General features: G+C 41.5%; 46 protein-coding genes and 1 tRNA gene (1 of these 47 running past the window's edge). 31 read left to right on the top strand and 16 right to left on the bottom strand.

The features are described from left to right. Positions 1-985, bottom strand: partial view of a BaiN/RdsA family NAD(P)/FAD-dependent oxidoreductase gene (locus BLQ81_RS16395; protein WP_092732200.1) — the 5' portion only. It extends 218 nt beyond the left edge of the window; 985 of the gene's 1203 nt are visible here — the first part of the coding sequence; its start codon is at positions 983-985; the stop codon falls past the left edge of the window. A 34-nt stretch (positions 986-1019) separates the two neighbouring features. After that, on the bottom strand, positions 1020-2555 hold the full coding sequence (locus BLQ81_RS16390) for a helicase HerA-like domain-containing protein (RefSeq protein ID WP_092732197.1): 1536 nt from the start codon (positions 2553-2555) through the stop codon (positions 1020-1022). 265 nt (positions 2556-2820) lie between these two features. On the opposite strand from BLQ81_RS16390, the gene BLQ81_RS16385 reads away from it, so the two are divergent. Next, the gene (locus BLQ81_RS16385; protein ID WP_245693288.1) at positions 2821-3537 is read left to right on the top strand and encodes a tetratricopeptide repeat protein; all 717 of its coding nucleotides are present in this window, start codon (positions 2821-2823) and stop codon (positions 3535-3537) included. 27 nt (positions 3538-3564) lie between these two features. Here BLQ81_RS16385 and BLQ81_RS16380 read toward each other — a convergent pair whose 3' ends face one another. Next, on the bottom strand, positions 3565-4167 hold the full coding sequence (locus tag BLQ81_RS16380) for a tetratricopeptide repeat protein (protein ID WP_092732191.1): 603 nt from the start codon (positions 4165-4167) through the stop codon (positions 3565-3567). Between the two features lie 10 nt (positions 4168-4177). Beyond that, positions 4178-4993 (bottom strand): 2,3,4,5-tetrahydropyridine-2,6-dicarboxylate N-succinyltransferase, encoded by an 816-nt coding sequence (locus tag BLQ81_RS16375; RefSeq protein ID WP_092732188.1) that lies wholly within the window; start codon positions 4991-4993, stop codon positions 4178-4180. A gap of 20 nt (positions 4994-5013) precedes the next feature. Here BLQ81_RS16375 and BLQ81_RS16370 point away from each other — a divergent pair, with 20 nt between their 5' ends. From BLQ81_RS16370 to BLQ81_RS16290, 16 genes are all read left to right on the top strand, one after another. After that, positions 5014-6141, top strand: a complete 1128-nt coding sequence (locus BLQ81_RS16370; protein WP_092732186.1) for a glycosyltransferase family protein — start codon at positions 5014-5016, stop codon at positions 6139-6141. Positions 6142-6466: 325 nt separating this feature from the next. Beyond that, a complete protein-coding gene (locus tag BLQ81_RS16365; RefSeq protein WP_092732184.1) occupies positions 6467-7129 on the top strand; it encodes a metal-dependent transcriptional regulator in 663 nt (220 codons plus the stop codon). Next, positions 7126-8040 carry a metal ABC transporter solute-binding protein, Zn/Mn family gene (locus BLQ81_RS16360; RefSeq protein ID WP_092732182.1) on the top strand — a complete coding sequence of 305 codons (915 nt, stop codon included), beginning with the start codon at positions 7126-7128 and terminating at the stop codon, positions 8038-8040. The genes BLQ81_RS16365 and BLQ81_RS16360 overlap by 4 nt, the downstream gene beginning before the upstream one ends. Further along, on the top strand, positions 8037-8825 hold the full coding sequence (locus tag BLQ81_RS16355; protein WP_092732180.1) for a metal ABC transporter ATP-binding protein: 789 nt from the start codon (positions 8037-8039) through the stop codon (positions 8823-8825). Before BLQ81_RS16360 ends, BLQ81_RS16355 begins: the two co-directional genes overlap by 4 nt. A gap of 1 nt (position 8826) precedes the next feature. Beyond that, positions 8827-10122, top strand: coding sequence for a metal ABC transporter permease (locus BLQ81_RS16350; protein WP_092732178.1), 1296 nt, complete (start codon positions 8827-8829; stop codon positions 10120-10122). Further along, positions 10109-11005, top strand: a complete 897-nt coding sequence (locus BLQ81_RS16345) for a metal ABC transporter permease (RefSeq protein ID WP_092732176.1) — start codon at positions 10109-10111, stop codon at positions 11003-11005. Before BLQ81_RS16350 ends, BLQ81_RS16345 begins: the two co-directional genes overlap by 14 nt. 74 nt (positions 11006-11079) lie before the next feature. Next, positions 11080-11535: a thioredoxin family protein gene (locus tag BLQ81_RS16340; RefSeq protein ID WP_092732174.1), complete on the top strand. Its 456-nt coding sequence runs from the start codon at positions 11080-11082 to the stop codon at positions 11533-11535. Then, a complete protein-coding gene (gene mnmE, locus BLQ81_RS16335; protein WP_092732171.1) occupies positions 11532-12914 on the top strand; it encodes a tRNA uridine-5-carboxymethylaminomethyl(34) synthesis GTPase MnmE in 1383 nt (460 codons plus the stop codon). Before BLQ81_RS16340 ends, mnmE begins: the two co-directional genes overlap by 4 nt. Positions 12915-12931: 17 nt before the next feature. Then, on the top strand, positions 12932-13177 hold the full coding sequence (locus BLQ81_RS16330; RefSeq protein WP_092732168.1) for a hypothetical protein: 246 nt from the start codon (positions 12932-12934) through the stop codon (positions 13175-13177). Further along, positions 13164-13946 (top strand): zeta toxin family protein, encoded by a 783-nt coding sequence (locus BLQ81_RS16325; RefSeq protein ID WP_092732165.1) that lies wholly within the window; start codon positions 13164-13166, stop codon positions 13944-13946. The genes BLQ81_RS16330 and BLQ81_RS16325 overlap by 14 nt, the downstream gene beginning before the upstream one ends. A 176-nt stretch (positions 13947-14122) precedes the next feature. Next, positions 14123-18454: a DUF7149 domain-containing protein gene (locus BLQ81_RS22790; protein ID WP_245693287.1), complete on the top strand. Its 4332-nt coding sequence runs from the start codon at positions 14123-14125 to the stop codon at positions 18452-18454. Between the two features lie 66 nt (positions 18455-18520). Next, positions 18521-20866, top strand: a complete 2346-nt coding sequence (locus BLQ81_RS16310) for a hypothetical protein (RefSeq protein ID WP_139183654.1) — start codon at positions 18521-18523, stop codon at positions 20864-20866. A gap of 9 nt (positions 20867-20875) precedes the next feature. Next, positions 20876-23386, top strand: coding sequence for a DUF4268 domain-containing protein (locus BLQ81_RS16305; RefSeq protein ID WP_092732159.1), 2511 nt, complete (start codon positions 20876-20878; stop codon positions 23384-23386). Between the two features lie 113 nt (positions 23387-23499). Beyond that, positions 23500-24117 carry a hypothetical protein gene (locus BLQ81_RS16300; RefSeq protein ID WP_245693286.1) on the top strand — a complete coding sequence of 206 codons (618 nt, stop codon included), beginning with the start codon at positions 23500-23502 and terminating at the stop codon, positions 24115-24117. A 395-nt stretch (positions 24118-24512) separates the two neighbouring features. After that, positions 24513-24734, top strand: coding sequence for a type II toxin-antitoxin system Y4mF family antitoxin (locus BLQ81_RS16295; RefSeq protein WP_092732156.1), 222 nt, complete (start codon positions 24513-24515; stop codon positions 24732-24734). 15 nt (positions 24735-24749) lie between these two features. Then, complete coding sequence (locus BLQ81_RS16290; RefSeq protein ID WP_092732153.1) at positions 24750-25364, top strand: HipA domain-containing protein; 615 nt, start codon at positions 24750-24752, stop codon at positions 25362-25364. A gap of 79 nt (positions 25365-25443) precedes the next feature. Here BLQ81_RS16290 and BLQ81_RS16285 read toward each other — a convergent pair whose 3' ends face one another. Beyond that, complete coding sequence (locus BLQ81_RS16285) at positions 25444-26016, bottom strand: hypothetical protein (RefSeq protein WP_092732150.1); 573 nt, start codon at positions 26014-26016, stop codon at positions 25444-25446. A gap of 881 nt (positions 26017-26897) precedes the next feature. On the opposite strand from BLQ81_RS16285, the gene BLQ81_RS16270 reads away from it, so the two are divergent. From BLQ81_RS16270 to BLQ81_RS16215, 11 genes are all read left to right on the top strand, one after another. After that, the gene (locus tag BLQ81_RS16270; RefSeq protein WP_092732141.1) at positions 26898-27515 is read left to right on the top strand and encodes an NADPH-dependent F420 reductase; all 618 of its coding nucleotides are present in this window, start codon (positions 26898-26900) and stop codon (positions 27513-27515) included. Between the two features lie 411 nt (positions 27516-27926). After that, positions 27927-28586: an ROK family protein gene (locus tag BLQ81_RS16265; protein WP_092732138.1), complete on the top strand. Its 660-nt coding sequence runs from the start codon at positions 27927-27929 to the stop codon at positions 28584-28586. A gap of 103 nt (positions 28587-28689) precedes the next feature. Further along, positions 28690-30072: a glucose-6-phosphate dehydrogenase gene (gene zwf, locus BLQ81_RS16260; RefSeq protein WP_092732135.1), complete on the top strand. Its 1383-nt coding sequence runs from the start codon at positions 28690-28692 to the stop codon at positions 30070-30072. After that, a complete protein-coding gene (gene pgl, locus BLQ81_RS16255; RefSeq protein ID WP_092732132.1) occupies positions 30073-30765 on the top strand; it encodes a 6-phosphogluconolactonase in 693 nt (230 codons plus the stop codon). A gap of 503 nt (positions 30766-31268) precedes the next feature. After that, positions 31269-32750: an acyl-CoA synthetase gene (locus BLQ81_RS16245; RefSeq protein ID WP_092732126.1), complete on the top strand. Its 1482-nt coding sequence runs from the start codon at positions 31269-31271 to the stop codon at positions 32748-32750. Between the two features lie 86 nt (positions 32751-32836). After that, positions 32837-33193, top strand: a complete 357-nt coding sequence (gene madL / locus BLQ81_RS16240) for a malonate transporter subunit MadL (RefSeq protein ID WP_245693285.1) — start codon at positions 32837-32839, stop codon at positions 33191-33193. A gap of 1 nt (position 33194) precedes the next feature. After that, on the top strand, positions 33195-33953 hold the full coding sequence (gene madM / locus BLQ81_RS16235) for a malonate transporter subunit MadM (protein WP_092732120.1): 759 nt from the start codon (positions 33195-33197) through the stop codon (positions 33951-33953). A gap of 599 nt (positions 33954-34552) precedes the next feature. After that, the gene (locus BLQ81_RS16230; protein ID WP_092732236.1) at positions 34553-36721 is read left to right on the top strand and encodes a cation:proton antiporter; all 2169 of its coding nucleotides are present in this window, start codon (positions 34553-34555) and stop codon (positions 36719-36721) included. 29 nt (positions 36722-36750) lie between these two features. Then, positions 36751-37311 (top strand): helix-turn-helix domain-containing protein, encoded by a 561-nt coding sequence (locus BLQ81_RS16225; RefSeq protein WP_092732118.1) that lies wholly within the window; start codon positions 36751-36753, stop codon positions 37309-37311. Positions 37312-37436: 125 nt separating this feature from the next. Continuing rightward, positions 37437-39737 (top strand): heavy metal translocating P-type ATPase, encoded by a 2301-nt coding sequence (locus BLQ81_RS16220; RefSeq protein WP_092732115.1) that lies wholly within the window; start codon positions 37437-37439, stop codon positions 39735-39737. 123 nt (positions 39738-39860) lie between these two features. After that, a complete protein-coding gene (locus tag BLQ81_RS16215; protein ID WP_092732233.1) occupies positions 39861-40073 on the top strand; it encodes a heavy-metal-associated domain-containing protein in 213 nt (70 codons plus the stop codon). 106 nt (positions 40074-40179) lie between these two features. On the opposite strand, the gene BLQ81_RS16210 is transcribed toward BLQ81_RS16215, so the two are convergent. Next, entirely contained in the window at positions 40180-41151 is a 972-nt protein-coding gene (locus BLQ81_RS16210) for a tryptophan 2,3-dioxygenase family protein (protein WP_092732112.1), read from the bottom strand. Between the two features lie 117 nt (positions 41152-41268). Between BLQ81_RS16210 and BLQ81_RS16205 the strand changes: the two genes are divergently transcribed. Next, the gene (locus BLQ81_RS16205; protein WP_092732109.1) at positions 41269-42474 is read left to right on the top strand and encodes an acyl-CoA dehydrogenase family protein; all 1206 of its coding nucleotides are present in this window, start codon (positions 41269-41271) and stop codon (positions 42472-42474) included. 394 nt (positions 42475-42868) lie between these two features. On the opposite strand, the gene BLQ81_RS16200 is transcribed toward BLQ81_RS16205, so the two are convergent. The 3 genes from BLQ81_RS16200 to BLQ81_RS16190 are packed head-to-tail and all read right to left on the bottom strand — an operon-like array spanning position 42869 to position 48618. Then, the gene (locus BLQ81_RS16200; RefSeq protein WP_092732106.1) at positions 42869-43738 is read right to left on the bottom strand and encodes a hypothetical protein; all 870 of its coding nucleotides are present in this window, start codon (positions 43736-43738) and stop codon (positions 42869-42871) included. Between the two features lie 14 nt (positions 43739-43752). Then, entirely contained in the window at positions 43753-47466 is a 3714-nt protein-coding gene (locus BLQ81_RS16195; protein ID WP_092732103.1) for a metallophosphoesterase, read from the bottom strand. 54 nt (positions 47467-47520) lie between these two features. Continuing rightward, positions 47521-48618 carry a DUF1573 domain-containing protein gene (locus BLQ81_RS16190; RefSeq protein WP_092732100.1) on the bottom strand — a complete coding sequence of 366 codons (1098 nt, stop codon included), beginning with the start codon at positions 48616-48618 and terminating at the stop codon, positions 47521-47523. Positions 48619-48688: 70 nt separating this feature from the next. Between BLQ81_RS16190 and trpS the strand changes: the two genes are divergently transcribed. Continuing rightward, the gene (gene trpS / locus BLQ81_RS16185; protein ID WP_092732097.1) at positions 48689-49663 is read left to right on the top strand and encodes a tryptophan--tRNA ligase; all 975 of its coding nucleotides are present in this window, start codon (positions 48689-48691) and stop codon (positions 49661-49663) included. A 122-nt stretch (positions 49664-49785) separates the two neighbouring features. Here the strand turns inward: trpS and BLQ81_RS16180 are convergent, their stop codons facing one another. The 6 genes from BLQ81_RS16180 to BLQ81_RS16155 all read right to left on the bottom strand — a co-directional run bounded on the left by BLQ81_RS16180 (position 49786) and on the right by BLQ81_RS16155 (position 54608). Then, a complete protein-coding gene (locus BLQ81_RS16180; RefSeq protein ID WP_092732094.1) occupies positions 49786-50346 on the bottom strand; it encodes a 1-acyl-sn-glycerol-3-phosphate acyltransferase in 561 nt (186 codons plus the stop codon). Beyond that, positions 50343-51146 (bottom strand): patatin-like phospholipase family protein, encoded by an 804-nt coding sequence (locus tag BLQ81_RS16175; protein WP_092732091.1) that lies wholly within the window; start codon positions 51144-51146, stop codon positions 50343-50345. Before BLQ81_RS16175 ends, BLQ81_RS16180 begins: the two co-directional genes overlap by 4 nt. After that, positions 51136-51975 (bottom strand): MBL fold metallo-hydrolase, encoded by an 840-nt coding sequence (locus BLQ81_RS16170; RefSeq protein WP_092732088.1) that lies wholly within the window; start codon positions 51973-51975, stop codon positions 51136-51138. The genes BLQ81_RS16175 and BLQ81_RS16170 overlap by 11 nt, the downstream gene beginning before the upstream one ends. A gap of 154 nt (positions 51976-52129) precedes the next feature. Continuing rightward, positions 52130-53077, bottom strand: coding sequence for an acetyl-CoA carboxylase carboxyltransferase subunit alpha (locus tag BLQ81_RS16165; RefSeq protein ID WP_092732230.1), 948 nt, complete (start codon positions 53075-53077; stop codon positions 52130-52132). 505 nt (positions 53078-53582) lie between these two features. Further along, positions 53583-53656 (bottom strand) — tRNA-Asp (locus BLQ81_RS16160). A gap of 244 nt (positions 53657-53900) precedes the next feature. After that, entirely contained in the window at positions 53901-54608 is a 708-nt protein-coding gene (locus BLQ81_RS16155; protein WP_092732085.1) for a 6-phosphogluconolactonase, read from the bottom strand. Positions 54609-54792: 184 nt separating this feature from the next. Here BLQ81_RS16155 and BLQ81_RS16150 point away from each other — a divergent pair, with 184 nt between their 5' ends. Continuing rightward, positions 54793-56244 (top strand): amidohydrolase, encoded by a 1452-nt coding sequence (locus tag BLQ81_RS16150; protein WP_092732082.1) that lies wholly within the window; start codon positions 54793-54795, stop codon positions 56242-56244. Between the two features lie 135 nt (positions 56245-56379). Here BLQ81_RS16150 and BLQ81_RS16145 read toward each other — a convergent pair whose 3' ends face one another. Then, positions 56380-57630 (bottom strand): IS4 family transposase, encoded by a 1251-nt coding sequence (locus BLQ81_RS16145; protein ID WP_092730304.1) that lies wholly within the window; start codon positions 57628-57630, stop codon positions 56380-56382. Positions 57631-57671 lie beyond the last annotated feature (41 nt).

Here is a 57671-nt window from a genome sequence, read left to right as displayed (position 1 = left end):
AGCAAAAAAGGTTCTGTACCATTCTGTTTAATTGCTTTTTCGGCAAATTTCCATAAAGTTGGGTTGAGTCGATCTCAGCTTTGAAGCAAAAATGCTCCCAGAGCCGTGACGGGATGTCAAATAAGGGATGTGTAATTACTTTTCGATTAGGATGATCTTTGCCATAGTTAAGTAGCTGTATTTGGTAATCATTTTCACCAAAACTCGCATTCCAATTGATAATCGCCCGAGCTTGGTACTGATGATCATGAAGCCATTCTGCACCGAAAGCGGAAAGTTTCAGCACTGCAGGCCCGCTGACACCCCAATGTGTAATCAATACCGGACCCCGATAATTCAACTTGGTCCCTTCTATTTTGACCAAACCATCTGGTACAGCCACTCCCATCAACTCTCGAATGGGTTCCCCCGGAGTATTGAAAGTAAATAATGAGGGAATTGGGCTATTTATCCTGTGATTTAATGATTTAAGAAAATTGTAACCTTCGGTTTTTGGATGTCCTCCGCTTGCAATTACTACTGCATCAGCACGGAATACCCCCTTCTCAGTGATCAGCTCATAGCCTTTTTCAGTAGGGTTAAGTTCTTTAATTCCAGTGGAAACCAGGATCTTGACTTTGCACTTTTTAGCCTCAGCCATGAGCACATCAATAATAGACTGAGAAGTATCCGAAACAGGAAACATACGTCCATCCGATTCGACTTTCAGTTCAACCCCCCTTGACTCAAACCATTTGATAGTATCCCGAATGGAAAAGTGCCTGAAGACACGCTTAAGAAATTTCTCTCCCCTCGGATAATTTTTTATCAATTTAGAAATCTCCATAGGCCGATGGGTGACATTGCATCTACCACCACCGGAGACCTTTACCTTGGATAAAAGCTTGGGGCTTTTCTCGAAAATAGTCACTTCCCTCCCCATTCCACTGGCATGGATTGCAGCAAAGAAACCAGCCGCACCCCCTCCTATTACTGCGATTTTCAATTGGTTTATCTAATTAAATAACAATAAGTTATGTCTATCTTCTTTTACCGGTAAATGATCCCAAAATTCCTCTGGCTAATTCACGAAACAGGGTTCTTCCCATTTGCCTCACCATCGTGTTTTTACTAAGCTCACCGAGCAAAGATTCATCTTGCTTAGTCCTAGATCCGCTTCTTGGAGGAGAACCGGGAAGTGTAGCTTTATCCTGATCTCGTTGGACTTGTTCCATTTTTCGCTCCAAAATCTCAAATGCACTGTCGTGGTCGATTTCCTGATTGTATTTACCCGCCAATTGGGACTTGGAGACTAAATCGCGAATCTCCGAATCCTCCAAAATATCCATTCGGGTAATCGGAGCCCGTACCAAGGTGTGCGCTAGGGGTGTTGGTATCCCTTTCTCATTGAGTGCTGTAACCAAAGCCTCCCCAATCCCCATGGAAGTCAAGACTTCCGAAGTTTTATAAAAATGGGAATCGGGATAATTTTCTGCCGTTTTAGTGATAGCCCTGCGGTCTTTGGCTGTAAAAGCCCGAAGGGCATGCTGGACTTTCAATCCCAACTGACCCAAGACGTTATCGGGGACGTCCGTTGGAGTCTGGGTACAGAAAAAGACACCAACACCTTTAGACCGGATTAATTTTATGATGGTTTCAATTTTGTCCAAAAGATCCTTGGATGCACTGGAAAAAACCAAATGAGCTTCATCAATGAACAAGCACAACTTTGGTTGATCAGTGTCTCCCTGTTCCGGAAAAGTCTCATAGATTTCAGAAAGCAAGCTCAGCATAAAGGTTGAAAACAGCTTTGGCCTACTTTGAATGTCAGTTAAGCGAATGATGGAAATGACACCTTTACCATCTTTTGTTCTCACAAAATCATTTACCTCAAAAGAGCGCTCACCAAAAAACCGATCTGCACCCTGCTGTTCCAATTCGATGATTTTCCGCATAATCGTGTTGACCGAAGCTGCGGATACCTGTCCGAATTCTTTTGTAATCGCTTCTTTGCCTTCATTGGAAACAAACTGAAGCACACGCTTGAAGTCCTTCAAGTCCAGCAGAGGAAAATGATGCAGATCACAATATCTGAATACCAAAGCGACAACCCCCCGCTGTGTATCATTCAATTCCATAATCTGGGAAATTAAAACAGGCCCAAATTCCGAAACAGTGGCCCTAAGTCTAACACCCTTTTCGTTGGAAATCGTCATGAGTTCTACGGGAAGCCCCTGAGGTGAATATGCAACTCCTATCGTAGCAGATCTTTTTAGAATAAAATCAGAGGATTCACCTGCCATAGCAAGTCCTGAGAGATCTCCTTTTAAGTCCATCAATACGGAAGGAATTCCTTTTAATGATAACTGTTCGGCTATTACCTGAAGGGTTTTCGTTTTTCCCGTTCCGGTAGCGCCTGCGATAAGTCCATGCCTATTTAGAGTCTTCAGGGGTATTTTTATGTGCGTGTTGGTTACCGCTTCTCCATCCAAGATCCCTGTGCCGAGAACGATGAAATCTTTTTTAAAAACCTGACCCTCAGTCAGGAGTGTTTTAAACTGATCAATTTTGCTCATGGGAAAAATTTTGAATTCCAAACTACAAAAAAACCATGAGTCGCCTCAAGGTTTCCTGAATGAAAGATTCCGTCAGACTCAATGTGTGATAATAGGATCAAGTGATTCTGCCTAGCTGATAAAGTCTTACCATTTGGAAAATGCCGAAATTCCTCTAAAAGGTCTCAAAACCTACAGTAATTTTTCTTATTGATCCGCTTGCAATTTTTAACTTTGGCTTAATAGAAAGTGTTCTTTACTTGCAAAACATTACAAATCTGAAATCTTGAAATTATATACGTTGATTTCCCGAATCCTTCTCGTCACATTATTGACAATGTCTTCCCTAGATGTCATTGCCCAAGCCGGACCGAATCTTGGTCAAACTGACCGCTGGATGAAAGGTGCTTTGGCCGCAATAGAGAGAAACGATTACCAAACTGCCAATTCTATTTTTAGAAACCTGATTGATTCGGGACTTCCACTTCCGGATGAGATGCCTTATTATTTTTCAGAGACACTTTATAATCTTGGCCAATTTGACAACAGTTCCAACTTCCTGAAAAAATATCTTGAGTTAACAGGATTCAAAGGTGAAAACTACCAAGGAGCAAAAGAGCTTCAGGAAAAGCTTAAAATACATATCTCGGCAATTGAGGCATGCAATCTCTGTGATCGGAGAGGGTACCGATTTGAGACCTGTTTTACTTGCGACGGATCCAGGCAAATCGAGCAAACCTGCACTTATTGCAAATCAAAAGGAATCGTCGGCTGCAGCCGTTGTGCTGCCTCAGGTTTGATCAAAAAAGTAAATATTTTCAACATCGTGGAGTTTTTTGAATGTGAGCGCTGCTCCGGCAAAGGTCGCTTGACCTGTCCTGAATGTGAAGGATCCGGAAAAGAAGTGAGTGATTGTAAAACCTGCTCAGGTGCCGGAAAAATAACCTCCGATCATATTTGCGATCACGAGGACCATGATCATGATACGGATCCAAAAAAGTAAAAATTCCACCTAAGGTGGGATTCAAAATCATTTGCAATACTTATTGAACAAATCATCAGCACCTGGATATTCTAAAACTGATGCAAGCTTAAAATCTTCACATGCTTGTTTTTTTCTGTCCAAAGCCACTTTTAATATTCCCCTGTTAAGATAGGCTTGACCAAAATCCTTATCAATCTGAATGGCATTTCCATAAGCCTTCAATGCATCTTCAGGTAATCCCAATTGATGCAATGCTCTGCCCTTTAAAAATGAGGCCATGGCCGGGGCCCCGGGAATAGCCTCCGCCTTTGTTGCATAGAGTAATGCACTGGCATATTTCTTATCTTGCAACTGAACAGCTGATAAGCTAAGAAGAACCTGAAAGTTATTTGGATCATAAGCCAGAGCTGACTCAAAGTCAATTCTGGCTTTATTATAATCTCCCATTTCCTGATAGGTCCTCCCTCTGTTATACAACATGGTCACATCGGTAGGCTTTAACTTAAGATTATCCGTGTAAGTCTGAACCGCACGTTCATACTGCCCCTTTTCAAAATAACTGTCGGCTGGATTCTTTTTAGAATCGGAGCAAGCCCAAACTGTCACAGCGAAAACCGAAACAATCAGGGCTTTGGGAAATAAATTCATCTTTTTTCTTTTATACTGCTACGTTATTTTCTCTCAGCGCATCATTGAGGGATGTTTTGAGGTCGGTAGAAGCCTTACGTTGACCAATGATCAGTGCGCAGGGAACCTGATAGGTACCTGCTGGGAAATTTTTGGCAAGCGAACCCGGAATTACCACTGAGCGAGGAGGAACATATCCTTTGTACTCTACGGGCTCAGATCCTGTTACGTCTATGATTTTGGAACTTGCGGTCAGTGTTACCCCGGCTCCTATAACGGCTTCTTTACCGATTCTGACACCTTCTACGATGATGGCCCTTGAACCGATAAAAGCACCTTCTTCCACAATAACCGGTGCAGCTTGCACTGGCTCTAACACCCCACCAATGCCTACTCCTCCACTCAAATGAACGTTTTTGCCGATCTGCGCACAGGAACCGACCGTTGCCCAGGTATCAACCATCGTGCCACTGTCCACATAGGCTCCGATATTAACATAACTTGGCATCATCACCACCCCGGATGCCAAAAAGGCTCCGTATCGTGCAACAGCATGTGGAACTACGCGAACTCCCTGCTTAGCATAATTGGTTTTAAGCGCCATTTTATCATGGAATTCAAATGGTCCCACTTCGATAGTCTGCATCTTTTGGATCGGAAAATAAAGGATTACAGCCTTTTTTACCCAGTCGTTTACTTTCCAGTTTCCATCAGCAGTAGGCTCGGCTACTCTCAGTCTGCCCGCATCCAAATCTGCGATAATAGTTTTTATAGCTATTTCAGTTTCTTTCTCTTTCAGTAATTCCCTGTTTTCCCAGACGGCTTCAATGATTGTCTTGAGTTCCATTATTTTAGTTAGTTTCGTTTATGAGTCAGTTTCCGGCCAAAAAGGTTTCCGTTCTGATCGCTTCCACGCTGAAGCCGATCTTGGATGTTCGAGCTTTTGGAAAGCTCGCCCTTTCGCTTGGCGAAACAAATAAATACAGGCTATTTATCATAGGTTTTTCTCCGAAAAGGCCGACATCCATCCGCGAATTCCGATTTTATTCTTCTGTTAGCCTTTTCGATTCCCGCGTGGATCGCCTGTTGGCGCAGGGAAGATTTATGTTTAGGCTGCTCAAAATCAGACCAAAAATCCTGATTTGCTGCACTTATGAACTATTGCCGATCGCTTCATTTCTGAAATCAATAGTGGGATACAAAATCATTTATGATGTCCAGGAAAACTATCGTGCAAATCTGGATCTCAATCCTAGCCTTTCAATTAACCAAAAAACAAAAGCTTCAAACCTGATTCAGAAAGCTGAATCTGTCCATGGCATCGATCTCTTTCTTTTGGCCGAAAAGTGCTACACGGATGAAATGCCCGAAAAACAACCTTACTTAATTCTTGAAAACAAATACCAAGGGCAAATCAAAAAAACGGAGCCTAAAAGTTTCGAAGGGAAAAACAAAATCCGGTTTTGCATCACCGGTACTATTACTCCGGCTTTTGGCACTTGGGATGCCATTCGTTGGTTTGAAGCAATCCTAAAGAATTATCCCGAAGCTGAATTGGAAATAGTAGGCCACTGCCCTGTTGTTTCTTTTCAAAAGCAACTGTTGGATGTAGCCCGAGGAATCCCAAATCTGATACTTCGAATTGCTCGAAATCCAATCGGACATTCCGAACTTATTGAAGTGATCGCCAAATCAGATTTTGCATTACTCCCTTACCAAAATCATACAGGTATTCGTTACAAAATGCCAACAAAACTTTTTGAATGCGCCGCTTTGGGAGTACCTGTTTTGATCAGTCCCAATGTAAAATGGGAGGATTTTTTGGCTGAGTTCGGCGGAGGATATTCCCTTGACTTTTTAGACCTCCCTCAGGCTGTGAACAATTTGAATGCAGCTTTAAGCCTTACTTTTTTTACAGGAATGCCCACAGACGACATCTTGTGGAAAACTGAAAAGTCTGATTTTCAGCAGGCTGTCCAAAATCTCCTCTCTTAATCTGTATTCTTTTTCGTGGCAGAGTGGATAAGTGTGGGTATTTATCCACTTACACCCCTTCTTTTACACTCAGTTCCTATAAATGGAAACTGATAAAATTCACTTTACAAATCGAATTTTCCATCAGTCTTACAATTGCAACCAATTGTATTTCAATACTATAATTCATTTTTTAGAAACATATAATCTTATTTTTAGACTAATCTAAAAAGGAAAACACATTAAAGAGACGGTTTTCCACAGGTGATTTAGCATTTCTTAAAAATATATTTAGCCATATCTAAATTAATTTTTATATTTGACTTATTATTCAATTTGGATTACCATGGATTTGACCAGCACAGAAGAGAATTACCTGAAGGCCATCTATCACCTCTCCGATGGGGGAAAGAAAAGTGTCTCGACGAATGATATCGCAGCGGAGATGAAAACCAAGGCGGCTTCAGTGAGCGACATGCTCAGGAAACTTGGAGAAAAAGAAGTCATCGAATACCGTAAATATTACGGCCTACAGATCACTGATTCGGGGAAACGATTCGCCTTACAGACCATTCGTAAGCATCGGCTTTGGGAGGTGTTTTTGGTGGAGAAATTAAATTTTGCCTGGGACGAGGTCCATGAAGTGGCAGAGCAACTGGAACACATCCACTCCCCTCTTCTGATTCAGCGTCTGGACTCCTACCTCAATTACCCCAAATTTGATCCGCATGGAGATCCGATTCCTGATGAATTTGGAGATGTAAGAGCGAGACCCCGAGTACAGCTCAACGAAATGGAAGTGGATCAAACCGGTCAGATCGTGGCGGTCAAAGACAGTTCTGCGGCATTTCTACGCTACCTGGATAAAGTCGGTGCCTACATCGGTGCTCGGATCAAAGTACTCGACAAAGTAGAATTTGACGGCTCACTGGAAATCCTGGTAGATCAGAAAAAGACCCTATTCATGTCCAAAGATGTGTCCTGTAACATTTTGGTTTTACAATCATGAGATACTTCTTCCTGTTTGTTTTTGTGTTATTGATTTCTTTCTCCTGCAAAACGGACTCAAAGGAAAGCAGGGAAAAACCGTTGATTGTAGCGACCACCAGCATATTGGCCGATGGGATCAAAAATCTCGTGGGCGATCAGGCTGATGTTATCGCCTTGATGCCGGCGGGAGTAGATCCTCACTTATATAAAGCATCTGTCCGGGATCTGGATTTGCTGACCAATGCAGATTTGGTCGTCTACCATGGTTTGTATCTGGAAGGAAAAATGACAGAGATTTTTGAAAAATTGGCCCTGAGTCAATCACTTATTGACATCTCTCAAGGACTCCCAAAGTCAGAACTGATCCGATCCGGCCCCGAGGCGCATAGCGTAGATCCACACATTTGGTTTGATGTTAACCTCTGGTCAAAAGCGATGGCATACACCTCAGTTGAACTCATCTCCTTGTGGCCTGAATGGCAGTCAACACTTGAATCCAATTCAGCAGCTTACCTTGACCAACTTCAGGTACTTGATGCAGAAGTTCGACTCAAAGTCAATGAACTGCGGTCAGCCGGGCAGATTCTGGTCACTGCACACGATGCCTTTGCCTATTTTGGAAAAGCCTATCAACTCGAAGTCAAATCGCTTCAGGGACTTTCCACCTTGAGCGAACCCGGGCTTCGGGATTTGACCGAGTTGATTCAACTGGTGCAAGTGAATAAAGTCAAAGCCATTTTTGCGGAACAGACCATTTCACCAAAGGCAATCCGGGCAGTGGCTGCAGGTGCAGCTGAAAACTACCATCAGGTCAAGCTCGCAGGCCCACTGTATACCGATAGCCTGGATGCCGTCGGAACTCCCGCCGGAACTTATATCGGAATGGTGAAAACCAATCTCAAAATAATCTACGAAAACCTATTGCTATGATCACACAAGTAGAAAATCCCATACTTGAAATCCATGACCTTACGGTCAGTTACGATCAAAATCCAGTGCTTTGGAATGTAGACCTCAGTTTACCCGGAGGAAAATTGGTGGGAATACTTGGTCCCAACGGGGCTGGAAAATCCACACTGATCAAAGCGATTATGGGTCTGATTGCGCCTACATCCGGCTATGTCAAAGTGTTCGACAAACCACTGAATGAGGTCAGGTCAAGAATCAGTTATGTTCCTCAGCGGGAATCTGTGGATTGGAATTTTCCGGCATCGGTACTGGATGTGGTGATGATGGGGACGTATGGTAAACTTGGGCTTTTTCGCCGTCCCGGAAAAAAGGAAAAAGACATTGCGCTAAAAAGTTTGGAACAGGTCGGAATGAGTGGTTTTGTGAAAAGACAGATTTCTGAACTTTCAGGTGGACAGCAACAGCGTGTATTTATTGCCCGGGCATTGGCACAAGAGGCCGATTTGTATCTGATGGATGAACCCTTTGCCGGGGTGGATATGTCAACAGAAACGGCGATTTTTCAGCTGCTTCAGGAAATGACCGCAGCCGGAAAAACCGTCATTGTAGTTCATCATGATATCCACTCGGCTATGAATTTCTTTGATTGGTTGATCATGCTCAACTTACACTTGGTCGCATCGGGGCCAAAAGAGCTGGTAATGAACGAAGAATTGCTCCGAAAAACCTATGGAGGAAAGCTGAATCTACTCACCCGAGTCACTGACATGATTCGCCAAAAAGACTTCAACCCATTGAAAAGCTGACATGGAAGATTTTATTTACTTCTTCACGTTTCAGGATCCATCCATAGTTTGGGTGGTTTTGGGGATCACTTTGCTGGGAATCGGATCGGCTTATGTTGGCACCTTTTCATTTTTAGATAAAAAGGCACTTTTGGGCGATGCGATTTCCCATGCAGTTCTCCCGGGAATCTGCTTGGGTTTTATGCTTGCAGGTGAAAAAAACCCGGTCTACATTGTCACAGGGGCTTTTGTTTCGGGGGGCGTGGCCACCTTCCTGAGTTCCTGGCTGAAGCGGAACACCAAACTCAGCGAGGACACCATAATAGCGACTATCCTTTCAGTATTTTTTGGATTTGGTATCGTGCTGTTGACCTCTCTTCAGAAAAGCGGCAATCCCGAGATTGCCGGTTTGAATTCCTTCATTTTCGGAAATGCCATCGGGATATCCGAGTCTGATCTAATGCTGTATGGTGGGCTTTCCTTGGTGATCATCATTGTGTTGACCTTGATGCTGAAAGAATTTCGCCTGATGGTCTTTGATCCGGAGTATGGAAAAGCAATAGGATTCCCCATGAAGGCCATTTCATTTCTGTTTAATGTGCTGATGATTTTGGCTGTGGTGATTGGGATTCAGGCGATTGGCGTAGTGTTGATGGCGGCACTCTTAATCACTCCCGGTGCGGCAGCCCGATTCTGGACAGATCAATTGAATCCGCTTTTGATTTTGGCCGCAGTTTTTTCGGTCCTATCCGGGATCCTTGGAACCTATGTTTCATTCGTATTGCCGCAGATGCCTACCGGGCCTTGGGTTGTTGTTTTCCTTTCGATGTTTGCCTTGATCTCTTTTTTGATTTCTCCCAAAAGTGGTATTATTTCCAGATATTTTTCCAGAAAAAAATACCTCCGAAAAACACATCGCGATCACCTGATGAAGGCACTGTATAAAGCCAAAGAAGGAGGCAAGAATGGTTTGCCTATAGAGGAAATCTATGAGCTCTACCCCTACCAAAAAGCGGAAACAAATAAATCAATCAAATATTTATATAGGTCTAAATATATTGTTAAAAATCAAGCTATTATATGTTTAACAGAGAAGGGGATTTCTGATGCGATGCGCATTGTTCGATTACATAGATTATGGGAACTGTACCTCAATGAATCTATGAATATTGCTCCCGACCACGTGCACGATTCAGCCGAACAACTGGAGCATTTGATTACTCCGGAGCTTGAAGCTTTGTTGGAAAAGAGACTCAACTACCCTACCCTCGATCCTCACCAAGAAACTATCCCCAGAGAAAACCATGACCTTCGATAGCAACGCATTTCTGATCATTTTCACAGGCTCGCTGATTGCGATTTCCTGTGGATTTTTGGGGGTCTTTATGATGCTCCGCAAAATGTCCATGACAGGTGATGCCATTTCACACGCAGTGCTACCCGGTATTGTTATCGGATACTTTGTTTCAGGAAGTCAACGGAGTTTGGAAGTAATTATTGGAGCAGGACTCTTGGGGATTTTGGCCACCTTGATGATTGATTGGTTGCGCAAAAAAGCCCGTGTTCAGCTCGATGCCTCGATCGGAATCACCTTTACCTTGCTTTTTGCCATCGGTATTATCCTGATAAATCTCCTTGCCTATAAGGTCGATTTGGATCAGGAATGCGTACTCTACGGAGAGATCGCCTACTTGCCGATCGACAGCTGGATCACCAAAAGCGGCTTAAACCTCGGCCCAAGAATCACCTGGTTGGCAGGGTTAAACTTCTTCTTTGTTATTGGATTTATATACTTACTATTTAAGGAGTTAGTACTCACTAGCTTCGATGAAAACTTTAGCTCGGTGATGGGAATCCCGTCCAAAGGCGTGAACTTGGCTTTGATGAGTATAGTGTCTTATACTACAGTAAGCAGTTTTGAGTCTGTTGGCGCGATATTGGTAGTTGCCTTGCTTGTAGTCCCTCCTGCAACAGCTTTCCTTTGGACCAAGAGCCTGATTCCGCTTCTCAAACTTACCGCTGCAATTGGAATTTCAATTTCGGTTTTAGGGTATTACCTTGCTTACTGGATCGACAGTTCGATTGCTGGAATGATGGTGACTGTTGCCGGAGCCTTCTTTGGAATCAGTGTTTTGATACATGGCAAAAAGCCGGCATGGTTTCGAGGAACTTCTCCCGCCAATCAACCGTTTGGAGTTTGATTGGAAAAAGATGTAAGATGTAAGATATGAGATGCAAGACATTCGCCTCTTTTACCTTTAATTAAAAAATATCAATGAAATATGTAGTCCTTTTAATTTTCGGTGTCTTGTTGAGTTTTTCTACGAAAGCTCAGGATCAGATCAAATGGTTAAAGTTTGAGGAGGCAATCGCTGCCAATGCTCAAAAACCAAAAATGCTGCTTGTGGATGTCTATACCGACTGGTGTGGCTGGTGTAAGAAGATGGACAAGGAAACTTTCACAGATCCCAGAGTCATCGCATACATCAACAATAACTTTTATGCGGTCAAAATGAACGCAGAAGACACCAAGCGGACTTTTGACTTTATGGGAAAAGAATACACAGAAGCCCAAATGGCAGCGGCCATGCGGGTTCGCTCCTATCCTAATTTTGTGGTCATCGAGCCAAAACTTCAAAATATTGCCCAACTTCCCGGCTACAGAGCCCCTGAAGCATTTTTGAGCGGGCTTTCTGAATTGATCGAAAAAGCATTTAAAGCCAAACCATGAGTTTTTCCCCCGCCGAGCGCGAAGATACGATCATCGCACTTGCCACTCCTCAAGGTGTCGGTGCCATTGCGGTGATTAGACTTTCCGGGAAAGACGCCATCAGTGTCACCAACGAAGTCTTTTTCGGAAAAAACCTGGAGGAAGTTCCTTCCCATACCATTCATTTCGGAACAATCCGGGATGGGGATAAAATTATCGATGAGGTATTGGTATCAGTTTTCAAGGCTCCCAAATCCTTCACCAAGGAAAATGTCTTGGAAATCTCCACGCATGGTTCCTCTTATATCATCAGTCAAGTTCTCAAACTTTTCGTCAGAAAGGGCGTCCGCCCGGCCAAACCCGGAGAATTTACCCAGCGTGCTTTTCTTCATGGTCAATTTGACTTGGCACAAGCCGAGGCCGTAGCGGATTTGATTCATGCCGATTCCGAAACAAGTCATCAGGCCGCATTAAATCAAATGCGCGGTGGGTTCAGTTCTGAGATCCAGGAGTTGCGTAACCAACTGATCCATTTTGCCTCCATGATCGAGTTGGAACTTGATTTCACAGAGGAAGACGTGGAATTTGCCAGCAGAGCAGATTTACGTGTTTTGGTTGAGCGGATCCTCCGGATTGTGGAAGAATTGATCCTGAGTTTTGATTTGGGAAATGTGATCAAAAATGGAGTCCCCACTGTCATTGCAGGAAAACCCAATGCCGGAAAATCCACACTCCTCAATGCTTTGCTCAATGAGGAAAAAGCTATCGTATCAGAAATTGCAGGAACCACCCGTGACTTTATCGAAGATGAAATCAGCATTGGAGGCGTGATTTTCCGATTCATCGATACCGCAGGTTTGCGGGAGACCACCGACGTGATCGAAGCTATCGGAGTCAGTCGCACGCAGGAGAAAATGAAGACCGCTTCCCTGATTTTATATCTCTTTGATCTGAGCGATACCGACCTCATCGAGATCAATCGAGACATCAACAAACTGGAAAATCTGGGCGTTCCTTTCCTGAAAGTTGCAAATAAGACAGACAAGGCTAAGGAAAATATTATCAATGAGTTAAAGATACAGCATTCGGACACTATTTTTATCTCAGCCGGCAAAAAAGAAAACCTCGAAGGCCTCAAATCCCGCGTCTTGGAACTCGTCAACCTGGATAAATTCCGAACCGGAAATACCATCGTTACCAATGTCCGCCACTACGACTCCCTCACCAAAACAAGGGAATCCTTACTCGATATTTTGACAGGTTTGGACAATGAAGTGACCAATGATTTCGTGGCGATGGACATCCGCCGATCCCTGCATTACCTGGGCGAGATCACCGGGGAAGTGACGACCGATGATTTACTGGCTAATATTTTCAGTAAGTTCTGTATCGGGAAATAATTTATTAAATTGACAATATGAAGAGTCTAAGAAGAACTAAAAGATCGAAGGCAAAAAAGACGACTGCCTATTTGACCAAGCGTGATTTAATTCGTGTAGCTTCAGCTGCTGTAAAAAAAGCTTCGGATGCTTCGATGCAAATCGCAGGATATGTGGTCAAAGCTGAAAATGGATGGATCGTCAGAGAAAATTCAGATGGTTCGGTAATTCAACTTGAGAAGTTGAAAGACTATTCAAAATCTAGAAAACTTGTCCTCGACTAAATCAAATCTTAGACTTAGGGTCTTTGCCGGGCCAAATGGTTCTGGAAAAAGCACGATAATCAATGCTGTTCGAGATCTCAAGGTTCGTGAAATACCTGTTGATTTTGGGATTTATATTAATGCTGATGAAATCGCGAATGAATTACTAGATGGAACAATTTCTTTTGACAAGTATGAAATCAAAACCAATATTGAAGAATTTTTAGCCTTTACGCTTTCATCAGGATTAATTAATGAAACTTTTTCAAAACAGGATTTTTTAGAGACCTTTTCACTGGAAAAAAATCAAATTACACTTCTTAACCCTGAGTTGAATGAGCGATTAGGACAAATAATGGCTGATTTTCTCCGCAGGAAACTATTAGCCGACAGGAAGAAATTTTCATTTGAAACTGTTTTTTCCCACCCTTCCAAAATTGACATAATGAGAGAGGCAAAAGCTGCTGGATATAAAGTTTACCTCTATTTTGTCTCCACAGAGTCGCCACAAATCAATAAGTACCGAGTCAAAGTTAGAACTCAAAAAGGAGGACACGATGTTCCCGAGGACAAGATCGAGCAGCGGTATTACCGTTCACTGGAACTTATGTTTGATGCCGCCCAAATTGCCTATCAAGCTTATTTTTTTGATAACTCTAAGGACGGAGAGGACTTCAGATTATTTGCCCATTTCAAAAATGTAAGAGGTGAAAAAGAATGGGATCCAATCGATGAAGAAAATGTTCCCGGTTGGTTTATTGAGTATTATTCGAAGAAAGTTAAGAAGTAATTAGGTCCAATTTTACCTTTGGCAAGGATTTAAATAGATCAGTGAGAAGTCATCAAATTTGAATTCCCGTCATAAACTGTCTCATTTTCTTTAGCATTCACTACTTTCCCATTGCTTTTTTAGTCAAAAAAAATGCATCTTGTTATCAGTTTTTTTACCAAGCATGCTCATTTCGAATGTACGATAAGTTACTCAAGCCAAAACAAGCCCTCAAGAAAGCATACCTAAAAGTAAAGCCTAATCGAACTGCAATCGAGCAATTCAAGACAAACCTAATTAGGCTTATCGATCATATCACTGAAGCCGAATCTGAGGAGTTTCATAAGAATTTGGTAATCGATTTTTTAAAGAGAACCTACTACGATCCCAATCATTTTGTAAACACCAAAGGTCGAAATGACCTAGTCATTCATACGGGAGACAAGGCCAAATCCAGTGTAGGGGTAATCATTGAGGCAAAAAAACCGACCAATAAAGCAGAGATGATTTCTGCTTCCAATCTCAATTCAAAGGCGTTTCAAGAGCTTGTCCTATATTATCTCCGGGAGCGTATCACTCAAAACAATCTTGAGGTAAAGAATTTAATTATCAACAATATCTATGAATGGTTCATTTTTGACGCGCAAACTTTTGAACGATATTTTGCTCTGGACAAGGCATTAGTCAGGCAGTTTCAGGAGTTTGAGGCAGGTCGTCTCTCTGAGATCAAAACTGATTTCTTTTATAAAAACATCGCCGAACCGGCCATCGAAAAGGTCAAAGATCAAATCGAGTTTACCTACTTTTCTATCCGAGATTATGAGAAACCCCTGCGGAATGCAGACAAAAAGGATGACCATAAACTAATCGCTCTTTACAAGCTTCTCTCTCCTGAGCATTTGCTGAAGCTGCCATTTGCCAATGACAGCAATTCATTGGATAAACGATTTTACTCTGAGCTACTTCACATTATTGGATTAACAGAGACAGCTGCAGGTGGAAAGAAACTGATCGAAAGGAGTCAAAAAGAAAAGCGGAATTCCGGAAGCATTCTTGAAGATGCAATCATTCAACTCGACTCTTTAGATAAGATTGGGCAGCTTGATAAGCCAAGTCAATATGGAAGTACGCAGGAAGAGCGACTGTTTAATGTCGGACTGGAACTGAGTATAACCTGGATCAACCGAATCCTTTTTCTTAAACTTTTGGAAGCTCAGTTGATCACCTATCACAAAGGGGATAAGACTTATGCATTCCTGAACAAAAAAATCATTCATGATTACGATGAACTGAACGCACTCTTCTTTCAGGTTTTAGCCAAACGGCTGGACGAACGAAATGAGGATGTAAAGCATGCTTTCGCAAAAGTCCCCTATCTCAATTCCTCGCTTTTTGAGCCAACGGAGATGGAGCAGAAAACGATCATGATCAATTTCCTAAAGAATGAAAAAACCATTCCGGTGATTTCTTCCACGGTTCTGAAAAATGATCAGGGTAAAAAGCTGACAGGATCTCTCTCTACCCTCGATTACCTTTTCAAATTTCTGGATGCCTATGATTTTGCCAGTGAAGGCTCGGAAGAAATACAGGAGGACAACAAAACGCTGATTAATGCTTCTGTGCTTGGCTTGATCTTCGAAAAGATCAACGGATACAAAGACGGTTCATTCTTCACACCCGGATTTATCACCATGTATATGTGTCGCGAGACCATCCGCAGGGCAGTGGTACAGAAGTTTAAGGAAGCTTTAAGAACCCACGCCCTAAATCCCTCAAGCAACCTCACCCCTAACCCCTCTCCTTTGAGGAGAGGGGAAAGTGCCCAAATCAAGCTTGGAGTACAGAAAATAGATCCAATTTTATTAGAGAATGCTCGGGAGATGCGGAAGAATCCGACCAAGGCCGAGGACTTCCTATGGCAATTGATAAGAAACCGCAAATTATTAGGTTACAAATTCAGACGACAGCATCCTGTTGCCCAAAAGTTCGTTCTAGACTTTTTTTGTAATGAACTAATGCTGGGAATAGAATTGGACGGCGGATATCATGAAGACATTGGACAAAAAGAATACGATGAGGGAAGATCCTATGAACTGAAGGAATTAGGAATAACCATACTTCGATTTTCAAACGAGGAGGCAATTTGGGAAACCGAAAAAATCTTTGAAGCAGTAAAACACCATTCGGAAACGATTCTCTCCTCCCTCTCCTTTGGGAGAGGGATCGAGGGTGAGGGTAAAAATACCAGAGAATTAAATTCGCTCTCCGATGTGTATGATATCATTGGCCCAAATGAATACTTCTCATATGATGAAGCCAACGCCATCATCAACTCCATTAAAATATGTGATCCGGCGGTAGGCTCCGGACACTTCCTGGTTTCAGCTTTGAATGAAATCATCTCAGTCAAGAATGATTTACGGATTCTGCAGGATAGATCGGGAAAGCGGCTTAAGGAATATGTGGTTGAGGTAGAAAATGACGAATTGATCATTACAGATGAAGACGGAGAGCTCTTTGAATATAATCCAACCAACAAAGAGTCCCATCGGATCCAAGAAACCCTCTTCCATGAAAAGCAGACCATTATTGAAAATTGCCTTTTTGGAGTAGATATCAATCCCAATTCCGTTAAAATTTGCCGGCTTCGACTTTGGATTGAGTTACTAAAAAGCGCCTATTATAAGTCAAGTGAGGAACTGGAAACCTTACCAAACATTGATATCAACATCAAATGTGGGAATTCCTTGGTTTCCCGGTTTGCATTGGATGAGGATTTAAGTCAAGCCCTGAAGAAAAGTAAATTCTCTATCGTAGCATACCAATCTGCTGTGGATCGCTATCGTAACGCAGAAAACAAGGAAGAGAAGCGGGAAATGGAGCGATTGATCAATTCGATCAAATCTGACTTCCGCTCTGAAATTGCTAAAAACGACCCAAAGATTCTCAGAAAAGCCAAACTCGGTGGAGAACTATACAACCTAACCATGCAGACTGGGCTCTTCGAAGAAACAGCGAAAGAGAAAAAGACCAGATTGGAAAGAATCGATAAAGTCAGTCTTGAGCTGGAAAAGCTTGAAACTGAACTCGAAGAAATCAAAGCCAACCAGATCTATGAAAATGCATTCGAATGGCGATTTGAGTTTCCTGAGGTACTTAATGATGATGGGGATTACATAGGTTTTGACATGGTGATAGGCAATCCTCCTTACATTAGACAGGAGGAATTTTCAGACTTAAAACCCTATTTGCAGAGCAGGTTTAAAACATTTGCCGGGACCGCGGACCTCTATGTCTATTTTGTGGAGTTGAGCATGAAACTACTTAAAGACTCAGGTGACTTTGTCTTTATCATCCCCAATAAATGGATGCAGGCCGGATATGGCAAGTCGTTACGGAACTATGTCAAAACCTTTCAGATCAATGAATTATTGGATTTTGGTGATTTGCAGGTTTTTGAGGAAGCCACTACTTATCCGTTGATTATTTCCCTTTCCAAAAGCAATTCAAGCAAAAATTTCAAAGCCGTAAACTTGGATACCCTGAGTTTTCCCACAGGAATGGAAAACTACCTAAGGGAGAACCAACTGGAAGTCTCCCCTCTTGGTCTTTCCGATAGTGGCTGGACGCTAGCTGACAGTCGGTCCCAGGCACTCCTTCTCAAGCTCAAATCCAAAGGAGTTCCTTTATCGGAATATGTGGAAGGAAAAATCTTTTATGGGATTAAAACCGGTTACAATGAAGCTTTTGTCATCGATCGGGAAACCAAAGACCGACTTATCTCTGAAGATCCAAGAAGTGCGGAGGTGATCAAACCTTTTTTGGCCGGAAGAGAAATTAAAAGGTATCAAACCCCTACCCCTGAGAAATATCTGATTCTGTTTCCGAAAGGATTTACGATAAAAAGTAACCTACCAAAAGATGATCCCAATTATATCAGTCAGGTGAACGAACCACCAAGATATGGTTATATGAACTATGATCCAGCATGGCAATGGCTCCAAAGCAATTATCCTGCAATAGCCAATCACCTTAAGCCGTATGAAAACGCAGCTAAAAAAAGGACCGATCAGGGGGATTTTTGGTGGGAATTGAGAGCATGTGATTATTATGGAGAATTTGAAAAGGAGAAGATTATGCTGCCCGATATTTCAATAAAAGCAGAAGCTATTTTAGATACGAATCATATCTATTGTGTCAATACAGCATACATAATTCCCAAGGCTGACCAATATTTGCTGGCGCTTATCAATTCTTCAATGGTTCATTTCATCTATTCGAACTTAACGTCTACAATTAGAGGTGGCTATTTGAGATTCATTAGACAGTACTTAGCCCAAATCCCAATTATAGAACCATTAAGCCAAGTAAGGGAAATGATAGAAACTATATTGAATCAAATCATTGAATCAAAAAATCAAAATCCAACTTCGGACATCTCAACTCTCGAAGCCGAAATCGACCAATTGGTTTATGAGATTTATGGATTGAGTGAGGAGGAGATTGGGATAATAAAAATTTATAAATAAATAAAAATGTTACTACATCACTTATCTTACACGGATCTTATAGAAAATATAAGAAATTTTCTTCCTTTGAGAGATAAAGGTTTTTATAGTTTAATAATAGCTTTTTTACCAACAATTATTGCAATTTCATATCCAATAATTATCCAAACGATATCGAAACTGAATGAGGTATATTCTTCAAGTAAAATCATTGATTCCTTTAAAAAAGAAAAATATCATTTATACTTCAAATACTGCTTAATAAGTTCCCTGATTTTATCAGGATTGACTATTTTAAACTATGAATTTTTAAACATTCTTGCATTCGTTTTTCTTATCTTATTGATCGGAATATTTATTCTATATATTGAATTAATATTAAAATACAGTAATCCCTCCGACTTATTTGAGCACATTCTTAAAAAAACACAAATTTCAAAATTATTATCTGAAAACATAATTAAACCAAATAGAGCTAACTTTTTTGAAGAAATATTAAACAATCATCATGAAATAATAACAGACCTATATTGCTTTGCAATAAAATTTGATGATATACCTCTAGAGACAAATATAAGGCAACGATATTTTTACCTTATATCTAATATTTCAAAAGAATTAAATAATGAAAATGAAACCGAATTATCATTTGATTCAATAATATATAATAACAATTTTAAAATTCTAGAATCATTTATTAAAAGTTCAAACATAGAAACAAGATACAGAGCGATTGAATTTTATTCAACGGAATTTTATCTACCATATTCATTGGGAATACATGGACCAAAGCCATTTAACAATCAAACATTTGTTGCTATTTGGGATAATATTATTTTATTAATAAAAGTCAGTAATTATTCAAAAATAAAAAAACACTGGGAAATATTCTATAATTTTTTCAACCTTTATTTGCGAAGATCATATCTTCAATATGATGAAAAATCAAAGGTTACAGATGAAAGCTTTATTAAAAATCAAAAAATCATCCAATTTAAATCAAAAATTATTGAATTTAACATTTCCTTTTTAGCTATTATTTATTATAAAAGAAAATATAGGCTATTAGAAGATTTAGTTTTATATACTCAAAATCTTCCCGCCAAAACATTTTTGCTTGAATTTACTCCACAAAAAGCTTTTGATCAATACTTTGAGTTTCGAAAAGATATCTTCGAAAAGAATTGGACAATGTCATATTATTTTGATGACATAGAATTTGATTCAATTGGATTTCAAAAAGATTCCAAATTCTACATTTCAGAATTTTGTTTGATATTATTTTTATATTCTTGGATTAATGATTACGGCACTGCTTTAAAAGATAGTATTCAACCATTATCATTACCAAAGGATCTCCCGAGTCAGAAAGCTCTTGCACAAAAACTTCCAAATATCATAAGGCGTATTGAGAAAATTTTCAAAAATAAAAGTCTTATAAGTGAAACTTCCTTAGCATTAATAACTAGAAGAGATTGCTTATTGAAGGATATCCCATATCCAACTGATTATTTGAACAATTTTAGAAACAATCTTGAAATTCAGACCGAAGAAAGGTTATCTCGGGGTGAATTAGATTCTTCAAAAATAGAGGCTCTTATTAATAATACTGTAAGATCCATAAAAGAGGTTTATTTAGATGTTTCTAGAATTAAAGGAAATGATATTGATAAGGAGAATCGAGATGAAGTTAGTAATTTTATGGAAACAATAAGAGGCACAATAATTCCTTTAAATCGAGAAGCATTTTTGTCAGATCCAACTATTCACTATATTGATTACGATAAAATTTTAGGGAGATATATAAAAAATAATTATTACGCACACATTTTAGACAAAATCGATATCATAGCAACCGTAAACTATACTGTTGAATTTAATGAGATTTTCAAGGCGGTTGACATTTTGAATCTAAAAGATCATATAATAATTTCCGCAAATTTAAATCTTGAATTTTTAAACAATAGTCTAAAAATTGGATTAATTAAATCTGAAAATGGTTTAGAAGATTACACATATAAAGGTATACCAATTTTTTCTTTCGATGGTGGAAGGCATAGGAGTGGCCGTTTGTTTATTATGAAATCCAAAGACAAGCCGATGATAAAACACAGAGATTGGAAAGAGATTGAAAATCCACCTTCTGAATTTATAGATCGCTGGAAAAATATGGAAAATATTTCAGATGATCTCCATATCTATCTTGAAAGAATTGAGTTAAACGATCACCCAGATATACTTGATAAGTATAAGGAATTTTCCGAATATAGTATTGATGAATTGAAAAAAATGATTCAATTTGATGTTGATTTTTTAGGTTATTGTTGGTTCCCTAAATCTGTTAAGATAATTAGTATTAGTCAAGGAGATCTTTTCCAACAAGGCGGAGATCTTGATGAATTAAAGAAGATAAAACCTTTTGATAATGTATAGATTAATTAAATGAAAGCTAACGAACTCCAAATAGTCAAATTTTTAAAATCACCTGATGTCCAGTTTGTAATTCCGATCTATCAACGGAATTACGACTGGACCATTACAGAGTGTCGGGAATTGCTCAAAGATATCATCCAAGTGGCGGATGAAAGTCGGGTTTCCCATTTTATAGGAAGCATCGTCTTTATTCATGATGGAGTTTACAGTACCAGCAATGAAGTAAAGGAATTGGTGATCATCGACGGGCAGCAGCGGTTGACGACAATCAATATCCTGATTGCTGCGCTCTACCGCTTTGCCAAAGAGAATCTACCAACCCAAGAATCGGAGCGACTTTACAATATGTTTTTGGTTAATCAATATGTCCAAAAAGAGGCTTACAAGCTTAAACTGAAGCAAACAGATCGCAATTCTATTGCCTTCAAAGCCATTCTTCTTGGCAATGAAAAGTCAATCACTGAATACACCAATGTCAAGGAGAACTATACTTTTTTCAGGTCTGAGATTAACGCCGACACTTTCCAAGTCATTCTTGAGGGTTTGAACCGGCTTATTTTTGTGGAGATTTCTCTCGAAAGAGGCAAAGACGACCCTCAACGGATCTTTGAAAGTTTAAACTCCACCGGTCTTGATCTTTCCCAGTCTGATCTGATTCGAAATTTCATTTTGATGGATCTCCCGCCTGCTGATCAAGACAAAATCTTTGAATCCATCTGGAGTCCAATTGAGGAAAATGCTAAGGATCTTTCCAAAAGAATCTCATTGGTTTCGGATTTTATCCGGGATTACCTGACCCTGAAAACCAAAAAGATTCCAAACAAAAACAAGGTTTATCAGGAATTCAAGATGCTCTTTCAGGATAAAGATGAAGCAGATTTCTACCACGAGTTAGAAGAAATAAAATCCTTTTCATTTCACTACAAGAAACTCGTCAATCCCATTACAGTCACGGATAAGCAGGTTCGGAAAGAACTGGAATATATCAACCGATTGGAAATCAATGTAACTTACCCTTTCCTGCTTCAGGTATTTGAAGATGTGGAAAACGGATTGATTGAAACTTCCGATCTGGTAGCTATTCTCAAACTGATCCAAAGCTTTTCCTGGAGAAGATTTATTGTGGGTTTACCTACCAATGCCTTAAACAAAGTCTTTATGACTTTATACTCGGAAATTGATACAGAGGAATATGTGACTTCGATCGAAAAGGCCCTGATGAGAAAAGGAGGTAATTCTAAATTCCCTACCAATGAGGAAGTCAAATTGGCATTGAAGGACAAAGACCTTTATAATATCCAAACAAAGAACAGATCCTATTTTTTCGAGCTATTGGAAAACTACAAAAACAAGGAATATGTCGACACTTCAAACGAGGCGATTACCATAGAACACATTTTCCCCAGAACGCCCACGGAGGAATGGAAACAACAACTTTCCAGAGAGCAGTTTTCGGAGTTTAAAGACAAGTATTTGAACACCATTGCAAACCTTACCCTGTCAGGAAATAACGGAGCGTTAAGTAATAGAACTTTTGGAGAGAAAAAAGCTATGAACTCTGATGGAAAAGAGCAAGGCTATATTCACAGTAGACTTTGGCTAAACTCTTATCTTCAAAAAATCGATGAATGGACAATTCCACACTTCGAGGAGCGATTTGAAATCATTTATGAGCGATTTCTAAAAATTTGGAAGCTCCCTGATGTGGTAGTCTTTGACGGAGAAAATGACGAAGAACAAAATATTTTCGATGCCGAGAAACCAAGGTTTAAAAAGTTGGAATATTTCATTTTTGATAATAATAAGATTGAAGAGGATGCTGTGGCTCAAATGTATTTTTATGTATTAAGAGCTCTATTTCAAAAGAATTACCAAGTGATGGTAAGTGGTCAGGATATTCTGAAAATCACCAGAAATGAAGCTGATTTTAGAGATGGGAAAGAGTTGGATAATGGATACTATTTTGAATCGAATATTGACAGCAACTCTAAGTTTACTATCCTCAAAAAACTTCTTTCACTATTCGAGATGGAGGAGGAATTGATCATTAAGTATCAAACTGGACCTGTAAATAGCGGAGAACCTCCTAGGTATACAATTCGGAAAAAATATTGGCTTCAACTTTTGCCCTTACTTCAAGAAATCAATCTATTCCAAAACATTAATGCTTCAAATGATCAATGGTTAAGTGTAGGAGCTGGTATTTCAGGGCTTCAATACACATTAACAAATACTAAGTCAATTGCACGAATTGAACTTGGAATAGTAACATCCAGTAAGGAGATCAATAAATCATACTTCCGCCGACTATTTTCCAAAAAAGAGATGATAGAAGAAGCTTTAGGACAAACAATTGAATGGCAGGAATTACCTGAGAGTAAGATGAGTAGAATCAAAATCGAATTAACTGATGTTGATTTCTTTAACGAAAATGAGTGGGCAAAGAGAAATGATTATTTCTTAGAAATGTTTCAAAAATTTCAGGCCGCATTTGACCCGTTTGTATTTGAGCTAAAGTAAAAATGCCCCGCATGCTTCCCATATCCCTAATCATCCTCGGCGGAATTTTATTGATTTCCGGAATTATCCTTTTGGTTTGATCAAAGTCAATTAAAGGTGAATCTTTATCGCAAGTGATTCAAGCCGTTAAAGCTGATGGCATTTTGACCCCCAAAGAAGAAAAGCTGATCCTGGAAATCGCCATTACGGAAGGGAAAGATCCGGAAATAGCCATCAATAAAATCAAGAAGGAGTTGCAAGAATCCGAAGAGGAAAACGAAACAGAGTTAATTGATCTAAACCAAAAAGCAGGTTTGGGTTTCGAGAAGTTTGTGATCCAGAAGTTTGACAAGAAATACTTCAAAATTCGAAATTGGGCTGGAGATAAATTTGTAGATGGCCGATATGCAGATACTACCACACAGCCGGATTTTCAATTGTCGTTAAATCTTCGAGGTCAATCCTACCCTCTCGCTGTGGAATGTAAATGGAGATCTGAACCCAAAGGTGATTATATCCGCTTCGCCAACGATGGGCAATTGGAGCGGTACAAGGCTTTTGCAAAGCAAGAAAACTATCCGGTCTTCATTGTTTTAGGAATTGGAGGCAAAGCTTCAGATCCGGCTGAATTGTACATTTTGCCAGTCCAGGAACTGAATAAGTCAATACTTCACAAATCAGCCTTTGGAAAGTATCACAAGAAAATCGATGCCGATTTCTTTTTGGACCAAGAGTCGAATACGTTACGGTGATTATTAGTTTAATCTTCAAAAGCACTATGCAGGTTTTGCATAATGCTCGTAATCTAGACGATAAACGCTGAAACGGAAAACAGCTTTTTACCCATTTTGCATGGAAAACCCAATTCGACCCTTTGGATAAACTTTGTGCACACACTGTGTCCACAATGAAGTGAAATTTAGCTAATTCGGTTTCTGCCAAATCGATCCTATGAGCGGTTAAACTTATTTCTATCGTTTAAAAAAACCAGATAAATGAGCTTTAGAGTGACTTTCTATCCCTCACAGTAAAAGACTTGGTTAAAATTATATCCAAAAGCATATAAAATTTAATCAAAACTATTTTTTATACGTAAAAGCATATAAATCAAATCTTTTTTCTACATTTATATGTAAATACATATAGAATGAATCAAATAGCCGAATTTGTAAAAACCAGAAGAAAGCAATTGGGGATGACTCAGGAAGAATTTGCCGACAAAGCTGGCGTTGCACTTACTGTTATCCGGAAAATCGAACAAGGCAAAGAAAACCTAAGCCTGTTGAAAGTAAACCAAGTCCTCAGCATGTTTGGCCACATATTGACACCAATCCACGAAAAAGATGCGAGCAGGAATAATCAAGTATAACAATGAGCTAGCAGGATGGCGAAATTGTTTAACATTGAAGTGGTACCGTCTACACTAATCAGATTGGCTTCGGGCGAATTGTCCTATCTCACCAAGCGAATAGACCGCAAAGAGGATCATTCAAAAATCCACATGATTGATTTCTTGCAGATTCTGGAGCTGGAAGACAAATACAAAGGAAATATGGAAACCTTGGGAAAAACAATTGGTGAATTATCCACCAATATCGTACTCGACAAAATGCGATTTTTCGAGCTTGCCATTTTTAATTATGTCATTGGCAACAATGACATGCACCTGAAAAACTTCTCCATGTGGCTAACCGGTCAGGGCTGGACACTATCTCCTGCCTATGATTTACTCAATGTCAAAATCATTCTACCAAAAGACAAGGAAGACACGGCTCTCCTACTAGGTGGAAAAAAGAGGAATTTCAACAAAGGATATTTTGATAGGCTTGGCGAAGTTTTGAAACTAAATGAAAAACAAATCAACGGAGTTTATAATAGACTAAAAAAATGGTTGCCAAAGGCTACCGCATTGATCGAAAAGTCTTTTCTCACAGAGAATCTTAAAAAGGCTTATCAAGAAAGGGTAACTTTAGAAGTAAAGAAGTTCGCCGGAATTTGAAATGACAGATAAAGAAAACTACTCTCAGCGTTTGAATCTGAGTAAAACCACCCGGAAAAAGGTGATTTTTTTATTTTGACTAATTTAGTTGGAAAACAGGCCCCGCATAGGAAAACAAGTAGGTGATTTCAGTTTCAACATATTCTTCAGAAAAAAAGTCATACAACTGCTGGTCAGTCACCATCCGTATGGATTTATCATCTGGAAAATACTCCAAAATTTTTACTTCGAATTGGTAAAGAAAACTTTTTGGATTAGATGAAACAGCTTCTTCTCCACCAAAAAACATCAATTCCAGTTCCCCATCTTCTTTAAGGTTTACAATCCTCCTCGAAAATCCACATCCCTTTAAAATTTCCTTCTCCTGTGTTTTTGGATTTATCCAATCCACAAATAAGAATGTGTCAAAATCCATAATTGGAGTTTGCCTATTCAGATGCCATTCTATAGAAAACACTCCTGGTCCACACATTAAAAAATTAGCAGCGTGCTCGGTGATTTGCTCACCTGAATCGGTGAAATCAACCGGAATAGCCGAAACCATGGATTCAACAGCATATATGCCATAAGGATCAGTAAGCGGTTTTTCCACTTCCATACACCCAACTAGGGAGAATAAAACAAGAATCAAAAGAAATGCAATTTTTCTCATAGATGAATTTAAAAATTAATTTCAAATTAATCATTAAATGCAGTATTACAAACAAAAGGAATTTTAGCGGTGATAAGCATGTCATAGAGCTTTTGACAGATGTATCATCTGCTGAATTTGTAACAAAACCCGTACTGAAAATTCTGCATCCTTCGTTCGCTAATCATAGGATAAATCTGCAGGTGTTTCTTTAGCTACAGAAGTTTGTAGTGGATTAAGGATGACTGGAATTAGCCCTACCACCTAATGACTGAAAAGACCGAAGAATAAATCGAATTCGAATCGCGAAAGAAAAGTCCAACTCGATTTTGTACCATATCTGTACCGATTTTCAATATATATCTCAATAGGTATATACGGAACTATGCCAGTAGCATTTGAATAGACTTAAAATTTCCTGAAAACACCAAATAGTAGGATTCATCGGACACCCGACATCCGGTCCAGTTGAGTATTAAATTTGCTTACTTGCAGAATAGCGTATAAACAAAATCTTAATTACAAATAGTTACACTTTCTGTATCGGGAAGTAACTTACCGATTTCTTCCAAAAAAAATCATCCCGAAAATATCCCGAGGCATTTCTTCTAAAATTAAACCTGTTGTATTACCTACCATAGAATGGGCTCATTTTGAGAACAATAAAAAGTAAAAGCCAAGGACGTTTTACGCTCATAATCATTGCTTTTTGAATAATTGCCAGAATGCTGTTTTGGGTTTTGAATACCAAAATTTGTTTTTTAATAACTGGTAAATGGATAATATGTTGTTTTTTTATTTTTTTCAAAATAAAATTTTGATAATTTGATATTTTAATCTAGTTTTCGATTGTTATTACTGATTTTCTGGAGTTTAACTTCATCTTAAAAAAATCAAATTATATGAAACTTGGAATTCTTGGTGGCACCATGCTTGCCAAAACATTGGGAAAAAAATACCTGGAAGCAGGACTTTCAGTGGTTTTCGGAGTAAGAAACGACTTTGACACAGAATCCAACGATTGGAAAATGCTCAACCTTGTCCGAAACAGAATTTGTCCTTTCGAATCAGCGATTATTCAATCGGAGATTATTCTGATCTGTTGCGACAATAAAAACTTGGTTGAAGTCTGTGCCGCTCTGAATAATGTGGATTTGGATGGGAAATTTATTGTTGACTGCACCAATGCAAACTATGACAAAGTACTCGCAACAAGTAATACTAAATTAATTTCCAAAGCAGCACCAAAAGCTATTCTTTTCAAAGCATTTAACAATTTGGGCATTGATTATCCTAATTCGGATTTTCTGGGAATAATCAAAGAAACCTATTATTGTGGAGACAGCGAGCTTGAAAAGATCCGAATTAAAAGACTTATTGAACTTATCGGATTCCGTGCAATAGATGCAGGAAAAATGGATAATGCTCCCCTTTTGGAGGCTTTCTATCACCTCAGCAAAGAAATCAGCTGGAATAAAAAGGAACACTCCAACTATCATTTCAAATTGGTTTCGGCCTAATCTTATTTTTTAGATCACCCGCTTACAAAAAGAGTGAGATCGAAAGGTCCCACTCTTTTTCATTATGTCTGTTTTTTTTAAAATGAATGCACTCAACGCATATATGAAGTGTGAAAAAAAACACTTGATAAAAAATATATGCTGCTGTAATCCTTAATGGTGTTTCGCCATACTCTTATATTTCAGAATATAATTTCAAATTTTAAAGTATTGAAGTAGATTAATTTATGACACGCAGTCAATTGGTCTTTAAATTTGGAAAAATCATCTGCTGGAATTTTGCTGATTTAGAAATCAGGGAGTATTCAGTCCCCTTCAAGCCAAAGGATTGTTTATCTTTATCCATTAATTAAAAAACCCTTCTTATTTCATCCTAATCCGTCAAGGCAAAGCCTCAACACCTCAAAACAAATGAAAGTACTGGTAATCGACATCGGAGGATCCAACATTAAAATACTCGCAACAGGCCAACCTGACCGAATTAAAATACCTTCCGGAGATATGTTTACTCCACAACAATTGGTGCCGCTGGTAATAGAAAATGCAAAGGGATGGGAGTATGAGGCGATCTCAATCGGATTTCCGGGTGTGGTGAAAAATGGAAAGATCGTCGCCGATCCCGTCAACATGGGCATGGGCTGGAGAGAATTTGATTTTGCCTCGGCCTTCGGATGTCCTGTAAAGATCATCAACGATGCGGCAATGCAAGCTTTGGGTAGCTATGAAGGCGGAAAATTACTTTTTATGGGCTTTGGCACCGGCTTGGGTACTGCTATGGTGTATGAAGACCTGATTCTTCCTCTGGAAGGCGGACACTTGCCTTTTAAGCTCGCAACTTTTGAAACGCACGTAGGCAATGGGGCAATGAAAAAGCTGGGCAAGCCGAAATGGAAAGAGCATGTTTACCAGACTATTGCCCATTTCAACCATTGTTTTCAACCGGATCAAATTGTACTCGGAGGAGGGAATTCCAAACTTTTGGACAACATCCCTGACAATTGTCGCTTGGGTTCCAATAAAAACGCATTCACCGGGGGATTTCGACTTTGGGAGAAATCCTATAAATACTAAATCGCCCCCTCCTGGTAAGTCGAGTCAAGTTCTGAAAACTAGCTGCCAATATCAGCAAACATGATTCTCTCAACTAAACTATTAACCTAATCCCCTTTCTTTCATGAGTCAAGTCAAATCTGATGCCTTGGTTTTTTACGGTGCTACCGGCGATCTGGCTTTTAAAAAAATATTTCCAGCCCTTCACATGATGGTCAAACGGGGAAACTTGGATTGTCCGATCATTGGTGTAGCGCGTGGGGATTATGATCTTGAAAAACTTCGGGCTCGGGCCAAAGAAAGCATTGAAAATCACGGTCACTACGAAGAGGAATCATACAGGAAGTTTTGCAGTCTTCTCGCCTTTGTGGGCGGCGACTACACCGATCAGGAGACATTTCTTCGAATCAGAAAAGCCTTGGGAAAAGCACAGCATCCAACCCATTACCTTGCTATTCCTCCCGTTTTATTTCCAAAAATCATCGCCCAACTTGAGCAGTCAGGCTGCGCTGATGGTGCCAGAGTAATCGTCGAAAAACCTTTTGGTACTGATCTGCAATCAGCTAAAGCATTGAATAAAATTCTCCTTGGGAAATTTTCAGAAAGCTCCATCTACAGGATTGACCATTACCTCGGCAAAAGACCGGTTAATAACATTGTCTTTTTCAGGTTTGTCAACTCACTTTTGGAACCTGTCTGGAACAATAAGCATATTGAAAGCATGCAGATCACCATGGCGGAGGATTTTGGTATTCAAGGCCGTGGAGCCTTCTATGATGTCACAGGTGCAATCCGAGACGTGATTCAAAACCATCTTTTTCAGGTACTTTGCAACCTGACCATGGAGCCTCCCAATGGACTCGACAGTGAATCCATCCGAGACGAAAAAGTGAGGGTTCTGAAAGCCATCACTCCGCTCCGCGCTCAGGATGTAATATGCGGACAATACAAAGGATACCTGGGGGAAAAAGCGGTGAAGGAGGATTCAAGGACCGAAACCTTCGCTGCCATAAGGCTGCACATTGATTCCCCGAGATGGGAAGGCGTGCCATTTTACATTCGTGCTGGGAAAAACCTGCCTGTCACCTCGACCGAAATATTGGTGCAGTTTAAGCATCTGACCTCCGCCTATTCTTCAATTGCCACCCAACCCAATCACATCCGATTCCGAATCAGTCCTGACGTCAAAGTGGCTTTTGGAATGCTCATCATGGCACCCGGTGAGGATATGGCCTCGGTACTATCCGAAGTCCAGGGAAACCCTACTCCTTTTCCCAATGAAAAAGAAGCCTACGAACGTGTCCTCACAGATGCGATGGCTGGAGACCCTACCCATTTTGCCAGACAGGACTATGTGGAGGAAGCTTGGAAAATCGTGGATGAATACTTAGCTCAGGATCATCCCGTCCACTCCTATGATATCGGAACTTGGGGACCTGAGAATGTGAACGAACAAATCAACCCTCCGGGAGGCTGGAATAATCCTGTAGTAAACAAGCACAAATAAATGGAAATCAGAACTTTTCAATCTGCGGATGAAGTCGCAAAAGAAGCAGCAATTTATATCGCAGATCGAATACGGGAAAATGTCACCCGAAAAGGATCTTTCACCATGGCAATCAGTGGTGGACGTACACCTTGGGAGATGATTAAGGAATTGGCAAAGGAAGATTTGCATTGGGAAAAAGTTTTTTTATTCCAAGTGGACGAACGAATAGCTCCTGATGCCCATCCTGATCGAAATCTCACCCAGCTTTTTAAAGCAATTGAAGGCACAAAACTCGTATTGCGATTAAATATTTTCCCTATGCGGGTGACTGCTGACAATCTCAACGAAGCCTGCGAAGAGTACGCTGACCACATCACACGCCTGACAGAAAATGGGAAATTTGACTTGATACACCTAGGGCTAGGCACCGACGGACATACAGCCTCTCTGGTTCCGGGTGATGCTGTATTAGCAGTCCAAGACAAAACCGTGGCAATCACCGGCGACACCTACCAAGGCAGGCATCGAATGACACTCACCTACCCACTGATCAATCAGGCAGCAAAAATCCTGTGGGTAATTACAGGGGCAGAAAAAGCTGAAATGCTCAACCGATTGCTTCACCAAGACCCCTCGATCCCTGCAGGAAAAATTGATCAGTATCATGCGATTGTACTCACCGAGGAAAGTGCCTCGGTTGAGATTAATTAATATGATTATACGCTATTCTGCCAGTAAGCTAATTTCATAACTCATTTGGACCGGATGTCGGGTGTCCGATGTCCGAAGAGCCCTAACTTTTGGTGTTTTTAGGTAATTTAAAGTCTATTCAAAAGCTACTGGCAATGTCCTGTACATACATTTTAATTAATCTGTAGATCCGCATTCCTACCAGTAGCCAAATAAATTAAGTTTTGAAGTTCCAAAAAACGAGCCGTGGACAGTTGACTGTCGTCTGTGGACGATTATCCGCCATCTTCCTGGCTCATTTTTTCTTACTGGCAGAATTGCGGATAATCATGTTAATTAATAAACAAAAGCTGTCGATATCTATGAGACAGCTTTTTTTTCCACTCATTGGTCTTGTTCCAAGGGGTGGTTCACCTTTACCTCTGGAATTACAGGATGAAAAGCCAATACTCATAAATTCAATTCCAGGCGAAAAGGATAAATCTTTAGCTTTACGGAATACCCATAACTGATAGCTGCTTTACATGGACGCTCTTTTTCACCAAGCTTACCAAAATCCCTCAAAAATTGCCATTGTTGACCATACCGGTTCTTATTCCTATCAACAACTGATCGAAAAAACCAGAAGCCTTGCTTCCTTCTTACTTCAGGATAAGGAAGATTTGAAGGAGGCTCGCGTTGCCTATATGGTTTCTCCGGGTCTGGACTATGTAGCGGTTCAATGGGGAATTTGGATGGCAGGAGGTATTGCCGTTCCACTTTGCATTACCTATCCTTTCCCCTCACTTCAATATGTCATTGAGGATACTGAGGCCGAGTTGATTCTGGTGGGACCGGAATATGAGCAGCTTTTACAGACGTATGCTGAGGACCAATCAAAGCAATTTATTCGTCTAGCTGATGGAATTCCAAATCAAACAAGTATCAACTTACCAAGCATCGCTTCACACCGGGGAGCAATGATCTTATATACCTCAGGCACCACAAGTTTGCCTAAGGGAGTTTTGACTACACATGCTGCGATAGAAGCTCAAGTCATTACGCTGATTGAGGCATGGAAGTGGACCTCTCAGGACTATACACTTTGTCTTCTTCCACTGCATCATGTCCACGGGATTATCAATGTGGTTTCCTGTTCACTTTGGGCAGGTGCTACTGTTCAGTTTGTTTATCCTTTTGATGCTAAGCAGGTTTTTGAAATATTTTTAGAAGGAAAAGTGACGGTATTTATGGCGGTACCTACTATCTATTTCAAGTTGATTACACGGTTTGAATCAGAGTCAGAAAGGAGACTGGCTGAAATTTCCTATTGCTTGAAGAAAATGAGATTGATGGTATCGGGCTCGGCAGCACTTCCTGTATCGGTGATGGAAAAGTGGCAGCAACTATCCGGACACTACCTACTGGAACGCTATGGAATGACTGAAATAGGGATGGCAATCAGTAATCCCTATGAAGGAGAGCGAAGGGCTGGTTATATAGGGCAAGCTCTTCCGGGTGTCAAAATCCGGATTGTCGATGAAAATCAAAAGAACGTACCGGAAGGAGAACCTGGAGAAATACAGGTAAAGGGCCCTTCTGTTTTCAGGGAATATTGGGGAAAGGAGAAAGCTACCCGTAAAGCATTTACGTCGGATGGCTGGTTTATGACAGGAGATATTGCAACTGTGGAAAATGGCTACATCAGAATTCTGGGAAGAGATTCTGTCGATATTATCAAGTCCGGCGGGTATAAAATCTCAGCCCTTGAAATTGAAGAAATCCTTCGTAAACATCCCGAAATCGATGATTGCGGCGTAGTTGGACTCCTGGACGAAGAATGGGGTGAATTGGTCGCCGCGGCAATTATTTCAACTGAAAAACTTGACTTAAAAGAATTGAATGCATGGATTAGGGAACGAATGCCCGCCTATAAAACACCCAGAAAATACATTTTTCTAACCGAGCTGCCGAGAAATGCCATGGGGAAAGTGGTAAAGAATGACTTGAAAATACTCTTCAATTAAATACTTGAAGTCAATAAACCTTAGATTAAATCCATCTACCAAATTTTATTGCCAAATTCAATTCTCACGACCCAAACCCTCCTGCCGTGATCAAAGGCCTCGCATTTCTTTCAATTTCATTTATTCTCGGCATGTGGACCGGGGAACTGTTGGGTTCATGGCTTGGTATCCACGCAAATGTGGGTGGAGTCGGATTTGCCATGATTTTCCTGATCCTGTCCAAAGAATACTTCTCCCGTAGGGGCTGGTGGAAAAGTGAATTGGAATTTGGTATCGAATTTTGGAATAAGCTCTACATACCGGTGGTGATTGCGATGGCTGCAAGCCTAAATGTCAAATCAGCCATTTCTTCAGGTACCTTGGCCATTTTTGCAGGAATTGTCCCCGTGATTATCGCTTTTGCTGTTTTCTATTTTATGATGAAATCCTTCAAAACCACCTGAAATGGAGGAATTGATAAAAGTAATTGACAAAAACGGGCTAGTTGTTGCGTTTTTACTGGTGGGATTGCTCACCTGGCTGACTGACCTTTTTTCCAAAAAAATCCTTAACTCCAGAGTTCCTGGTTCGGCCATCGCCATTTTTCTCGCCTTGGCTTTTGGTTATTTGGGTGGCGTCATCGGAAAAGGAGAAAATGGGCTGGCAGATTTGGGTCTCTTTAAAGGTTTGGCATTGCTGGGGGGATCCATGTTTCGGGACTTCGCCATCGTCGCGACAGCTGTGGGCGCAAGTTTTCTGTTGATTCGAAAAAGCGGCTTACTTGGCTTGATTTCGCTCCTTTTAGGTATACTGGTGTTTTTTGTGGCCGGAGTGGCCATGGCTTGGGCATGGGGTTATCGGGATGCGGTAAGCCTTTGCACCATCGGGGCAGGTGCCTGCACTTATATAGTCGGACCTGTCACGGGTGGTGCGCTTGGGGCCAGTTCTGAAGTAATTGCCCTCAGCATCGGAACAGGTGTGGTCAAAACGATCGCGGTCACCATTTTCACCCCAATTTTAGCCTCAAAAATAGGTCTTAGCAATCCTTCTGCTGCCATGGCATTTGGGGGAATCATGGGCACTTCCAGCGGAGTGGCAGCAGGGTTGGCAGCGACAGATCCTAAATTAGTTCCCTATGGTGCCGTCACAGCTACTTTTTACACGGGTTTAGGATGCTTGGTATGCCCTTCACTGTTTTTCCTTATGCTAGACTGGATCTTTTAATTTGGGTCTAAAAGTCTACCATCCTAATTGATGAATAAATTAAGGCTGAAGCAGGTGGTCGCCTAGGATTGGTTCATTTGCTCCAAAAACAAAAATCCGGGCCATCAACCCGGATCTTTGTTTTTCATTAAACCAAAATCAATCAAAAAGAAAGTTTTTAGCTTTTTTTGATTAATTCTTGATACGATTGAAACTGAATTATGGTACGATTTTTTAATAGTATTTTTAATACAACTACATAATTTACTGATATTCAATTATAAAAATCTCATTTTGTGTTTTTTGCCAAGTCAAACCCCCTGTCATTAGGCAAAGCCATCCGAGTATTCAAATTTTAGAGGGGAGCTTATTTACAGTTTAAGCCAAAATAGCGGATCAGGATTGTAGTATCTGAAACAGTCTATTCTCGCAGGTCAATGAGGCTTAAATTAGGCTGGAGTCTATTCTATCAAAAGTTTTTTTCTTAAAATATATCCTAAAATTTGAGCTTGAACTTTGTAAGTTTTTCATGAGTGAATACAAAATATTAAAAGATCCTGTGACATTTTACAAAAGGAAACGCGTAACAACCTAGCTTAGTATCTGGAAAAATGTTTACCATGACCTATTCTTTTGTACTCCTAGCCGATTTGAACTTTTCATTACCCTGGGGGAATCCGGTGCTGATTTTTTCTTCCATTCTTTTTATCATCCTTTTTGCCCCGATTATCCTCAATAAATTTAAAATCCCTCAACTCATCGGATTGATCATTGCCGGAGCGGTCATTGGACCCAACGGAATAAATCTCTTGGAAAGAGACAGCAGTGTGGTGTTGTTTGGAACTGTAGGCTTGCTGTATATAATGTTCTTGGCAGGTCTTGAAATCGATTTGGCCGATTTCAAAAAAAACAGCAAAAAGAGTTTGATTTTCGGGATGCTGACATTTTTGATACCCATGACTTTGGGAACATTGGCAGGTCTTTATGTTTTGAATTTCCCTTTGAATACCTCGGTTCTTCTCGCCAGTATGTTTGCCTCGCACACATTGATTGCCTACCCGATTATCAGTAAGTTGGGAGTTACCAAAAACAAAGCAGTAAATATTACTGTGGGAGGAACGATGATCACTGATACCCTGGCCCTTTTGGTATTGGCAGTGATTGTTGGCATGACTAAAGGCGAAATAAACTCAGAATTTTGGATTCGACTGATTGTATTGTTTAGCATTTTCGCTTCAGTGGTCTGGTTTGTTTTTCCCATTTTGGGAAGATGGTTTTTCACCAAAAATTCCGACAGCATTTCCCAGTATATCTTTGTCTTGGGTATGGTCTTTTTAGCTGCCTTCCTTGCCGAGGCAGCGGGAATTGAAGCCATTATCGGAGCCTTCCTCGCGGGACTTGCACTCAATCGCCTGATTCCTCATACTTCCGCACTGATGAACCGGATCGAATTTGTAGGAAATGCCCTGTTCATTCCATTTTTCCTGATCGGTGTAGGCATGTTGATTGACTATAGAGTCTTTTTCATTGGATGGGAGACCATCACAGTGGCATTGATCATGACTGTTGTCGCTACTTTGGCAAAATTCTTAGCTGCTTTTTTGACTCAAAAAGCCTTCAATTTTTCGGTTGCCCAACGCAATGTAATATTCGGATTGAGCAATGCCCAAGCGGCTGCCACCCTAGCGGCTGTTTTGGTAGGCTACAATATCATTCTTGGTGAAAGCCCGGATGGCCAACCCATCAGATTGTTGGGTGAAAGTGTCTTAAACGGAACCATCCTCATGATTTTGGTAACCTGCACTATGGCTTCGTTTGTTGCCCAAAAAGGTGCCATCGCTTTGGCAATTGAAGAGGAGGAGAATAATGAAGAAGAGGATACCGAAGCCCGTCAGGAAAAAATCCTCATTCCGATCAATTATCCTGAGAATATGGAGGAATTGATCAACTTAGGAATCACTATCAAACAAAAAAAATCAAAAAATTCCCTGCTTGCCCTGAACATTGTCCCCTCTAATGCCAAGGATGAATCCAAAGAAAAAGCAGCGAAAAAATTGCTGGAAAAAGCCTCTGTAATTGCAGCCGGCACAGACAATATTCTCACCGAACTGATCCGCTACGATTCCGATATCATCAACGGGATCACCAGCGTAGTCAAAGAAAACAAAGCAACGGATATGATTCTGGGACTTCACAATCAGCGGGACTTATCGGGATCATTTCTGGGTCAACTCACAGAAGGAATACTCAAAAACTGTAACATCACTACATTCATTTATAAAAATTTCCAACCACTCAATACCGTCAACAAATACCTGGTTGTGCTTCCTCCCAATGCTGAAAAGGAAATGGGGTTTGTTTTCTGGCTTCTGAGAATTTGGAACATCGGATCGAATACAGGTGCCAAACTTGTTTTTTATGCTTCCGGAGAAACTATTGGCTACATCAGGCAAGTTCAGAAGAGACAGGATCTTCCTGTGGACTATGTTCCATTTGAAGATTGGGAAGATTTCCTGATAATCTCAAGGGATTTTAAAACCAACGATGCTTTAATTGTGGTTTTAAGCAGGAAAAATGGGCTTTCTTATGACCCCATCATGAAGAAGGTTCCCAAATACCTTAATAAATACTATCAAACAATTAATTACATCCTGATCTATCCCATGCAGGCGGGTTTTGATCAGGAGATTCCCTCCCATGCAGAGGCTATTTTCACACCTTTTCAAACTCCCGCTGAGCATTATGCCAACTTTAAAACAACAGTTTCCAAGCTTTTCGGGAATAAGTAAAACTCGGTTTTTTAAAAAAAAGACTTGTTATGGAAATTCTGATTAAAAATATGGTTTGCCCGCGCTGTATTGAAGCGGTGAAGCAGTCCCTTGACCTGTTGGATATTCCCTATGAATCCATTGTCCTCGGCAAAGTTAAACTGAAGTCCCCACTTTCCACCGATAAAAAAACACGTCTTTCCGCCTCAATTGATGCTAAAGGATTTGAAATTCTGGAGTCAAAAAATTCCGCTTTGATCTCTCAAATCAAATCACAGCTGATCGAACAAATCCATCATGCAGATAAAAGTTTGGGTGAAAATTTTTCGACATTTTTAGCAGAAAAACTGGATCATGAATACACTTCCTTAAGTAGACTTTTTTCTCAGGTGGAGGGAGTCACCATTGAGCGGTATATCACCCGACAGAAAATCGAACGGGTAAAAGAGTTACTTTTTTACGATCAACTCAATCTCAGCGAAATCGCTTCCAAGTTGGGCTACAGTAGCGTAGCCTACCTCTCCGCCCAATTCAAAAAAGAAACGGGAATGACCCCTTCGGAATTCAAGCGTAACCATTCAGGCAAAAGAACCAGCCTGGATCAGGTATAACCTCAAACCCGGATTCCAAACTCCCCTACTTCCATTCCTTTTTACCTTCGCATCCATCAAAATTTTATAAATCTCCTACAAAACTTTGTAATAGTCTTGCTGCTTATCCTGCCGTACTTTGTAGCATGGAAATCTCAGAAGCACAAATTCAAAAGCAAACCTTCCCCGTCACGGGTATGACCTGCGCAGCTTGCGCCTCCAGCGTCGAGACCATCCTGCAACATACCGATGGCGTAAAATCCGCCTCAGTCAACTTCGCTACCAACACGGTACAAGTTGAATTTGACGACTCGACCAATCCCGATACACTGAATAAGGCATTAGAAGATATTGGCTATGGATTGATCATCAGTGACAAGGAAGTAAGTGAATCAGTAAAGGAGGAGGAGGAAAAGAAATATGAAGCCGTAAAAAAGCAAACCATTGGCGCGGCACTTTTGGCCTTTCCTGTCTTTATTTTGGGGATGTTCTTCATGGATTGGGAACCCGGTAGATGGATCAGTTTGGTGCTTTCGATTCCTGTTCTCTTTTATTTTGGAAGCCACTTCTACACGAATGCTTGGAAGCAAGCTAAGCATCGCAAAGCTAACATGGACACACTCGTAGCCTTGAGTACGGGAATCGCCTTTATTTTCTCCGCATTCAACACGATTTTCCCTGAGTTTTGGCACATTCGGGGCATTCATCCGCATGTATATTATGAAGCTGCGACAGTGATTATTGTCTTCATTTCCTTCGGAAAGGTATTGGAGGAGCGAGCTAAATCCAGTACCGGAACCGCGCTGAGAAAACTCATGGGACTTCAGCCTAAAACACTCACACTAATCCGTGAGGGAAAGCCCCAGGAAATCAAGATCGAAGAGGTGGCTTTAGGTGATCGTATCCTGATCAAGCCCGGAGAAAAAATACCTGTTGACGGTAAGGTCCTTGAAGGAAGTTCATTCATTGACGAAAGTATGATTAGCGGTGAACCTGTGCCGATAGAAAAATTAGTCAGTGCCGAAGTCTTTGCCGGAACAATCAACCAAAAAGGCAGCTTGCAGATCGAGGCAGTAAAAGTGGGGGCCTCTACCCTGCTCTCTCAGATCATAAAACGCGTGCAGGAAGCTCAAGGCAGTAAAGCACCCGTCCAAAAGTTGGTAGATAAAATTTCCGGTATCTTTGTTCCGATAGTGATCCTGATTGCCCTGTTGACATTTGGAGTTTGGATGGTTGTAGGCAGTGAAAATGCCTTTTCTCATGCGCTTCTCGCTTCAGTTTCTGTCTTAGTCATCGCCTGTCCCTGTGCCTTGGGATTGGCCACGCCAACTGCCATCATGGTGGGTGTAGGCAAAGGAGCCGAAAACCAAATACTGATTCGCGATGCAGAAAGTCTTGAGCTTGGACATCGGGTAAATGCCCTGATTTTGGATAAAACAGGAACGATTACTGAAGGAAAACCGACAGTGGTCAGCATGCAGTGGGCAGACTCAGTTGGAAGTCAACAGTCCACAGACGACGGACTACAGTCACACCCTGTTGAATACGAGGCAGCGGTGGACAGTCGACAGTGGACCGTAGACCAAAAATCTATCCTTCACTCATTGGAATCCAAATCCGAACATCCCCTTGCCGAAGCGGTGGTCAAATACCTCAAAGAAAAAGAAATCGAAGGAGTGAATATTGAGGATTTTCAGAGTGTCACCGGAAGGGGCGTCAAAGGCAATTTTGAAGGAAAATCCTATTTCGTAGGCAATGAGAATCTGTTGAAAGAAAACCGGATAGCAATTACTCCCGAACTGGAGTCAAGAGCAAAAGAATGGAGCAAGGAAGCTCAAACCGTGATTTGGTTTGCCGATGAAAAGCAATCCTTGGCAATTTTGGGAATCCGAGATCAGATCAAGGCGAGTTCAAAATCTGCCATTCTAAAGCTCCAGAACTCGGGTATTGAAGTTTTTATGCTTACCGGCGACAATCGCCAAACTGCAACTGCCGTGGCTCATGAAGTGGGAATTCGCGACTTTCGGGCAGAGGTGATGCCATCCGACAAATCCCAGTTTGTAAAAAATCTGCAGGAAAAAGGAAAGATCGTGGCCATGGTTGGTGACGGAATCAACGACTCAGAGGCTTTGGCGCAGGCGGACGTGAGCATTGCTATGGGCCACGGCTCGGATATAGCCATGGACGTTGCCAAAATCACCTTGATTACTTCCGATTTGGAGAAAATTCCGCAAGCCTTCCGATTGTCGCATTTGACTGTCAATGGAATCAAACAAAACCTCTTTTGGGCTTTTATCTACAACCTGATCGGAATTCCGATTGCTGCCGGAGTACTTTTTCCGATCAACGGATTCCTGCTCGATCCGATGATCGCCGGTGCGGCGATGGCGTTTAGTTCGGTTTCGGTGGTGTTGAATAGTTTGAGATTGAAATCAAGAAATCTTTAAAAAATCGATTTACGAACTGAAAAAGTACTCCGGCCTGAAAGCCAAAATGAGTTAAAATCTAGCAAAGTCTGGTCTTGCATTTAACATCTTGTGTCTAAAATCTCTTATCTAAAATCCAAAAAAATGAAAATTCTAAAATTCAAAACCAACATCCAGTGCACTAACTGCCTCGCAAAAGTAACTCCAAAGCTCGATGAGCAAAGTGACATCCAATCCTGGGATGTTGATCTTCAGGATCCTGAGCGCACGCTGACTGTAAAAACCGAAAATCTGCAAGCAGAGGATATCAAAAAGGCAGTCTTAAAGGCTGGATTTTTGGCAAATTTAATAGAGTAAGATTTCTAACTCTTGGCATAGGACTCAAGACAAGCTACCGAAGACTTCTTCCAACTTGTCTTGTGTATTTGACAAAACACTGCCGAATCCTTTCATCTTTAAGGCCTTAACCCTTCTGAATTTCTTCTCCAAAAATTTCTTTGACCACCCAGCCTTTACCCCATTCTTCCATTTCCTGTTCAGTCCAGAGTTCAGGGAAAAAGATCACCTTCTGAAAACGTGGAGGCAGGTATTTCTGCCAATTGGTACCCCCTGTGGCAGCAATATCGACCGGATCTCTTTGGAGGTAACGCACAGCAGATTTGTAATGAGCTAAGGGCCATAACACATTGGCTTTCAGGTCAAACTGCTTCATCAATTCAGTCATGGATTCAGATGGTTTATCCAGTTCCATGTATTTCTGCCAGAGATTTTTACGCCGATAGGATTCGATCAGCTCAATCAGCTTTTTCCCATATTTCTGTTCAAAATTCTTCAGGGTTAAAGTTTTCTGCCCCGTCGCTAATTCGATTGCTCCCTGCTGCCAATATAGATTTTCAAATAAATCATCAGCAGGAGTGTGGTAATCATATTCGGATCTTTTTCCCAACACGATCAGATGAAACGCATCCGTTGCCATCAGCTCAATTTCTCGAAACTGTGCACTTTGAAAACCCGAAGATGGCAAAAGCGACATACGGAATTTGAGAAATTGCTCTCGCTCCATTCCTTTCCACATCATGGCAAAGGAACTGATCAAATGATCCAAATACATCAGGATTCGTTCCAGCCTAGCTTTGAAAAAATCCTCAGAAATTGGGTTTTGGTCTGCGATCTGCTCCATTTCGGAGATGATCAGCTTAAAGTATAATTCAGTAATCTGATGGTAGATGATAAAAATCTTCTCGTCTTTAAAGCTGGTTTTAGGCTGCTGCAATGATAGCAAAACATCCAAATTGATGTATTCCCAATAGGTCAGGTAATCGGCATAGAGCAGACCTTCAAGATAGGAAAGCATATCCTGACCGGAGGCTTTAAACTTTTCCTGGAGTTGATGTATTTTATCTAAAATTTTCGGATCGAACTGAGCTTCGTGCATGTGGATTTTTTAGTCAAAAAGGTAGTTAATTCAGCAGCTTTCTCCTTAATTTCGGGGCAGCTGTTACTTTCCTTTGCGGCAAAAATGACTGATTCCCAAAAATAAACAAAATATATTATGGAGGCTGTTGAAATTCAGAAATCACTTAAACAAGACCTTTTTGAGGGGGTTGATTTTCTAGACCTTGACGATTTGCTCACGGAAGAGCAGAAACTGATACGTTCATCTATTCGGGATTTTGTCAAAAAAGAAATCTCTCCTTATATCGAAGACTGGGCGCAAAAAAATCATTTCCCATACGAAATCGTCCGAAAATTCGGTGACGTAGGTGCTTTCGGCCCGCAACTTCCGGAGGAATATGGAGGTGGAGGTTTGGATTATATTTCCTACGGATTGATTATGCAGGAGATCGAGCGTGGAGATTCCGGCATGCGATCCACAGCTTCTGTCCAAGGTTCACTTGTGATGTATCCCATCTACAAGTTTGGATCTGAGGAACAGCGAAGAAGATTTCTTCCAAAGTTGGCATCAGGTGAATACTTGGGATGCTTCGGCTTGACGGAGCCTGACCACGGCTCAAACCCAAGTGGTATGGTCACCAACTTCAAGGATATGGGCGATCACTACCTGCTCAATGGTGCCAAGATGTGGATATCCAATTCTCCAAAGGCTGATGTAGCAGTTGTTTGGGCGAAAAACGAAGAAGGAAGAATTCACGGTTTGATCGTCGAGCGGGGAATGGAAGGATTCACCACGCCAGAAACCCACGGCAAATGGTCTCTTCGAGCTTCTTGTACCGGCGAGTTGGTTTTTGACAATGTGAAAGTTCCAAAGGAAAATCTACTTCCCGGCAAATCAGGCTTGGGCGCTCCGATGATGTGTTTGGACTCTGCACGATTTGGTATCGCATGGGGCGCTATCGGTGCTGCTATGGACTGCTACGAATCGGCAAGACGATATGCGGCAGAGCGAATTCAATTTGGCAAACCGATCGGAGGATTCCAACTGACGCAAAAGAAACTCGCCGAAATGCTTACTGAGATTACCAAAGCCCAACTTTTAGCTTGGAAAGTCGGCAAGATGATGAATGATGGCACTGCTAAAACTGTCCACATCTCCATGGCGAAACGGAACAATGTGGAAATGGCATTGAACATAGCCCGAGAAGCCCGTCAGATCCATGGTGGAATGGGAATCACCGGTGAATATCCGATCATGCGCCACATGATGAACTTGGAATCGGTTGTGACTTATGAAGGAACGCATGATATCCACTTGCTGATCCTGGGTCAGGAGATTACGGGTTTGCAGGCCTTTAAGTGAAAGAAATTGGAAGATTTTAAAATTGGAAAATTGGAAGATTTGGGTTACCCTGAGCAGCTTGCCCGCCGTGGCATGGAGTCGAAACCGAAATTGTTTTGGAAAATTGATATGAAATCTCAATTTAACCGTTGGCATAGAGGCTGACGGTTTTTTTATTCTCTACTGCGTGCGCATATTCTCTCAGGAAGAATTAGGAATCAAAACCACGCAGGTGTCTAACCACTTAATAACCCAGATGCCTTGGTAAGGATATTGGAAGATTTGGGTCAGCCTGAGTTTGGTTGAAGAGTTCGCCCCGATAAGTGTCTTCGATTTTAAATTAAAAGTGAGTCAGGATACTCACTTTAGCGATAGTGTTTTTAAACTCCCGCCCCAGGCCTTCTGTCTCCCAACTCTATTTCATCTTCCCCGGATTCTCTAGAATCTCTCTCAAATCTTCCGGGCTGGTTTTTTGCTTTCCGGTCAGGAGATAAATAACCATCCCCGCATCTGAAGGGTCAAACTCATCCCCTTTTTGTGCAGCAACCAGTCTACTATACAACCAATCCCAAGAGCCTTTCTCGTATGGTTTCTGATCTCTGTTTGGGGAGGTTTTCATCCAATCATACTTGGTCAGGTCAGTCTTCAAACCTTCGTAATCTGCGCCACCATTCTGATCGGTGATGTGGTCCAACTGAAGTCCTTTTTTCGCAAATGACTCCTCGATTTTGGCCCAGGTCCATCCTTTATGGGTTTCCCACTCGTAGGGATTATCTGCATGTTCATCGTTCCAGGTAGAATGCGAGATCAAGCGCACATGCTTCAGTTTGACAGAGTCTGCCTCATTGAGCGCATCACCGATAATATTCATTGGTCCGGCAGCTAGTATTGTCAATGGATCTTTGACCGAACTTTTATTGATCTGCTTAGTCAGTTCTATGACTGCGAAATTTGGGGCAGACACTGCTTCGATAAACTTGGTTTTTTTGAATCCAAATTTACTGCCTCCGATGAAGGCACTTTCCCTCATTTGTGCATCGGCACCGGGTTTCTCTTTATTGGATCCCCAGGTATGGTCGCTGAAGGTATAGACCACCAGCTGATCCTGAAGGCCTCGTGCGGCAAGTAGGGCAAGACTCATCGGAGTAGCAGCCCAATCGTCCTCATCATGTTCGTTTCCATCAGAACTGATTACAATTCTGCCTTTCGAAAAAGGGATGGTTTGGGCATGTGAAGCATAGAGAAAAGTAAAACAAAGGATAATCGAAAAAGAAAGGTTCTTCATTGTATAGGGTTAATTTATAAGACTATTAGTTTTCCAAAATAGGTTTTCTGATCTGTGCCAATGGCCCATATCAGATACGTTCCTTTTGTTATTCGGTTCAATCGGATCTCTGCATCCGTATCATTGAGCACAAAGATCTGAACCATTTCGGTGACATTTTTTCCATCAGAGGAATAAACTAAAATTGACGGCTTGGCGGCTAAAACGCCGTCCGGAAACTCAATTAGTACCCTTGAAGATGCCGGGTTAGGATAAATTTTCAAATCCAAGGCTTGATTTACAGGTGTTCCAAAGATTCCCGAGATAGTCAAGGTCACGGATTTCAAGAGGGTTTTACAAGCCACCGATGAGGTCAATTCTACTGCGTATTCCCCCATCAATTCCGCTGTGTAAGTTCGGGTGGTTTTTCCTTCCAGTTTCTCTCCATTTCTATACCACTGATAGGTAAAATTACCTTCAGGCGCTCGGAGAATATTTCCATCCACTTTGATTTCACCTTCCGGAAGCGGATTAACTTTTACCTCAAAATCTTTGGATTCGGATAAGCATCCCCCCGGATATCGGATCACCGCATGATAGATCCCGGACTCAGAGACTTCCAGTTTTTTTCCGGTTTGTCCTTGAATTTCAGCTCCGTTTCTTCTCCATCGAACAACTTCGAAGGGAAGAGAAGAACTGAGTTCTAAAACTCCTTTTTCCCCTTTGCAGAAAGAAGTTGGCCCTGAAATAACCACCTTTTCAGCTTCCTTCCTGACTATTGAAACTTTTGCCACGGCCTCTGTTACATTCCCGGATTTATCCTCAGCACGGACAGCTACTGAAAATTCCCTCCCAAGATCTTCACAGGTAAATCGGTTTTTGTTAATCGTCAGGGACTTGATGCTGCAATTATCACCAAACTCGGCTAAAAGCATTTCTGGGCTTAATTCCACTACTCCTTTTGTCACATCCAGTTCCAAGTTTATGTTTTTCGCCACCAATAACGGCGGACTTTGGTCTTTTACAAGGACCTTGATGGTTTTTTCCCAAGTTTGTCCAGACTGACTTTTTATGAGAATTTTTACTGTTTTTTCCCCGAGGTTATCGCAGTTGAAACTCTTGGGATCCAGTGTGATTTCAAGGTTTGGATCTGAGAGGGGCCATTTTACGAAAACATTTTCGGGCTTTAAATCCGCCTTGCCATCCGGACCGAGAATCAAAGTCACACTTTCTTTAATTTCTCCAAATGGTACCCCAGCGAATTTGATTTCAGTTTTCTTCGATTCCACGGGACATCCGCCACCTTCAGGAATTAAGCTCGCCCAATAAGTGCCTGCAACTTCTGTAAGGATCGCTTTCCCTTTTTGACCTTCGATTACTTGACCATTTCGATACCAGGCCAAAACTGAAAATCCAAACTCCTCCCCTAAGCGAATTTCAGCTTTTTGTCCTTCCAAAAACTGAGTCCCGGTTTCGGGGGAAATGGATATTTTCTTCGACTCAAAAGAGGAGACATTCAAGGTCAAAACGGCTGAAGATTTATTCCCTGAAGCATCTACTGCCGTCAAAACCACTTCAAAAGAAAGGTCGAAATTTTCACAACTGACCTTGGTTTTAGATAACTCAAGGGCTTTTATTCCACAATTATCCGATAGAGATTCAATAAAATCTTCTGGTTTGAGCAGGAATTCACCCTGAATTCGGTCAGCAGTCAAGGAGGGGATTTTGGTGACCAATTTTGGTGGCATCAAATCTTTCACGCTGACAAGGACTACAGCGGTCCAAGTATTTCCTCCGGCATCAGTGATCTTGATTTGATTTTCAGATCCCGCCAAATCCGAACAGCTGTATTCGGGACTTCTGGAGAATTCTACTTTCCAATCTTCCAGAGGCGGATTTTCGAGGTAATCTTTCAATGTCGTAATCGCTTTGCCGTCCTGATTCAATTCTACTGTGATTTGTGTTTTGAATTTCGGTTCGGTTGTTTCCTCAGCCAATTCTACCAAGATTCTGAGTTGATCATTGTATATTCTACGCTCGATCCGCTGCAGGTTGTAGTTTTGGTCCATCACCGGAAAAATGTAGATGGGCTCAAAATCTATTTGAGCGAAAGTTTTATTTCCGTCTTTAACCTTTTTCAGATTCACCTCCAAGTGACCATAGTGTTTCCCTCCATCTGTAAGGACAGGATTAGTGCCTGAGGTATTCCATTGTTCGGTCGATTTCTGATCGGCTGTCCACTTGGAGAATTGATTGTAATCCAAGGTCTCTAAAGGGTTTGAAAGCCAGTTTCGCTTCACTCCTCTCAGCCCATCCCCTGCCACGCCGACATCGTAATAATGGACCCCCTTGCCATCACCGTCCTCGTCTACAAAGGACCGTTCGAAGAGCTCATCGTGGCCTGCAAGCACTGCTATCACTCCATATTCCTCAAAAAGAGGGTGTAAAACACGCAAAGGTGTTCCGCCTTGGCCAGTGGAAAGCTCATGATTCATCGGAACTCCGTGCTCCCCGGATGCATAGGGTACATGATGAAACTGGACAAAAATTAATTTTTTGGCCTCCTTTGCCTTTTTAAGGTTGGCCTCTAACCATACGTATTGGTTGGTTCCGGGACCAAAACCGGATAAGTCAGTTCCGCCTGCAGCATTGTATTCAGCTTGGGTGTAGTTCTCTTGGGTATCTGTCCCGGGACCTGAATATTCCTTGTTCTTTAATCGTTGTTCAGGCGGGGTATCGGAACGTTTCTGTTCAGGAGTCCCATTTGATGAATCAAGGGTCAGGATTGTAATCGGCCCATAATCGGTCCGATAGTAACTTTGCCGGTGCTTTTGAAGCGGATCTTCAATCCCTATTTCAAAAAAAGTATGAAACCTAGATCTTCCTAGGACAGGATTAAATTGGCCTTTTTCATTGTAACCATAGCCGCTGTTCAATCCTCCATAGCTTTCCCAATTCCCTAAAGCGGGAATAATTGGATAGGAAGCGAGGCCTGCACCAAATTGACCGGCATTGTGTTGCCAAAACTCATCCCAAGCAGGCATATATGCCCCCCCTTGCACCAAGTCACCCGGCATCAGCATAAAGTCTGGATTTCGACTGTTAATGACTTCCAGATTTGCAGTATATCCTTCTTTTTCGGTTAAAAAATAATTTGGAATTTCAATGCCTTCTTCGATGGTTGTTCCAAATTTTTGTTTCCATAAAGCAGGAGTTGCAAAAGGCCTGAATAACGGTATTCCAGGATACCAAGCTCGATGTGTCACCCTTCCAATAGGTTCTGTCTCAGAGTCGGAAAGGGCAATAAACCTGATATTCTCCCAACCCTTTGAATCAGGGGCAGACTTGAAGGTCTTTGAAAATCGCTGACCATTTAATGTCACCTCGTAAAAGATACTTTCACCTGAGGGCACCCGAAGCGAATATTCATACCTGAAGTACTTTTCGCCTCCAAGCCAATTTTGCCCTTCAAGTCCCGGAATGGATTCGGATTTCTCTGCATTGGTGTAGTACAATTCAGCCATCTCTTTACCTGAGACATCGGTTGATTTCAGGATGTTGCCTTTAGAGTCCTTAAAAAGGATTGTTGAGGGGTAATTCTGACCAGCGAACCATCGAATTTGAACCAGGTTTTGGTCAGCTACTTGAATATAGGGGGAAATCCGAAAGCTATTTTGCCCAAAAATAAATCCGGGAAAAATCAAGCACCCTAGGACTGTAAGTGTAAAAAACCTTTGAAGTGATTTCATGATAAAATTAGCTTACCTGTTAGATAAATCTTAATACTTAACCATTACACCCGACTACTCAATCCTACTCTTCATGACGATCAATTGAACGGGATTTAAAGGGTCGTTTGAAAAAATATAAATATTTCGTTGGTCAATCCCTTTTCTCCCTATGGGATCTAGCGTCAAAGACAGTTCCATGCTTTCACCAGGGGCTAGACTGGATTTTGGCACTTCTATCTTCAAACATTCACAATTTCCCTGAATTTTCCTGATTTCAAGCGTTTGACGCCCCTTATTAGTCAGAGTCACAGACCTTCTGGCCAAGGTTTTTGAGCTGATTTCTCTTAGATCGATTTCTTTTTGTCCGATGAAAAGTTGGGGGACATCATTCAGATTGCTCTTTTGGATAGGTGGGAAAAATTCAAATAAATCGGCAATGAGGTCTAATTTAACCTCTGAACCAGGAATATTCTCCCAACTGACCGGAACTTGATCTTCAAAGTACCCCAGATCATTACGGATTTTCCCATCATAGCGAATCATCAGTAATCCTCTTTCCTGGGGTCTTACAAATTGTTGCACTTGTGAGATTTGGATATGGGGAGGGGTTTGGGATCGAAATGCCCCCTTATCGAGCAATTGATCTCCCATGTTGAAAAACTCGACGTATTTTATTTTTGGCTCGTTATCAAATACATCACCCATATTGACCTTTTTCAATCGAAACCCCAGGTCACCTTGTACCACTGGGTAAGCCCTTTTGATATCACTTGGATATGGAACTGAAATCCCTTCCAGATAAAGCGAATCCTTAATCCCGCTTAGATTTCCTTTCACCACGATCAATTTTGAAAAAAAAACCGCCGCAGAAGTTGGATCAAAGGAGATAATTAACTTTCCGGATTCCCCCAATTCCAGAGAATCCCGGGTGTACTCTACTGTGGTGCATCCACATTCGGATAAAACATCGGTGATGTAAAAAAGTGAATCCTGCGTATTCGAAAATTCAAAAATGCCCTTTTGGAGTCCTTGTTCCTCTAAAATAGTACCCAGGTCAAGTCGGTTAACTTTCCAAATCAACTTGGGCCCACCGGTGGACTGAGCATAAGACCAAATCGGAAAAAAAAACAAAACCAGAATAATTAATGGGGCTGTAGCAAAGCGTATCATAACTGCAATTAACGCATAATTTCGCCTCAATTATAGCTCAATTTGCTTAATTTGCGCCAAAATAAAGCAAATGGCAAGAGTTCTTACTGGCATTCAAAGCTCCGGACGCCCACATTTGGGCAACATTTTAGGAGCAATAGTTCCTGCAATCGAATTGATCAATCAGAATAAAGAAGAAGCCTTTATTTTTATTGCAGACTTTCACTCACTTACTTCCAGCAAAGACGGAAACCTGCGTAAACAAAACACAATGGCGGTGGCTGCTGCTTGGTTGGCTTTTGGATTAGATATAGAAAAAACGACTTTTTATCGCCAATCTCATATTCCGGAAGTAACTGAACTCACCTGGTATCTCAACTGCTTTGCGCCATATCCAATGCTTGCCAATGCACATAGCTTCAAAGATAAAGCTTCACGGCTTGCCGATGTAAATGCCGGCCTCTTCACCTATCCGGTATTGATGGCTGCCGATATTTTGCTCTATTCCGCTAATCTGGTTCCGGTGGGAAAGGATCAGCTTCAACACCTGGAGATGACCCGGGACATCGCAACTACTTTCAACCGGATCATGGAGGAAGAAATCCTGGTAATCCCCGAGGCCAGAATCAGTGAAGAGGTGATGATCATTCCCGGAACTGACGGTCAAAAAATGAGTAAGTCTTACAATAATTACATCGACATTTTTCTGACTGAAAAGGAATTGAAAAAGAACGTCAACAGCATCGTCACTGACAGCACGCCGCTCGAAGAACCCAAAGATTCGGATACCTGCAATGTATTCAGGCTATACAGTCTTTTGGCAGACAAGGGTCAGACAGAACAGATGCGGGCCAATTATCTGGGCGGTAACTATGGCTATGGTCATGCCAAAAAGGAATTTATGGAATTGATCCTAAGTAAGTATACTAAAGAGCGAGAGACCTTTAATTTCTTCATGAACAATCCCGCTGAAATCGAAAAAAGACTCTCGGCAGGTGAAGAAAAAGCAAAAACAGTCGCTTTTGAGCTTTTAAACCGAGTCAGAGAAAAGCTTGGATTCAGGTAAAAGACATTTTGAGCAATGATGTGATTATTATTTCGTGTTCAAAATAAATAAAAAAAGAGGGCTGGATTGATGAATTACCCTTCATAAATCCAGCACTCTTTATGTAATCTGAAAACCAAAAATCAAATAATTCCTTTTTCCGGATGCCTTCCTGTGACGGTTCGACCGAATGCCTTTAATTCTTCAATTTGGCCATCCATATCGCCGGTAGGATAAATACAGGGGCCAATCCCGGCTTCCTTCTTTTTGTAATCCAAATACCCTACTACAATCGGAACATTTGCTCCAAGTGCGATGTGATAGAAACCTGATTTCCATTTTTTTACAGCACTCCGTGTTCCTTCAGGAGTCACCATCACCACCAATTCATCACGAGCATTCAGCATGTTAACCATCGCCTCTGTGTAGGTTTGTTTCCTGCCACCAGGTACTCGTTTTCTATCAATGGCAATAGCTCCCAAGCCTCGCAACAACCATCCCAAAGGACCAACCATCACTTCTTTTTTTATGGTGAAGCGGACTGGAATATCCATCAGAAAAAAAGCGGCACGGGCATAGAGAATATCCCAATTGGACGTATGTGGAATAGCGATTAAAACCGCTTTTTTCAGTCCATCAGGCCATTGATTATTCAAGGACCAACCTGAAATCCAAAAAACGAATCTGGAAATTGCCTTCATCATACTGATAACTGTTTAGCACTGGATTTTGCCAATTCTAATAAACTCGGGTTTTCCTGAATCACCCGCATGGTTTGGTCGTATCCCGCCTGGAAGAGTTCGGGAGCTTTTTTGATGTCAAAAACTCCATATTTACCAAGTCCCGGTGCTTCTATAAAGAAATCACACTTTGCTTTGCGGCTGTACACATTATAATTCATAGACATGATCACCGCACGTTCGATCAATTTTTTCATGTTGCTGATATTGCTTTCTTCTGGAAGATGATTGCAGTTGACTCCGATGACATAATCACAAATCCCCTCCAATGGCTCAACCGGGAGGTTGTTTAGCACGCCTCCATCGACAAGAAATTTGTTGTCAATCTTAATGGGTTCAAACATCCCCGGAATGCTGCTGGAAGCCATGATCGGCTTGATCAATTCTCCCTCATCGAAATATACCACCTTGCCTTTTTGAATATCAGTAGTTGCTACTGCAAGTGGAGTTTTGAGTTGGGCAAAGTCATTGTGAGGAAGGTAGGTCTTATACAGCGAACCTATACTTTCCATTTTCAAAATCCCGTTCCAGGATATTGCAGGACGCATAAATTTGAAATAATTCGTCTCTACAATAATCCTGAGTATCTCTTCTGGCTGATAACCTTGACAATACATCGCCCCGACTATAGCTCCTGCGGAGGTTCCGGAAATTTTCGCCGGCACAATACCGACTTCATTCAGCGCTCTTAATACACCTAAATGCGAGATTCCCCGAACTCCTCCTCCGGATAAAGCAATACCAACTTTGATTTTAGATTTCATCGAGTCTGAAAGTTTGGTCCAAACGAACTCCCCGATCCGTCATTTTCACGGTACAGCATTCATTAACGGGATCGTGCTCCAAAAACAAAATGTACCCTTCCTTCGCAGCTTCTTCCAAAAACACCTGCTTTTCACTCATGGTAATCAAAGGCCTTGTATCATATCCCATGACATAAGCTAAAGGGATATGTCCTACTGAAGGCAGCAAATCAGCCACAAAAACTACAGTTTTGCCTTTGTACTGAATTCTTGGAAGCATCTGCTTGTCGGTATGCCCATCTACCGTAATGAAGTCAAATCCCGGAAAGAGACTTTTTTGACCTAGATCCAAAAATTGCAATTGACCCAATTCCTGTAGCGGAAGTATGTTTTCTGTCAAGAAAGAGGCCTTTTCCCTTGGATTGGGCATAGTGGCCCATTCCCAGTGATCCGCATTAGACCAATAGGTCGCCCTTGGAAAAGTCATTTCGTATTGACCATGTGAACCATAGCTGACACCACCACCGCAATGGTCAAAGTGCAGGTGTGTTAAAAAATTATCGGTAATCTGATGAAAATTAACCCCAAGCTGATGGAGACTTCCTTTTAAGGTGTCATCTCCATGAAGGAAATAGTGGGAGAAAAATTTTGCATCTTGCTTGTCGCCGATACCATTGTCTATCAGTACGATTCGGTCTCCTTCAACGGCCAACAGACTTCTCATCGCCCAAGAGCAAAGGTTGTTCTCGTCGGCAGGATTGGTGCGAGACCAAAGCGATTTGGGAACGACACCAAACATAGCACCGCCATCCAACTTGAAAAACCCGGTATTGACAGTGTATAATTCCATTTGGGTTTGTTTTGGGTTAAAAAGCCAAAAGCAACCTTTCCCAGGGTGGATAGATTGCTTTTTGGTTTATTTAAAGTTCTTACGTTTCTGCAATCTCCTGATAGCTATCTGGATTTCAAATTCTTGAGCTGAGCGTAGGCGAAGCATCTAATCATTACTCAACCACCACACCCATTGCACAAAACTTGTCAATGCGGTTTTCAATTCGTTTTTCAGGCTTTTGTTTGTCCAACTCTTTCAAAGAATGCAGTATTGCCTCTTTAATGGTTTTGCCCATCCATTTCATATCTCTATGTGCACCACCAAGTGGTTCAGGAATGATGTCATCGATCAAACCATTGCCTTTCATATCTTTTGCTGTGAGCTTCAGTGCTTCGGCTGCTTGTTCCTTATAATCCCATGATCTCCAAAGAATGGAAGAACAGGATTCAGGTGAAATCACTGAATACCAAGTGTTTTCCAACATGAAAACTTTATCTCCGATTGCTATACCCAAAGCGCCACCTGAAGCACCTTCACCAATGATGATACATATCACAGGGACTTTGAGCATAAACATTTCCTTCAGGTTTCTTGCGATAGCTTCGCCCTGACCTCTTTCTTCGGCTTCCAGACCCGGAAATGCGCCTGGAGTATCGATCAAAGTGACGATTGGCTTTCCGAATTTCTCTGCAATTTTCATCAGGCGAAGTGCTTTGCGGTAACCTTCCGGGTTTGCCATTCCAAAATTGCGTTCTTGTCGCTGTTTGGTGTTTCGGCCTTTTTGCTGACCGATAAACATCACTGTGCGTCCGTCAATATCACCTAAACCGCCAATCATGGCTTTGTCATCTTTTACACTTCGATCGCCATGAAGCTCGATGAATTCATTCGTGATTTCGTAGATGTAATCCAAGGCGTAGGGCCTATCAGCATGCCTGGATAGTTGTACTCGTTGCCAGCGGGTGAGATTTTCAAAAGTCTCTTTTTTCAAAGCAAGAATTTTCTCCTCTAAAGACTCAATATCGCTGCTTAAATCAATGTTCCGACCCTTTGCGAGGTCTTTCATCTCTTGAAGTTTTTGCTCTAAATCAGCAATGGGTTTCTCGAATTCTAATACCATTTTGGTGAATTTTGGAAGAAGCAAAGATAAGGATATCTCTCAATGCTCAATAAAATAGATCCTTGGAAATGGAGAGTGAAAATATAAATATGACCCTTAACCTTAATTCTGCAAGCCTTTTTCAAAACGTGTTTTTTCGACATAAATAATTGAATACTAATTGTATTAAACAATTCCAAACAGTGCCAAATTGGTATTAATAAAAGGATGCGCTAGGTATTAGGAGAATAAAACATAATTTAAAAAGTCAGTAAGAAATTAATCGATCATTTTCAAACAAGACTTCGAAAACACATAAAAGTCCCAAAACCGGAGCAGTGTTATCAAATGGACCTATCGCCTTTGAAACCGGAAAACTCCATTCTGGCAATAGATTAAAACAAAAAAAGCCCCAGATTACGCTGAGGCTATAAGCGGAATGGACAGCCTGTCCCGAGAATCGGGAGGACACAAAACCAAGAACTGCCAAAAACAAAAAAGCCCCAGATTTCTCTGAGGCTATAAGCGGAATGGACGGGACTCGAACCCGCGACCTCCTGCGTGACAGGCAGGCATTCTAACCAGCTGAACTACCACTCCGTTTTTTGTCCTTCTCGTTTGAAGTGATGCAAAGGTAGGTATTTGCTCTTTCCATGCAATATATGGTTTGAATATTTTTGGAACCCATCCCTTATCTGGTTCAATTTCAAAGAAATAATTTTTCAAAATGAAGGAAAAATCCTCGCGCTTACTGATTTTGGATCGATTTTGACGACATTATTGGCTCAAGTCTATTGATTTGCATTTCTTTCTGGCAAAATATCTTACAGCAACAACAAAATTTTTAAATCACACGCTTGTCCACCAATACGTCCGCATTCGGATGAAGCCAAAGCAGTGATGCCGGACATTGGGTACTCACTTCCTCGTTCAACAATTTCTCAAAAGCGGCTTTCTTTCCCGATCCCGAGATAAAAAGAAGAATTTTTTTAGACCTCAATATCTCCCCCACTCCCATAGTCATCCCAAAAGTCGGCGACTGCTTTAGTGATTTAATCATCCCATTATTCAATGTGCTTTCGGCCAACTGCGCAATATGGAAACCCGATTGCAGGATTTCTGCTGGTTCGTTTAGCGCAATATGACCGTTTACTCCTATTCCAAGGATGCAAATGTCAATTTCTGATAGCCGTAACTCACCCTTCATCCGCTTGCATTCTTCATCAGGATCTGCTGAAAATGGGTCAAAGGTCAAATACCGATCTTTGGAAATCCCCAATGGCTGGATAAACCTAGTCTGCACATCATGCTCCGAAGTAAATGTGGACCCTACCTCCAAACCTCCCCATTCGTCCAATTTCACTACCCTGAGTTTAGAAAAGAAATCGGGATTTTGATCTTGAAAAGTTTTCATTTCGGAATAAAGTCCGGAAGGTGATCCACCACTTGCGACGCAGAAAAGCAAATCGGGTTTTTTGTCGATTTCAGCTTTGACTAGCTCGAAACCCTTTCTGCTCATTTCTGAAAAATCGGGTAAATAATGGAAGTTCATGATCTGGATTCACGGTTTATAATTACCTGAGCTTTGACATTCATTCAGCTGTAAAAATAGCTATTCCAATGACTATCCACCTTCATTTCTAAAAGAATGACTCCATGACGGGCAGAAAACTTTCTCAGATTCCAAATCCATGCTTATCTTATCCCTATAAAACCTTACAAGACCACCAATCATCATGAAAAAACGCTATTTAGTAATAGCTGTGGCATTTATCAGCGCTACTTCTCCACTTTTTGCCCAAAAAAATACTCCAAAGCCTAATCCCTTAAAGCAAACTGTCCAGCTCACCATCGAATCCCGATTTGCTGCAATGACTGAGCTTAGCGATCAAATTTGGGCTTTCGAAGAAATCGCTTTTCAGGAATTCAAATCAGCGGCGGCACTTTCTGCCTATGCCGAAGAACTCGGATTCAAGGTGACTCGTGGCGTAGGGGAAATCCCAACGGCATTCGTGGCAGAATACGGCTCGGGTAGCCCCATCATCGGCATTATGGGAGAGTTTGACGGACTTCCCGGTCTTTCACAGAACAAAGTTCCTTTCAAAAGCCCACTTCATGAAGATGCCCCCGGGCACGGTTGCGGTCACAACCTATTTGGTGTGGCTTCACTCAGTGCCGCAGGAGCGATCAAGGATCTCATCGCCGAGGGAAAAATTAAAGGGACCATCCGATTCTATGGAACTCCTGCTGAGGAAAAGTTCTTTGGGAAACTCTGGATGCTTCGGGCTGGACTGATGGACGATGTAGATATCATGATGGATTGGCATCCTGAGGATCAAACCAAAACCGACGTTCAAAAAGGTCTGGCTTTGGTTGATTTTATAGTAGAATTCAACGGTCAAGCCGCTCATGCTTCAGCTGATCCATGGAATGGTCGTTCTGCCTCTGATGCATTGGAACTTTATACCAACGGAATCAACTACTTCCGCGAACACGTCAAACCAACCGTGAGAATGCACTACCACATTCAGGACGGAGGTCAGGTAGTCAATGTGGTTCCGGACTATAGCAGACTTTGGGTACGGGTGAGAGATACCAGCCGAGAAGGCTTAATGCCCGTCTGGAAGCAGGTGGAGAAAATGGCAGAAGGGGCAGCAATTTTGGCCAATGTCAGCCACAAGGTAACTTTGGTCTCTGGCGTCCACGAGATTTTGGTAAACCGTAGCGGATCAGTTGCCATGCAAACCAATCTGGAAGCACTTGGGCCAATCACCTACACCGAGGAAGAGCAATCTTTCGCCAAAAAGATTCAGGAAGCTACCGGAAAGCCTCAGATCGGGCTGGTATCAGTCATCAAACCACTGGAAGAGACATTGGAACACAGCATGGGAGGAAGTACCGATGTGGGTGATGTGAGCTGGGTAGTACCCACGATTCGTATGACCGCGACCACGGCACCAAACGGCACCCCTTGGCATTCCTGGGCGGTGGTAGCCTCAGGAGGAATGTCCATCGGGCACAAAGGGATGGGTTACGCGGCCAAAGCACTTGCCATGACCATGGTCGATCTCTACCAAAACGAAACCCTCCGAAACGAAATCAAAGCGGAATTCAAAGCCAAAAAAGGAGATTATGTCTACAAAGGAATTGTTCCTGATGGACCTCCTCCTTTGAATGTAGGGTATTGAATCCGAAATTAAAGTTCAATGCAATAATTCCAGAACCCATCCTCGTAAAAGACTACACTACAAGAGATTATATTAAACAACTACTGTCATCCGAGTAAATTTTTGAAGGTGAAAAATAAGGCGTTTACAGGCTATTTAGGGTGATTTTTCTTTCTTTCTCAAAACACTCTCCTGCTCACTTTTAAAGATATCTAATTGCACTATTTCCAGATTTCGTTCTTCTGCTGCCAGGTAGTTGGTTTTTAATATGGTTTGGAAGCAGACATAGGATATCAAGTTAGCCCTTGCCATGGACACTAAGGTGGTGAACTGCTCCGCTTCTTTGATCCTCTTGTGAATCACCGTGAATATCAGATTGGCAATCAAAACCATCCATACCTGTGATTTGATCCCTTCCCGGCTGTCCGAGAAAAAATAGCCCAGTTCGAAGTTTTGCTTGATCCGCTTAAAGAACGGCTCGATCTCCCAGCGGTTTTTGTACAATAACACAATCGTGTGGGACTGAAAGTCAAACAGGTTGCTTAGAAAGCGGAACACTTTGCCTGTCAATGGATCTTTGTAAGTGACCAATCTAGCCTTCATTGGCCCCTGATCAGTTTTTAGCTCAACCAGCTGATCCAGAATAGTGCCTCCGGAAAGGAAGTCGTGGATGTCGGTTCGGATTTGGCTGACCACTTCATAGGTAGCATTTTCATTAAGCCTAGTCACGTAAAAGGCACCAATCTCTGTCCATTTTTTATAAACCGCATAGTTCACATAGCCCTTGTCAAACACGTAAATGGCTCCCTGTTCTACCTTCAGCTGTCCGAGGAAATCTTTGTCATTGCTGCTGGCCGGTGTAAGCCAGATCAGTTCAGGCACCATATTGTCCAGCGGAAGCAGGGCATGAACCTTCAGCCCTCCCTTTTTCTTGCCGTTCATGGGGTTCCTTCCCGCTCCTTTGAATACATCGGTAAACAAGGTAACCGTACTGGAGTCAAACAGTTTTATCCGATCGGGAGATACCTCTCCGTTGATGGGCAAGCTGAGGTAACTGTCCGAAATCTCCGAACGATAATAGGCCAAAAGTAGGTAGTAGATGTAGCCGAACACCTCATTGGGACGCTTGCGGTTGGCATCCGAAAGGGTACTGCTCGCAGGAAGAGTAGTGATACCTAGGTAGCTAAGTTTCTGCCCCAAAAACAACAGGCACTTACATAAGCTGTTGAGCGAATGGACTTTGGAAACTACCCCATAAAGCATGAACACCAGCTGTTTCCAAGTGTCCATGGTCTTATAATAGCGGTCTGATTGAAAAGTGTCCGAAGCTTGGTCGACAATCTCCCGAGGAATAAAAGAAAGTAACTGACTGATTATCGGATGACCTGATAGTTTTGTATGTTGCACTGAGATTTATTGTGTCGTAACAACAAAGTCTCATTTAAAGC

It is taken from the genome of Algoriphagus alkaliphilus, assembly GCF_900103735.1.
Taxonomy (GTDB): domain Bacteria; phylum Bacteroidota; class Bacteroidia; order Cytophagales; family Cyclobacteriaceae; genus Algoriphagus; species Algoriphagus alkaliphilus.
The sequence above is the reverse complement of the archived record's forward strand: the minus strand, read 5'-3'. Positions and strand labels throughout refer to the sequence as shown.

Excerpts from the sequence above, each read along its gene's own strand:
- BLQ81_RS16390 (WP_092732197.1), bottom strand. The coding sequence starts at position 2,555 with ATGAGCAAAATTGATCAGTTTAAAACACTCCTGACTGAGGGTCAGGTT.
- BLQ81_RS16380 (WP_092732191.1), bottom strand. The coding sequence starts at position 4,167 with ATGAATTTATTTCCCAAAGCCCTGATTGTTTCGGTTTTCGCTGTGACA.
- BLQ81_RS16375 (WP_092732188.1), bottom strand. The coding sequence starts at position 4,993 with ATGGAACTCAAGACAATCATTGAAGCCGTCTGGGAAAACAGGGAATTA.
- BLQ81_RS16370 (WP_092732186.1), top strand. The coding sequence starts at position 5,014 with ATGAGTCAGTTTCCGGCCAAAAAGGTTTCCGTTCTGATCGCTTCCACG.
- BLQ81_RS16365 (WP_092732184.1), top strand. The coding sequence starts at position 6,467 with ATGGATTTGACCAGCACAGAAGAGAATTACCTGAAGGCCATCTATCAC.
- BLQ81_RS16360 (WP_092732182.1), top strand. The coding sequence starts at position 7,126 with ATGAGATACTTCTTCCTGTTTGTTTTTGTGTTATTGATTTCTTTCTCC.
- BLQ81_RS16355 (WP_092732180.1), top strand. The coding sequence starts at position 8,037 with ATGATCACACAAGTAGAAAATCCCATACTTGAAATCCATGACCTTACG.
- BLQ81_RS16350 (WP_092732178.1), top strand. The coding sequence starts at position 8,827 with ATGGAAGATTTTATTTACTTCTTCACGTTTCAGGATCCATCCATAGTT.
- BLQ81_RS16345 (WP_092732176.1), top strand. The coding sequence starts at position 10,109 with ATGACCTTCGATAGCAACGCATTTCTGATCATTTTCACAGGCTCGCTG.
- BLQ81_RS16340 (WP_092732174.1), top strand. The coding sequence starts at position 11,080 with ATGAAATATGTAGTCCTTTTAATTTTCGGTGTCTTGTTGAGTTTTTCT.
- mnmE (WP_092732171.1), top strand. The coding sequence starts at position 11,532 with ATGAGTTTTTCCCCCGCCGAGCGCGAAGATACGATCATCGCACTTGCC.
- BLQ81_RS16330 (WP_092732168.1), top strand. The coding sequence starts at position 12,932 with ATGAAGAGTCTAAGAAGAACTAAAAGATCGAAGGCAAAAAAGACGACT.
- BLQ81_RS22790 (WP_245693287.1), top strand. The coding sequence starts at position 14,123 with ATGTACGATAAGTTACTCAAGCCAAAACAAGCCCTCAAGAAAGCATAC.
- BLQ81_RS16305 (WP_092732159.1), top strand. The coding sequence starts at position 20,876 with ATGAAAGCTAACGAACTCCAAATAGTCAAATTTTTAAAATCACCTGAT.
- BLQ81_RS16295 (WP_092732156.1), top strand. The coding sequence starts at position 24,513 with ATGAATCAAATAGCCGAATTTGTAAAAACCAGAAGAAAGCAATTGGGG.
- BLQ81_RS16290 (WP_092732153.1), top strand. The coding sequence starts at position 24,750 with ATGGCGAAATTGTTTAACATTGAAGTGGTACCGTCTACACTAATCAGA.
- BLQ81_RS16285 (WP_092732150.1), bottom strand. The coding sequence starts at position 26,016 with ATGAGAAAAATTGCATTTCTTTTGATTCTTGTTTTATTCTCCCTAGTT.
- BLQ81_RS16270 (WP_092732141.1), top strand. The coding sequence starts at position 26,898 with ATGAAACTTGGAATTCTTGGTGGCACCATGCTTGCCAAAACATTGGGA.
- BLQ81_RS16265 (WP_092732138.1), top strand. The coding sequence starts at position 27,927 with ATGAAAGTACTGGTAATCGACATCGGAGGATCCAACATTAAAATACTC.
- zwf (WP_092732135.1), top strand. The coding sequence starts at position 28,690 with ATGAGTCAAGTCAAATCTGATGCCTTGGTTTTTTACGGTGCTACCGGC.
- pgl (WP_092732132.1), top strand. The coding sequence starts at position 30,073 with ATGGAAATCAGAACTTTTCAATCTGCGGATGAAGTCGCAAAAGAAGCA.
- BLQ81_RS16245 (WP_092732126.1), top strand. The coding sequence starts at position 31,269 with ATGGACGCTCTTTTTCACCAAGCTTACCAAAATCCCTCAAAAATTGCC.
- madM (WP_092732120.1), top strand. The coding sequence starts at position 33,195 with ATGGAGGAATTGATAAAAGTAATTGACAAAAACGGGCTAGTTGTTGCG.
- BLQ81_RS16230 (WP_092732236.1), top strand. The coding sequence starts at position 34,553 with ATGACCTATTCTTTTGTACTCCTAGCCGATTTGAACTTTTCATTACCC.
- BLQ81_RS16225 (WP_092732118.1), top strand. The coding sequence starts at position 36,751 with ATGGAAATTCTGATTAAAAATATGGTTTGCCCGCGCTGTATTGAAGCG.
- BLQ81_RS16220 (WP_092732115.1), top strand. The coding sequence starts at position 37,437 with ATGGAAATCTCAGAAGCACAAATTCAAAAGCAAACCTTCCCCGTCACG.
- BLQ81_RS16215 (WP_092732233.1), top strand. The coding sequence starts at position 39,861 with ATGAAAATTCTAAAATTCAAAACCAACATCCAGTGCACTAACTGCCTC.
- BLQ81_RS16210 (WP_092732112.1), bottom strand. The coding sequence starts at position 41,151 with ATGCACGAAGCTCAGTTCGATCCGAAAATTTTAGATAAAATACATCAA.
- BLQ81_RS16205 (WP_092732109.1), top strand. The coding sequence starts at position 41,269 with ATGGAGGCTGTTGAAATTCAGAAATCACTTAAACAAGACCTTTTTGAG.
- BLQ81_RS16200 (WP_092732106.1), bottom strand. The coding sequence starts at position 43,738 with ATGAAGAACCTTTCTTTTTCGATTATCCTTTGTTTTACTTTTCTCTAT.
- BLQ81_RS16195 (WP_092732103.1), bottom strand. The coding sequence starts at position 47,466 with ATGAAATCACTTCAAAGGTTTTTTACACTTACAGTCCTAGGGTGCTTG.
- BLQ81_RS16190 (WP_092732100.1), bottom strand. The coding sequence starts at position 48,618 with ATGATACGCTTTGCTACAGCCCCATTAATTATTCTGGTTTTGTTTTTT.
- trpS (WP_092732097.1), top strand. The coding sequence starts at position 48,689 with ATGGCAAGAGTTCTTACTGGCATTCAAAGCTCCGGACGCCCACATTTG.
- BLQ81_RS16180 (WP_092732094.1), bottom strand. The coding sequence starts at position 50,346 with ATGATGAAGGCAATTTCCAGATTCGTTTTTTGGATTTCAGGTTGGTCC.
- BLQ81_RS16175 (WP_092732091.1), bottom strand. The coding sequence starts at position 51,146 with ATGAAATCTAAAATCAAAGTTGGTATTGCTTTATCCGGAGGAGGAGTT.
- BLQ81_RS16170 (WP_092732088.1), bottom strand. The coding sequence starts at position 51,975 with ATGGAATTATACACTGTCAATACCGGGTTTTTCAAGTTGGATGGCGGT.
- BLQ81_RS16165 (WP_092732230.1), bottom strand. The coding sequence starts at position 53,077 with ATGGTATTAGAATTCGAGAAACCCATTGCTGATTTAGAGCAAAAACTT.
- BLQ81_RS16155 (WP_092732085.1), bottom strand. The coding sequence starts at position 54,608 with ATGAACTTCCATTATTTACCCGATTTTTCAGAAATGAGCAGAAAGGGT.
- BLQ81_RS16150 (WP_092732082.1), top strand. The coding sequence starts at position 54,793 with ATGAAAAAACGCTATTTAGTAATAGCTGTGGCATTTATCAGCGCTACT.